At 66.1% G+C, this 56295-nt stretch carries 53 protein-coding genes and 1 tRNA gene (2 of these 54 cut by a window edge); 29 read left to right on the top strand and 25 right to left on the bottom strand.

What is annotated here, in order from left to right; all coding sequences use genetic code 11:
* A protein-coding gene (gene ppx, locus NA2_RS03545) for an exopolyphosphatase (protein WP_040676628.1) crosses the window boundary here: on the top strand, positions 1 to 968 show its 3' portion. Its footprint begins 550 nt before the window's first position; the window shows 968 of its 1518 coding nt (coding positions 551–1518); its start codon lies off the left edge, out of view; it ends in the stop codon at positions 966 to 968.
* Positions 969 to 986: 18 nt separating this feature from the next.
* Here ppx and rnd read toward each other — a convergent pair whose 3' ends face one another.
* From rnd to NA2_RS03520, 5 genes are all read right to left on the bottom strand, one after another.
* Positions 987 to 2165, bottom strand: a complete 1179-nt coding sequence (gene rnd / locus NA2_RS03540; RefSeq protein ID WP_008594256.1) for a ribonuclease D — start codon at positions 2163 to 2165, stop codon at positions 987 to 989.
* 85 nt (positions 2166 to 2250) lie between these two features.
* Positions 2251 to 3495 carry an MFS transporter gene (locus tag NA2_RS03535; RefSeq protein ID WP_040676626.1) on the bottom strand — a complete coding sequence of 415 codons (1245 nt, stop codon included), beginning with the start codon at positions 3493 to 3495 and terminating at the stop codon, positions 2251 to 2253.
* A gap of 134 nt (positions 3496 to 3629) precedes the next feature.
* A complete protein-coding gene (locus NA2_RS03530) occupies positions 3630 to 4313 on the bottom strand; it encodes an ABC transporter ATP-binding protein (RefSeq protein ID WP_008594252.1) in 684 nt (227 codons plus the stop codon).
* Positions 4310 to 5551, bottom strand: a complete 1242-nt coding sequence (locus NA2_RS03525; RefSeq protein ID WP_008594251.1) for an ABC transporter permease — start codon at positions 5549 to 5551, stop codon at positions 4310 to 4312. Before NA2_RS03525 ends, NA2_RS03530 begins: the two co-directional genes overlap by 4 nt.
* 1 nt (position 5552) lies before the next feature.
* Entirely contained in the window at positions 5553 to 6545 is a 993-nt protein-coding gene (locus tag NA2_RS03520; protein WP_008594248.1) for an efflux RND transporter periplasmic adaptor subunit, read from the bottom strand.
* Between the two features lie 66 nt (positions 6546 to 6611).
* On the opposite strand from NA2_RS03520, the gene NA2_RS03515 reads away from it, so the two are divergent.
* Complete coding sequence (locus NA2_RS03515; RefSeq protein ID WP_008594246.1) at positions 6612 to 7328, top strand: TetR/AcrR family transcriptional regulator; 717 nt, start codon at positions 6612 to 6614, stop codon at positions 7326 to 7328.
* A gap of 46 nt (positions 7329 to 7374) precedes the next feature.
* Here NA2_RS03515 and NA2_RS03510 read toward each other — a convergent pair whose 3' ends face one another.
* A complete protein-coding gene (locus NA2_RS03510) occupies positions 7375 to 8079 on the bottom strand; it encodes a glutathione S-transferase family protein (RefSeq protein ID WP_008594244.1) in 705 nt (234 codons plus the stop codon).
* 168 nt (positions 8080 to 8247) lie between these two features.
* On the opposite strand from NA2_RS03510, the gene NA2_RS03505 reads away from it, so the two are divergent.
* Complete coding sequence (locus NA2_RS03505; RefSeq protein WP_008594242.1) at positions 8248 to 8589, top strand: winged helix-turn-helix transcriptional regulator; 342 nt, start codon at positions 8248 to 8250, stop codon at positions 8587 to 8589.
* 148 nt (positions 8590 to 8737) lie between these two features.
* Complete coding sequence (aspS, locus tag NA2_RS03500) at positions 8738 to 10525, top strand: aspartate--tRNA ligase (protein WP_008594239.1); 1788 nt, start codon at positions 8738 to 8740, stop codon at positions 10523 to 10525.
* Between the two features lie 88 nt (positions 10526 to 10613).
* On the opposite strand, the gene NA2_RS03495 is transcribed toward aspS, so the two are convergent.
* Positions 10614 to 11807: a YdgA family protein gene (locus tag NA2_RS03495; protein ID WP_008594237.1), complete on the bottom strand. Its 1194-nt coding sequence runs from the start codon at positions 11805 to 11807 to the stop codon at positions 10614 to 10616.
* Between the two features lie 233 nt (positions 11808 to 12040).
* On the opposite strand from NA2_RS03495, the gene NA2_RS03490 reads away from it, so the two are divergent.
* The 4 genes from NA2_RS03490 to NA2_RS03475 all read left to right on the top strand — a co-directional run bounded on the left by NA2_RS03490 (position 12041) and on the right by NA2_RS03475 (position 19242).
* On the top strand, positions 12041 to 12868 hold the full coding sequence (locus tag NA2_RS03490) for an alpha/beta hydrolase (protein ID WP_081582600.1): 828 nt from the start codon (positions 12041 to 12043) through the stop codon (positions 12866 to 12868).
* A gap of 139 nt (positions 12869 to 13007) precedes the next feature.
* A complete protein-coding gene (parC, locus tag NA2_RS03485) occupies positions 13008 to 15266 on the top strand; it encodes a DNA topoisomerase IV subunit A (RefSeq protein ID WP_008594234.1) in 2259 nt (752 codons plus the stop codon).
* A 98-nt stretch (positions 15267 to 15364) separates the two neighbouring features.
* Positions 15365 to 16522: a D-alanyl-D-alanine-carboxypeptidase/endopeptidase AmpH gene (gene ampH, locus NA2_RS03480; RefSeq protein ID WP_008594232.1), complete on the top strand. Its 1158-nt coding sequence runs from the start codon at positions 15365 to 15367 to the stop codon at positions 16520 to 16522.
* 389 nt (positions 16523 to 16911) lie between these two features.
* Positions 16912 to 19242, top strand: a complete 2331-nt coding sequence (locus NA2_RS03475; protein ID WP_008594229.1) for a Tex family protein — start codon at positions 16912 to 16914, stop codon at positions 19240 to 19242.
* Positions 19243 to 19326: 84 nt separating this feature from the next.
* On the opposite strand, the gene NA2_RS03470 is transcribed toward NA2_RS03475, so the two are convergent.
* The 6 genes from NA2_RS03470 to hemB all read right to left on the bottom strand — a co-directional run bounded on the left by NA2_RS03470 (position 19327) and on the right by hemB (position 25384).
* A complete protein-coding gene (locus NA2_RS03470; RefSeq protein WP_008594227.1) occupies positions 19327 to 20229 on the bottom strand; it encodes a DMT family transporter in 903 nt (300 codons plus the stop codon).
* Positions 20230 to 20283: 54 nt separating this feature from the next.
* Positions 20284 to 21030 carry an arginyltransferase gene (locus tag NA2_RS03465; RefSeq protein WP_008594225.1) on the bottom strand — a complete coding sequence of 249 codons (747 nt, stop codon included), beginning with the start codon at positions 21028 to 21030 and terminating at the stop codon, positions 20284 to 20286.
* Positions 21031 to 21053: 23 nt separating this feature from the next.
* On the bottom strand, positions 21054 to 22859 hold the full coding sequence (locus NA2_RS03460) for an SLC13 family permease (protein WP_008594223.1): 1806 nt from the start codon (positions 22857 to 22859) through the stop codon (positions 21054 to 21056).
* A gap of 221 nt (positions 22860 to 23080) precedes the next feature.
* The gene (locus NA2_RS03455) at positions 23081 to 23659 is read right to left on the bottom strand and encodes an RDD family protein (protein ID WP_008594222.1); all 579 of its coding nucleotides are present in this window, start codon (positions 23657 to 23659) and stop codon (positions 23081 to 23083) included.
* A 124-nt stretch (positions 23660 to 23783) separates the two neighbouring features.
* Complete coding sequence (locus NA2_RS03450; RefSeq protein WP_008594220.1) at positions 23784 to 24251, bottom strand: RDD family protein; 468 nt, start codon at positions 24249 to 24251, stop codon at positions 23784 to 23786.
* 77 nt (positions 24252 to 24328) lie between these two features.
* The gene (hemB, locus tag NA2_RS03445; protein ID WP_008594218.1) at positions 24329 to 25384 is read right to left on the bottom strand and encodes a porphobilinogen synthase; all 1056 of its coding nucleotides are present in this window, start codon (positions 25382 to 25384) and stop codon (positions 24329 to 24331) included.
* A 183-nt stretch (positions 25385 to 25567) separates the two neighbouring features.
* Here hemB and NA2_RS03440 point away from each other — a divergent pair, with 183 nt between their 5' ends.
* The 12 genes from NA2_RS03440 to NA2_RS03385 all read left to right on the top strand — a co-directional run bounded on the left by NA2_RS03440 (position 25568) and on the right by NA2_RS03385 (position 37660).
* Positions 25568 to 26608 (top strand): enoyl-CoA hydratase/isomerase family protein, encoded by a 1041-nt coding sequence (locus tag NA2_RS03440; RefSeq protein WP_040676690.1) that lies wholly within the window; start codon positions 25568 to 25570, stop codon positions 26606 to 26608.
* Positions 26605 to 27027: a DUF6163 family protein gene (locus NA2_RS03435; protein ID WP_008594214.1), complete on the top strand. Its 423-nt coding sequence runs from the start codon at positions 26605 to 26607 to the stop codon at positions 27025 to 27027. The genes NA2_RS03440 and NA2_RS03435 overlap by 4 nt, the downstream gene beginning before the upstream one ends.
* Before the next feature lie 212 nt (positions 27028 to 27239).
* Entirely contained in the window at positions 27240 to 27755 is a 516-nt protein-coding gene (ldtR, locus tag NA2_RS03430) for a transcriptional regulator LdtR (protein WP_008594211.1), read from the top strand.
* A gap of 295 nt (positions 27756 to 28050) precedes the next feature.
* On the top strand, positions 28051 to 29304 hold the full coding sequence (locus NA2_RS03425; protein WP_008594209.1) for a L,D-transpeptidase family protein: 1254 nt from the start codon (positions 28051 to 28053) through the stop codon (positions 29302 to 29304).
* 224 nt (positions 29305 to 29528) lie between these two features.
* Complete coding sequence (gene glyA, locus NA2_RS03420; RefSeq protein WP_008594208.1) at positions 29529 to 30845, top strand: serine hydroxymethyltransferase; 1317 nt, start codon at positions 29529 to 29531, stop codon at positions 30843 to 30845.
* A gap of 50 nt (positions 30846 to 30895) precedes the next feature.
* Entirely contained in the window at positions 30896 to 31354 is a 459-nt protein-coding gene (nrdR, locus tag NA2_RS03415; protein ID WP_008594206.1) for a transcriptional regulator NrdR, read from the top strand.
* 1 nt (position 31355) lies between these two features.
* Complete coding sequence (ribD, locus tag NA2_RS03410; RefSeq protein ID WP_008594204.1) at positions 31356 to 32486, top strand: bifunctional diaminohydroxyphosphoribosylaminopyrimidine deaminase/5-amino-6-(5-phosphoribosylamino)uracil reductase RibD; 1131 nt, start codon at positions 31356 to 31358, stop codon at positions 32484 to 32486.
* Positions 32486 to 33100, top strand: a complete 615-nt coding sequence (locus NA2_RS03405) for a riboflavin synthase (protein WP_008594201.1) — start codon at positions 32486 to 32488, stop codon at positions 33098 to 33100. The genes ribD and NA2_RS03405 overlap by 1 nt, the downstream gene beginning before the upstream one ends.
* 42 nt (positions 33101 to 33142) lie before the next feature.
* Entirely contained in the window at positions 33143 to 33610 is a 468-nt protein-coding gene (ribH, locus tag NA2_RS03400; RefSeq protein ID WP_008594199.1) for a 6,7-dimethyl-8-ribityllumazine synthase, read from the top strand.
* A gap of 1 nt (position 33611) precedes the next feature.
* Complete coding sequence (nusB, locus tag NA2_RS03395) at positions 33612 to 34103, top strand: transcription antitermination factor NusB (RefSeq protein ID WP_040676621.1); 492 nt, start codon at positions 33612 to 33614, stop codon at positions 34101 to 34103.
* Positions 34100 to 35317 (top strand): MFS transporter, encoded by a 1218-nt coding sequence (locus NA2_RS03390; RefSeq protein WP_008594195.1) that lies wholly within the window; start codon positions 34100 to 34102, stop codon positions 35315 to 35317. Before nusB ends, NA2_RS03390 begins: the two co-directional genes overlap by 4 nt.
* Positions 35318 to 35527: 210 nt before the next feature.
* On the top strand, positions 35528 to 37660 hold the full coding sequence (locus NA2_RS03385; protein ID WP_040676619.1) for a sodium-translocating pyrophosphatase: 2133 nt from the start codon (positions 35528 to 35530) through the stop codon (positions 37658 to 37660).
* A gap of 84 nt (positions 37661 to 37744) precedes the next feature.
* On the opposite strand, the gene NA2_RS03380 is transcribed toward NA2_RS03385, so the two are convergent.
* The gene (locus tag NA2_RS03380; protein ID WP_040676618.1) at positions 37745 to 38266 is read right to left on the bottom strand and encodes an outer membrane protein assembly factor BamE; all 522 of its coding nucleotides are present in this window, start codon (positions 38264 to 38266) and stop codon (positions 37745 to 37747) included.
* Between the two features lie 125 nt (positions 38267 to 38391).
* Between NA2_RS03380 and NA2_RS03375 the strand changes: the two genes are divergently transcribed.
* The 6 genes from NA2_RS03375 (at position 38392) to NA2_RS03350 (ending at position 42768) form a co-directional block, all read left to right on the top strand.
* On the top strand, positions 38392 to 38946 hold the full coding sequence (locus NA2_RS03375; protein WP_008594189.1) for a ubiquinol-cytochrome C chaperone family protein: 555 nt from the start codon (positions 38392 to 38394) through the stop codon (positions 38944 to 38946).
* A complete protein-coding gene (locus tag NA2_RS03370) occupies positions 38943 to 39497 on the top strand; it encodes a YceD family protein (protein WP_008594186.1) in 555 nt (184 codons plus the stop codon). The genes NA2_RS03375 and NA2_RS03370 overlap by 4 nt, the downstream gene beginning before the upstream one ends.
* Before the next feature lie 110 nt (positions 39498 to 39607).
* On the top strand, positions 39608 to 40663 hold the full coding sequence (plsX, locus tag NA2_RS03365) for a phosphate acyltransferase PlsX (RefSeq protein WP_040676616.1): 1056 nt from the start codon (positions 39608 to 39610) through the stop codon (positions 40661 to 40663).
* A gap of 9 nt (positions 40664 to 40672) precedes the next feature.
* Positions 40673 to 41644, top strand: a complete 972-nt coding sequence (locus tag NA2_RS03360; protein ID WP_008594181.1) for a beta-ketoacyl-ACP synthase III — start codon at positions 40673 to 40675, stop codon at positions 41642 to 41644.
* Positions 41645 to 41755: 111 nt separating this feature from the next.
* Complete coding sequence (locus NA2_RS03355; RefSeq protein ID WP_008594179.1) at positions 41756 to 42079, top strand: integration host factor subunit alpha; 324 nt, start codon at positions 41756 to 41758, stop codon at positions 42077 to 42079.
* 167 nt (positions 42080 to 42246) lie between these two features.
* Positions 42247 to 42768, top strand: a complete 522-nt coding sequence (locus tag NA2_RS03350; protein ID WP_008594176.1) for a MerR family transcriptional regulator — start codon at positions 42247 to 42249, stop codon at positions 42766 to 42768.
* A gap of 264 nt (positions 42769 to 43032) precedes the next feature.
* Here the strand turns inward: NA2_RS03350 and NA2_RS03345 are convergent, their stop codons facing one another.
* Both NA2_RS03345 and NA2_RS03340 read right to left on the bottom strand, forming a co-directional pair.
* The gene (locus tag NA2_RS03345; protein ID WP_008594173.1) at positions 43033 to 43272 is read right to left on the bottom strand and encodes a hypothetical protein; all 240 of its coding nucleotides are present in this window, start codon (positions 43270 to 43272) and stop codon (positions 43033 to 43035) included.
* Between the two features lie 410 nt (positions 43273 to 43682).
* The gene (locus tag NA2_RS03340) at positions 43683 to 44192 is read right to left on the bottom strand and encodes a quercetin 2,3-dioxygenase (protein ID WP_008594172.1); all 510 of its coding nucleotides are present in this window, start codon (positions 44190 to 44192) and stop codon (positions 43683 to 43685) included.
* Between the two features lie 261 nt (positions 44193 to 44453).
* Between NA2_RS03340 and NA2_RS03335 the strand changes: the two genes are divergently transcribed.
* Positions 44454 to 44530 (top strand) — tRNA-Pro (locus tag NA2_RS03335).
* Positions 44531 to 44538: 8 nt separating this feature from the next.
* Here NA2_RS03335 and NA2_RS03330 read toward each other — a convergent pair.
* The 4 genes from NA2_RS03330 to NA2_RS03315 form a co-directional block, all read right to left on the bottom strand.
* Positions 44539 to 45801 carry an O-antigen ligase family protein gene (locus tag NA2_RS03330; protein ID WP_008594169.1) on the bottom strand — a complete coding sequence of 421 codons (1263 nt, stop codon included), beginning with the start codon at positions 45799 to 45801 and terminating at the stop codon, positions 44539 to 44541.
* Positions 45798 to 47333, bottom strand: coding sequence for an undecaprenyl-phosphate glucose phosphotransferase (locus NA2_RS03325; protein ID WP_008594168.1), 1536 nt, complete (start codon positions 47331 to 47333; stop codon positions 45798 to 45800). The genes NA2_RS03330 and NA2_RS03325 overlap by 4 nt, the downstream gene beginning before the upstream one ends.
* Positions 47334 to 47445: 112 nt before the next feature.
* A complete protein-coding gene (locus NA2_RS03320) occupies positions 47446 to 48588 on the bottom strand; it encodes a glycosyltransferase family 4 protein (protein ID WP_008594165.1) in 1143 nt (380 codons plus the stop codon).
* 27 nt (positions 48589 to 48615) lie between these two features.
* Positions 48616 to 49179 carry a polysaccharide biosynthesis/export family protein gene (locus tag NA2_RS03315; protein ID WP_040676611.1) on the bottom strand — a complete coding sequence of 188 codons (564 nt, stop codon included), beginning with the start codon at positions 49177 to 49179 and terminating at the stop codon, positions 48616 to 48618.
* 209 nt (positions 49180 to 49388) lie between these two features.
* Here NA2_RS03315 and NA2_RS03310 point away from each other — a divergent pair, with 209 nt between their 5' ends.
* Positions 49389 to 51548: a GumC family protein gene (locus NA2_RS03310; protein ID WP_008594162.1), complete on the top strand. Its 2160-nt coding sequence runs from the start codon at positions 49389 to 49391 to the stop codon at positions 51546 to 51548.
* A 28-nt stretch (positions 51549 to 51576) separates the two neighbouring features.
* On the opposite strand, the gene NA2_RS03305 is transcribed toward NA2_RS03310, so the two are convergent.
* Together NA2_RS03305 and NA2_RS03300 are read right to left on the bottom strand one after the other, a co-directional pair.
* Complete coding sequence (locus NA2_RS03305) at positions 51577 to 52761, bottom strand: GNAT family N-acetyltransferase (protein WP_008594160.1); 1185 nt, start codon at positions 52759 to 52761, stop codon at positions 51577 to 51579.
* 111 nt (positions 52762 to 52872) lie between these two features.
* On the bottom strand, positions 52873 to 53088 hold the full coding sequence (locus NA2_RS03300; protein ID WP_040676609.1) for a DUF2842 domain-containing protein: 216 nt from the start codon (positions 53086 to 53088) through the stop codon (positions 52873 to 52875).
* 145 nt (positions 53089 to 53233) lie between these two features.
* Here NA2_RS03300 and NA2_RS03295 point away from each other — a divergent pair, with 145 nt between their 5' ends.
* Positions 53234 to 54355, top strand: coding sequence for a COX15/CtaA family protein (locus tag NA2_RS03295; RefSeq protein ID WP_008594156.1), 1122 nt, complete (start codon positions 53234 to 53236; stop codon positions 54353 to 54355).
* On the opposite strand, the gene NA2_RS03290 is transcribed toward NA2_RS03295, so the two are convergent.
* The 3 genes from NA2_RS03290 to speB all read right to left on the bottom strand — a co-directional run.
* The gene (locus tag NA2_RS03290; protein WP_008594154.1) at positions 54349 to 55215 is read right to left on the bottom strand and encodes an aminoglycoside phosphotransferase family protein; all 867 of its coding nucleotides are present in this window, start codon (positions 55213 to 55215) and stop codon (positions 54349 to 54351) included. The genes NA2_RS03295 and NA2_RS03290 overlap by 7 nt on opposite strands.
* A complete protein-coding gene (argC, locus tag NA2_RS03285) occupies positions 55205 to 56140 on the bottom strand; it encodes an N-acetyl-gamma-glutamyl-phosphate reductase (RefSeq protein WP_008594151.1) in 936 nt (311 codons plus the stop codon). Before argC ends, NA2_RS03290 begins: the two co-directional genes overlap by 11 nt.
* Positions 56141 to 56229: 89 nt before the next feature.
* Positions 56230 to 56295 carry the 3' portion of an agmatinase gene (speB, locus tag NA2_RS03280; protein WP_008594150.1) on the bottom strand. It continues 882 nt past the right edge of the window, so only the last 66 of its 948 coding nucleotides appear in the window; its start codon lies off the right edge, out of view; its stop codon occupies positions 56230 to 56232.

Below are 56295 nucleotides of genomic sequence, written 5' to 3'. Positions count from 1 at the left end.
AGGGCACCCGCATCGCCCGAAGGGAGCTGGCGCGTGCCGACTGGCTGAAGGAAGGGGCAGGGCGGCCTTTCTATTGCGTCGGCGGCACGTGGCGTAACCTCGCCCGCCTGCACATGCTGGAGACGGGATACCCGCTCGAGGTGATGCACCATTACGAGCTCGGCATCGAGCAGTCAGCCGATTTCCTCAAGCGGGTCGCGGCGGGCGTCGACAAGATGCCAAGCATCGAGCGCATCTCGAAGAACCGCCGGGCGCTGCTGCCCTATGGCGCGGCGGTCCTGCAGGAGATCATTCGCTCCGCGCAGCCCTCGCGCATCATCTTTTCCGCGCTCGGCGTTCGCGAAGGCTATCTCTATTCGCTCCTGTCGGAGGAGGAGCGCGCCAGCGATCCGCTGATCTCGGCGGCGGAGGAACTGGCCATCCTGCGCTCGCGCTCGGTCACGCACGCCCGTGAGCTCGCCGACTGGAGCGGTTCGGCGTTCGAGGCGCTCGGCATCGAGGAGACGGAGGACGAGGCGCGCTACCGGCGCGCCGCCTGCCTTCTGGCGGACATTGGCTGGCGCGCCCATCCCGAATACCGCGGCACCCAGTCGCTGAACATCATCGCGCACGGGTCGTTCATCGGCATCGACCATCCCGGCCGCGCCTTCATCGCGCTGGCCAATTTGTTTCGCCACGAGGGCCTGTTCAACGACGCGCTGTCGCCGCAGATGCGCGAGCTGGCGACGCCCCGCTATCTGGAGCGGGCGCGCCTGCTGGGTGGTATCCTGCGCGTTGTCTACCTGCTGACGGCGTCGATGCCGGGCATCATCCCGCAACTGAAATGGAAGAAGCGCGAGGACGGCGCGATCGCGCTGGTCGTCCCGGCGACGCACGCGGCCCTGATGGGCGAGCGCCCGACCGGCCGCATGGCGCATCTCGCGAAGGTGACGGGGCTGAACCTCGTCCTGGAAGTCGCCGGGGAATAGTGCTCCCCGGCAAGACGGCTACTCCGCCGCCTGCGCCGCCTTCGCGGTCGCCTCGAACACCTCGACCCTGCGCTTGTTGAAGCGCAGGGCGAGTTCGCCGCGCACCAGTTTCAGGGCTTCCTCGCCGAACACCTCGCGCCGCCAGCCGGACATGGCGGGCACGTCCGCGGCAGCACCCTCGGCGGCGATGCGGTCGATGTCGTCGCTGGAGGCGAGCATCTTCGCCGCCACGCCCTGCCGGTCGGCCACCAGCTTCAGGAGAACCTTCAGCAGCTCGGCTGCCGCCGCGGCGCCCTCGGGCGCCTGGGCCGGGCGCGGCAGGCGCGGCAGTTCCTCCTTCGGCAGGGCGAGCGCCCTGGCGACGGCGGCGAGCAGGCCCGTGGCCGACGATGAACGTTCCCAGCCGCGCGGAATGGTGCGCAGCCGTCCGAGCGCCTCCGCGTCGCGCGGCTGCTGCTGCGCGACCTCATAGATCGCGTCGTCCTTGATGACGCGCCCGCGCGGCACGTTGCGCTCGCGCGCCTCGTATTCGCGCCAGGTTGCCACCTGCTGCAGCACCGCGAATTCGATCGGCTTCTTGATCCTGAGCTTGAGCCGCCGCCACGCATCGTCGGGGTGGGGATCGTAGGTCTCGCGCGCCGTCAGCAGGGCCATTTCCTCGTTCAGCCAGTGCGCGCGGCCCTCGCGGGTCAGCTCTTCCTTCAGATGCGCATAGACGTCGATCAGATGGGTGACGTCGGCCAGCGCATAGCTGAGCTGCTTGTCGGTCAGCGGACGGCGGCGCCAGTCCGTGAAACGCGAGGACTTGTCGATATGCGCGCCGGTGATTCGCGAAACCAGCTGGTCGTAGGAGATGCTGTCGCCGAAGCCGCACACCGTCGCCGCCACCTGGCTGTCAAAAACGGGATGCGGAATGAGGCCGCCCAGATGGAAGATGATCTCGATGTCCTGGCGCGCCGCGTGAAACACCTTGGTCACCCGCTCGTTCGCCATCAGGTCGAAGAACGGCTTCAGGTCGATGTCCGCGGACAGCGGATCCACCAGCGCGGTCACGCCCGGCGCCGCCATCTGGATCAGGCAGAGTTCCGGCCAGAAGGTGGTTTCCCGGATGAACTCCGTATCGACGGTGACGAAATCGGATTTGCTGAGTTCGGCGATGGCCGCTTCGAGGTCTTTTTGCTTCGTAATCAGATCCATCCTGCTTCTTTAGGTCATGCGGAGGCAAAAGTGAAGAAACCGCTGCGTGAAGGAGGACGCCTGAGGGCGGGTGTGCGGAAAGGGCTCAGAGTTCCCCGGAAGGGCGCTTGTTGCGCCCGCGCCGCGCCATGCGCATGAAGACAGGGGAGGTGCGCAGGAGGGCGGCGAAGCGGCCGCGCTGGCCGGCGGGAACGCTCGGGCGGACCCCCATGCGGTAGAGCGTGACGAGAATCAGCATCGCATAGATCGCCGAGGTGTAGGAGAACAGCGCATGCGGGCCGAAATGCTGCATCAGGAACGAGGCGACCAGCGGACCCGTCACCGCGCCCATGGAGTAGAAGAACAGCAGGCCCGCCGCCACCTGGACATACTCGTCCCGTTTCGCATGGTCGTTGGCATGCGCCGCCGACAGGGAATAGAGCGACATGGCGAAGGCGCCGAACAGGAACACCAGGAGCAGGTTGGCGTTGCGGTCCTCGCCGGCGAACCAGCTGAGCGCCAACGCCGAGATCATGGCGCCGATGGTCGTGAAGAGCAGCACCTGCCGCCGGTCGCGGCGGTCGGAGAGGGCACCCAGCGGATACTGCATCACCGCGCCGCCGATGATGCCGGCGCTCATGAAGGTGGCGATCTCCGACACGGAAAGGCCGATCGACTGGCCGTAGATCGGCCCGATCATGCGGAAGGCGCTGTTGGTAAGGCCGACGGCGATGCAGCCGATCGAGGCCAGCGGCGAGATGCGCCAGACCTCCTTCAGATCGAGGCGGAAGGCGGCGGGCGGCTGCGGGTTCGACCGGTCCGCCATCGACACGGGCACCAGCGACAGGGTGATCATCATGGCCATGACGGCGAAGGCGGTGAAGCCCTCGATGCCGATGCCGGGGATCATGTATTGCGACCCGGTGACGGCGACGATGTCGATGATCCGGTAGACGGCCAGCACGCGCGCCCTGTTGGCGTTCGCGGCGGCGGAATTGAGCCAGCTCTCGATGGTGGTGAACAGGCTGGAAAAGCAGATGCCCGAGAGGAAGCGGACGGCGATCCAGGCCACGGGGTCGACGAACAGCACCATCAGCAGTGCGCCCGCCGCGCCGAGCGCCGCAAGTGCGGCGAAGGCGCGGATATGCCCGACGGCACGCAGAAGACGGGGGATGTACAGGCATCCGATCAGGAAACCGGCGAAATAGGCGCTGCCCATCAGACCGATCGTCGTCGGCGAAAAGCCCTCCGCCGCGCCGCGCAGGGCGATCAGCGTTCCCTGCAGCCCGTTGCCGGCGAGCAGGATGCCGGCAGCAACGAGAAGCGGGATCAACGGGCGGAGATTGGACATGAAGATGCGGCCGGGCGGATGCGGCGCGCTGGTCGCACCGCTTGCGTTTCAGCTATAGAACGCTCTGGCGCAATCCGCTTGGGCCAACTCTCCGGGCCGATGGTCCCAGGCGGGCGCGCCCGCCGCGCGAGGCTTCAGTCCTGCGCCTCGGCCAGCATGCCGTCCACCAAATGCACGCGCCGGTCCATCCGCGCGGCCATGTCGAGATCGTGCGTGACCGCGATCACGGTCTTGCCCCGTTCGCTGACCAGGGTGCGCAGGATGTCGAACACCTGTTCGGAACTCTTCGAATCGAGACTGCCTGTCGGCTCGTCCGCGAGAACGATGGGCGGGTCGTTGGCAAGCGCCCGGGCGACGGCGACGCGCTGCCGCTGCCCGCCCGAAAGCTGGTCGGGTCGCTTCTCGCGATGACCGGCGAGCCCGAGCGATGCGAGCAGGTCGTCGGCGCGCTGCCGCATGGCCCGCGGCGAGAGCTTGCCCATCTTGCGCATCGGGATCTCGACGTTCTGTCGGGCGGAGAATTCGGGCAGCAGGAAGTGGAACTGGAACACGAAACCGATCATCGACAGGCGGGTGCGGGCGAGGTCCGCATCGCTCATCGGCGCGGTATCGCGGCCTTCGACGAGGATCGTGCCGCCGGTCGGTCGGTCGAGCAGGCCGAGCAGATAGAGCAGCGAGGATTTTCCCGAGCCGGACGGCCCGGTGATGGCGACGAACTGCTTCGCCCCGATCTCCAGCGAGACGTCCTTCACCAGCGTGACCGGAACGGTCTCCGGCAGGACGCGCGTCAGCTCGCGCGCCGCAAGCAGCGCCGTCATGTCGCCCCCCTGATGATATCGACGGGATTGAGCCTTGCCGCCTTACGCGCCGGCAGGTAGCCCGCGACCGCTGCCGAACCGAGCGCGAACAGCGAGGCGATGGCGTAGTGCGCAGCACTCCAGGCGATCGGCAGCTCCGTCATTTCCTGGCCACCCGCGTCGAGTTCGAACGTGATCGACGCCAGCGCATAGGTCAGCGCGAAGCCCAGCGCCCAGCCGGCCACCGAGCCGGCGGCGCCGATGGCCAGTCCCTCGATGACGAACATGCGCTGCATGTCGCTGCGGCTGAAGCCGAGCGACTTCATGATGGCGATGTCGCGCGCCTTCTCGTGGGTGATGGTCGAGACGATGTTGAAGATGCCGAACCCGGCGACGAGCAGGATCGCCGCCACCACCGCATACATGATGACGTTGCGGACGACGAATGCCTGCATGATCGCTTCGTTGGCCTCCTGCCAGGAAACGGCCTTGTAGCCGAGCTCGGCCTCGATGCGGCCGGCGGCGTCGCGCGCCGCATAGGGATCGTCGAGCTTGACGCGGATGTCGTTGACGGCGTTCGGCCGCTCCGAGACGATCTGCGCGTTCTTCAGGAGCATGTAGGCCTCGCCTTCGTCGCGCGCCGTGGTGCCGGTGTGGAACAGCCCGGTGATCCGGAAGTTGCGGGTCAGTCCCGAGGAAGAGACCGCCGTCACCGTGTCGCCCAGCCGGGCACCGAGTTTCCCGGCCATGCGGTCGCCCATGACGATGTTGTTGCCGCCCTCGTTGAGAGTGGAGAAGCCGCCCTGCGTGAAGTCCCCGACGATGGGCGAGATGGCGCGCTCCGTCTCCGGCTCGATGCCGATGATGGAGGCGCCGGCCTCGCGCCCCTGATAGCGCACGACGCCTTGCGTCCTCAGGCTTTGCGAGAACCGGCCGGGCACCCAGGCATCGAGCCAGGCGTTCGCCGCCGCCGGGTTGATGATGCCGCGCCGGTCGTCGCGCGGCCTGAGACCCGAGATTTCTGCCACGTCGAAGGCCGCTTCGGCGGGCTGGCGCCGCGCGGCGCGCTGCTCGTCGGTGATCTGCACATGCGGCATGGTGTCGATCAGCTGCTCGACGAAATCGTCCTGGCCGCCCTGCATCAGCGCCGCCATGGCGATGGAGAAGCCGACGCCGACGGCGACGCCGATGATGGCCACCAGCGACTGCCGCCCGCGTCCGGCGATGTGCGTCAGGGCGATGTCGAGGATCAGCCGCATGCTAGTCGGCCTTCACCGCGACCGGCGCGCCATCCTCCAGCGTTTCGGGATAGGGCGACAGCAGGCGCGCATCGTCGGCCAGTCCCGACAGGATTTCGACCTGGCTGGTGCCGCGGATGCCCGTCTCGACCGTCTTCATCCGGGCCCGTCCGTCCTCCACGACGAAGAGCTTCGCATCCCGCAGCGCCAGGGCAGGGACCAGCAGGGCGTCCTGCGCGACGCGGATGACGATGTTGGCGTCGACCGACATGCCGATCAGGAGCGGCGTGTCGTCGGGCAGCGACAGTCGGACGCGATAGGTGCGCGTCACCGGGTCGCCTTTCGGCGTGATGCTGTCGACCTTCGCCTCCAGCGCGCGTTCGGGGAAGGCGTCGGAGCGCAGCAGGACGCGCTGGCCCGGTTTAACGCGCGGAATATCCTCTTCGTTGACCTCGGCGATGACGAGGCGGGGCGTCGCCCGGCCGACCCAGAACAGCACCGTTCCGGGTTCGGCGATCTCGCCCACCTCGGCGTCCTGCCTGAGAACCATGCCGTCGTCGGGCGCGCGCAGCGCATAATTCTCCAGCCGCGCCGTCTGGCCGGCGATCAGCGCTTCCACCTGGATCACCTCGCTGTTCGCGCGCTCCAGCGCGGTCAGATTGCTGACATTGCGCGCCACGAGCACTTTGAGCCGGTCGCGCTCGTCGGCCGCCAGCTTGTACCGCGCCTTGAGTTCGCTCAACGCGGCCTCCGCCTCGCTGGCGTCGAGACGCGCAAGCACCGCGCCCTTGGCGACCCTTTCGCCTTCGCAGTTGCAAACCTCGGTGATGCGCTCGCGCACGAGCGAGGTCACCTTCGCCCAGGTCCGGGGTTCCACCGTGCCGGAGGCGAAGACGATCTCCGCCGCCTCGCCGCGCGTCGGCTCTTTGGTCGTCACGACCGGCGGCCGCCCATAATACCAGTAGCCCGCGGCTGCCGCGGCAACCGCCGCCGCGGCGATGAGAAGAAGGCGCATCGGTTTCACGTCATGCTCTCCGGCATCGGAGGGAAATTAAATACGATGCAGTATTGTATATAAATATTGCCGGGCTACAATGGCCTTTCTCGTCCAACGCGGATCAGGGAGCGACGCCTGGCACGGAAAGAGCAGAAGACCGACACCCGGCGCGGACCGCGCGGACCGGGACGCCCGCGCGATCCGCAGACCGACGCGGCGATCCTCGACGCCGCGTTGAAGCTGTTCGTCGCCCACGGGCTGGAGGGTGCCAGTTTCGAGCGCATCGCAAAGGCTGCCGGCGTCACGCGGGCGACCATCTACCGGCGCTGGAGCGCGCGCGATGCGCTGCTTGCCGACGCGTTGGGGCGGCTGAAGGAAAACGCCGAGCAGGATTTCGGCCCCTGGCAGGACATTCCGCTGGAAACGCTCATCGGCATGATGGTCGAACACGGGCCGAAGGCGTGGGTCGAGCTCGACGCCAGGCGGCTTCTGGCGCGCATCATCGGGTCGGTGCCGGATGCTCCTGACCTGATGCGCGTCTACTGGGAGGTCTATCTGGAGCCGCGCCGGGTCGCCTTCAACATCATCCTGGAGCGGGCCTGCCGGGAGGGGATCCTGCCGGCAGAAACGGACGTGGACATGTTCCAGGACATGTTCAGCGGCGCCATGATCTATGAATTGCTGATGAAGCCGGACGAGGGCAGCGAGGAGGCGCTCCGCGCCTATTTCGTCCGCCTCCTGCGCCAGCTCGGTATGGGGGAACTCTACGACCGCTACAGGGCGGCCTCCGGACAGGACTGAGGTGAGGCGGGCGGCTCGCCGGCCTGGCAGAGCCGCCCGCATCGGCTCACGCGCCGAAGCGCTCGATCACCTCGCTGAGCGGCACATGTCCACGGCAGGCGCCCGAGCCGGGCGCGTCTTCGCCCGCCTCGAGGGCAAGCGCATAGGCGACGGCGGGGTCCGCTTCGATCCGCCGGCGGATCGCCGCAAGCCGGGGCCAGCGTTCGGGCGCCGCGACCTCGTGGAAATCCAGCCAGCGGGCGACGCCGACGAGCAGGCCGTCGGCGAGCGTGGGACGGTCGCCGACGAGGAACGGGCCGTCGCCGACCATCGCCTCGAGCTTGTCGTGACGCTCGATGACCGCTTCGCGGCCGAAGGCGCGCATGCTCTCCCGCGTCTGCGGATCGAGGTCCTCCATCTCCATGGCGGCCCAGAGCGGTCCGAAGGCGGAGGTGAAGCCTGTGTTGATATAGGCCATGAGCTGGTGCATGCGGTCCGCCTCCGGCGAAAGCGGGGCGAAGCTGATGCGTTGCCCGGTATCCCGCGCTTCCAGCCAGGCGGCGATCGCCATGGTTTCGCTCAGTGCCGTGCCGGCATCGGTGACGAGCGCCGGCGTCTCGTGCCGCGCGTTGATGCGGGCGTAGGACGGGTCGCGCATCTCGCCCAGCATGTCGACCCGGCAGAGCCGGTATGGCTTGCCGAGCCATTCCAGCGCAGCGACGAGCCCCATGGAGCTTCCCGCCGGGAAGCCATAGACAAGTATCGGTTCCATTCATCGTTCTCCGTGAACTCTGGATCGCCGTGCGGCCTTCCGGACGCGCAAAGGACGATCTAGATTGATGCTCAAAGTGATCACGCTGCGCAGCGTGGCTGGAACCTACCGGGTTGCGTCCCTAAGTAAATTACGCACTTTTTTGTAACCCTAGACAGGAGCCTGGCGATGAAGGATCTGGTGTCGCGCTGTCCCATCGAAGAGGTGATGCAGGTGCTCAGCGGCCGGTGGCCGACGCTGCTGATCTACTATCTGCAGGAAGGGACGAAGCGTTTCAGCGAGCTGCAGCGCGACAATCCGACGGTGTCCCACCGGATGCTGACGCTCGAGCTGCGCAAGCTCGAACAGGCCGGGATCGTCCAGCGCACCGTGTTCGAGGGCTATCCCCTGCGGGTCGAGTACGACCTGACCCAGGCCGGCATGAAACTCGTGCCGTTGATCGATGCGCTCGGCGACTGGTGGATGGCGACAGACGACACCCGCGCGGACATGACGGAAGAGAAGGTGTGACCGCAAGGCCCCTATGCGGCGCTTCCGGTCCGGCTCCTTGACAAATCGTACCTCTCATGCGCTTTTCGCGCCGATCTTCCGGGATGGTTTCGCCCCGTCCCGAGCACGAATTCCCGAGCAAGAATTCCAGGACACGGATGATATGACCATGCATCGCTATCGCAGCCATTCCTGCGCCGAACTCAGAAAATCCGACGTGGGCGCCAATGTGCGCCTTTCCGGCTGGGTCCATCGCGTGCGCGATCATGGCGGCCTGCTGTTCATCGACCTGCGCGACCACTACGGCCTGACGCAGATCGTCGCCGATCCCGATTCCCCGTCCTTCAAGACGGCGGAGACCGTGCGCGGCGAATGGGTGATCCGCGTCGACGGCGAGGTCAAGGCGCGCACGGCCGAGACGGTCAACGCCAACCTGCCAACCGGCGAGGTGGAGATTTTCGCCCGCGAGATCGAGGTGCTTTCGGCGGCGAAGGAACTGCCGCTGCCGGTGTTCGGCGAGCCCGACTATCCGGAGGACATCCGCCTCAAATACCGCTTCCTCGACCTGCGCCGCGAGACGCTGCACAGGAACATCGTCCAGCGCACGAAGATCATCGCCGAGATGCGCCGCGCCATGGGCGAGGCGGGCTTCACCGAATATTCGACGCCGATCCTGACCGCTTCCTCGCCGGAAGGCGCGCGCGACTTCCTCGTGCCGTCGCGCCTGCACGAGGGCAAGTTCTACGCGCTGCCGCAGGCGCCGCAGATCTACAAGCAGCTGATCATGGTGTCGGGCTTCGACCGCTATTTCCAGATCGCCCCCTGCTTCCGCGACGAGGATCCGCGCGCCGACCGGCTGCCGGGCGAGTTCTACCAGCTCGACCTGGAAATGAGCTTCGTCGAGCAGGAGGACGTGTTCCAGACGATGGAACCGATCATGCGCGGCGTGTTCGAGAAATTTGCCAGCGGCAAGCCGGTGACGCAGGCGTTCCCCCGCATCCCCTATGACGAGGCGATGCGCAAATACGGCTCCGACAAGCCGGATCTGCGCAACCCGATCGTGATGGAAGACGTCTCCGCGCATTTCCGCGAGTCCGGCTTCAAGGTGTTCGCCAACATCCTCGCCAACGACCCGAAGGCCGAGATCTGGGCGATCCCGGCGCGCACCGGCGGCTCCAGGGCCTTCTGCGACCGCATGAACTCCTGGGCGCAGGGCGAGGGGCAGCCGGGCCTCGGCTACATCTTCTGGCGCAAAGAAGGCGAAGCGCTGGAAGGTGCCGGACCGCTGGCGAAGAACATCGGGCCGGAGCGCACCGAAGCCATCCGCACCCAGCTCGGCCTCGACGATGGCGACGCCTGTTTCTTCGTCGCCGGCGACCCGAAGAAGTTCGTCGCCTTCGCAGGCGCGGCCCGCACGCGCGCCGGTGAGGAGCTGAACCTCGTCGATCGCGACCGCTTCGAACTCGCCTGGATCGTCGATTTCCCCTTCTACGAGTGGAACGAGGACGAGAAGAAGATCGATTTCGGCCACAACCCCTTCACCATGCCGCAGGGCGGGCTCGAGGCGCTTGAGGGCGACGACCCGCTTTCGATCAAGGCCTATCAGTACGACCTGGTCTGCAACGGCTTCGAGATTTCCTCGGGCGGCATCCGCAACCATCTGCCGGACGTGATGGTCAAGGCGTTCGAGAAGGTCGGCTTCGACAGGAACGAGGTGGAGGAGCGTTTCGGCGGCCTCTACCGTGCCTTCCAGTACGGCGCGCCGCCGCATGGCGGCATGGCCGCCGGCATCGACCGGGTGGTGATGCTGCTGGTCGGCGCCAAGAACCTGCGCGAGATTACCATGTTCCCGATGAACCAGCAGGCACAGGACCTGTTGATGGGCGCCCCCTCCGAGGCGACGCCCGCGCAGCTGCGCGATCTGCATATTCGGATGGCGCCGGTGAAGAAGGATTGAATGCTGAAGAGCGAATAGCGAGTAGTAGTAAAGAGAAAAGGGTTGCGGGCCGTACCAGGCCCGCAACCCTTTTTCGCTATTCGCTACTTCACTCATTCGCCACCACCGTCAGCCCCAGCTGCTTGGCCAGCGCCTCCGGCGATCCCATGGCGGCGCCCATCAGGACGGCGAAGGGCATCGGCTCCGCCGGCGCGAGGCGGATCTCCAGGCTCTTCGGGTTGTCCATATAGGCGGCGAGCGCCGCCGACAGGCTCTGCGTCAGCTCCGGCCCGAGATACTGCCCCGCCATCAGCGGAACGATGGCCTTGGCCTGGTTGGCCACGTCGGCGGGCTGGATGCCCTGCTGTGCGGCGACGTAGGCGAGGACCTTCTGGGTCAGGGAGGCGTCCGAGAAGCGCACCGACGCGCCGTGCAGGTTGAGCTGCTGCATCAGGCCGAGCATCGCCAGGCTCTGCGCCTGCTGCTGCTCCTGCGGGGCGTTGTTGACCTTCTTCTGCATCTCCTGCAGCGCCTTGATGAAGTCCGGCGTGTAGCCGCTGACGTCGGCCTTGATGCCCAGCGTGCCGGCATTGTCGAACGTGGCGTCGTAACGCGACACGATCAGCCGGCCATCCTCGGGGCTCCAGCTGCCCTCCATGTCGGCCCGGCCGGAGAGCTGCTCGTAGCCGAATTCCTTGATCGCCTTGCTGGCTTCAGCGCTGTTCGTCAGCTTGGCCAGATCCAGCCAGAACCTGTCCGCCCCTCCGCTGAAGGTGAGCAGTCCCTCGCTTTCCTTGACGGAGGTGTTCGCGGTCAGCCCGTCGAGCGTGAACACCGGCTCCGGGCCGCCCATCCCGACCTTGACGCTGTCGAGGGCGAAGCGGCGGTACTGCATCATGCCGCCATAGAGGTTCCCGGCATTTTCCCCCGGCAGGACCAGCCCGTCGATGGTCAGTCCGGCGAGCGTCAGCTCGATGCCGTCCTTCGCATGCTGGAACGTGTCGAGTTCAACCCGGCCGATCTCGTAGCCGATATCGCTCTCGCTGACGTCCTGCAGGACGAAGGTGCCGAGATCGGCGCGCGTGTCGAAGCCCGCCACGCCAAGGGTGAAGCTCTCGAGCACGACCGAATCGCCATCCTTGCTGACGCTGCTCCAGCCGGCCTCGATGCCCTGCTGCTCGAGCATCATCTTGTAGCGTTCGGCGACGGCTTCGGCCTCCCAGGCCCAGGCGGATTGCATTGCGGTCGCGGAAAGCAGGGCCGCAAGGGAAATAGACTTCAGCTTTAAGGCATGGCTGAGCATGGGGATCGTTCCTCGAAATACGTATAACTATGGTAAAGCGCCGGCTACCTGGCCGAATATTGCGCTGGGAAGATGACGATTGACCGATGATGTGTCAATTTCATGCGTAACGCGAACAGCAAATTCGGGATGGGGCCTTGCCTGCAGAAATTTCACGGACGGGAACGCAACGGCCGGCCTGCGAGCGACCGGGCGCTTGGGCGGGATTGCGCCTGGCCTTGCTCGTGGTTGCGATGACCCTTTCGACGGGCCTTGCCCGTGCCGCGGAACTGCACGAAGGGATAGCCTATCGCGCCGGCCTGAAACTGGACATCCACGCGCCGGAGCGCGGCGGCCGCCCGGTTCAGGCGGGGGTCGTGCGAATGAACCTGTTCTCCTTCGCCGGCGGCCGCGCGCCGGTCGTCATCTATGCCCATGGCGGCGGCTGGGTGAAGGGCGATCGCAAGAAGATCTATTCGATGTCGCAATGGCTGACCGGGCGCGGCTACGTGCTCGTCTCCATCGACTATCGCAAAGTGCCCGCCACCACCATCGACGGCCAGGTCAACGATCTCTCGGCCGCCATCGCATGGGTTCGCTCCAACATCGGCCGCTATGGCGGCGATCCTTCGCGTATCGTCCTGATGGGCCATTCGGCGGGCGCGCATCTGGTGGCGATGGCGTCGGCGCGCAATGTCGCCGGCCCGGTGCGCGGCATCATCCCCAACGATGTGCAGGCCTACGACATGGTCGCCTATGCCGGCATGCGCGGCTCGCTCGGCTATCCCTACATCAACGCCTTCGGGTCGAACCCGCGCGACTGGGTGCGCTGGTCACCAGTCACCTATGCCCGCCAGCGCTCCGGCTTCCCGCCGCATCTGTTTCTCCATTCGGGATCGAACGGCGAGCGCCGCAGGGCGCTGACCAACGGCTACGCCAACCTGTTGCGCTCGCGCGGCGCGCGCGTCGCCGTGTTCGACGGCGGCCGCTACACGCACGGCTCGATCGCCCGCAAGCTCGGCCAGCCCGGCGATCCGGCAACCGTGGCCATCGAGCGGTTTCTGGCGCAGGTGACGAGGTGAGTGAGGAGCGAATAGTGAATAGCGAGTAGGGAAAAAGGACTGCAGTCGTTTCTGCGGAACGTGAACCTACTCGCTACTCGCTACTCGCTACTCGCTATCCACACTTGCCGCGAATCACCCGCTGGTCTAACCGGAACCCATGGGAAAAGAGCTAAATCCGCCCGGTGGCGACGGCGGCGATGCCGTCGAGCCCGTCGATCTGAAGAAGGCGCTCGAGGAGCGCTATCTGGCCTATGCGCTGTCGACCATCATGCACCGGGCGCTGCCCGATGTGCGCGACGGCCTGAAGCCCGTCCATCGGCGCATCGTGCACACCATGCGCCTCCTGCGCCTCAGCCCCGACCAGGGTTTCGCCAAATGCGCCCGCATCGTCGGCGACGTGATGGGCAAGTTCCATCCGCATGGCGACCAGTCGATCTATGACGCGCTGGTTCGCCTGGCGCAGTCCTTCTCGATGCGTTACCCGCTGGTCGACGGCCAGGGCAATTTCGGCAATATCGACGGCGATAACGCGGCCGCCATGCGCTACACCGAAGCGCGCATGACCGAGGTGGCCGCGGAACTCTTGACCGGCATCACCGAGGATGCCGTCGATTTCCGCCCGACCTACAATGAGGAAGACGAGGAACCCACCGTCCTGCCGGGCGCGTTCCCGAACCTCCTGTGCAACGGCTCCTCCGGCATCGCCGTCGGCATGGCGACTTCGATCCCGCCGCACAACGCCGCCGAGGTCTGCGATGCGGCGCTGGCCATCATCGACGATCCTGATGTCGATCCCGAGCGTCTTCTCGATTTCGTCAAGGGACCCGACTTCCCGACGGGCGGCATCATCGTCGAGGACCAGGCGTCGATCCGCGAGGCCTACGCCACCGGCCGCGGCGGCTTCCGCGTCCGCGCGCGCTGGGAGAAGGAAGACCAGGGCAGGGGCACCTGGAACGTGGTGGTCACGGAAATCCCCTATGGCGTGCAGAAGTCACGGCTGATCGAGAAGATCGCCGAGCTGATCATCGCGCGCCGCCTGCCGCTGCTGGAAGACATCCGCGACGAGAGCGCCGAGGACGTCCGCATCGTTCTGGTGCCGAAGAGCCGCACCGTCGAGCCGGAACTGCTGATGGAATCGGTCTTCAAGCTGACCGACCTCGAGAACCGCTTCCCGCTCAACATGAACGTGCTGTCGCGCGGCAAGGTTCCCGGCGTCCTGTCGCTGAAGCAGGTGCTGCGCGAATGGCTCGACCATCGCCGCGACGTGCTGCTGCGCCGCTCGCGCCACCGGCTGGCCGAGATCGAGAAGCGCCTCGAGATCCTGTCGGGCTACCTCATCGCCTATCTCAACATCGACGAGGTGATCCGCATCATCCGCGAGGAGGATGAGCCGAAGAAGGTGATGATCGCCCGCTTCGAGCTGACGGACAACCAGGCCGAGGCAATCCTCAACATGCGCCTGCGCGCCCTGCGCAAGCTCGAGGAATTCGAGATCCGCAAGGAGTTCGACAAGCTTTCCGAGGAGAAGACCGGGATCGAGGCGCTGCTCGGCTCCACCACGCGCCAGTGGAAGACGGTGCGCTGGGAGGTGGCTAAGGTGCGCCAGACCTTCGATCCGGAGAAAAACCCGGCGCTCGGCCGCCGCCGCACCACCTTCGCGGAAGCCCCCGAACACGATCTGGAAGATGTCCACGAAGCGCTGATCGAGCGCGAGCCGATCACCGTCGTCCTTTCGGAGAAGGGCTGGCTGCGCGCCATGAAGGGCCATCTGGCCGACTATTCGACCCTGTCCTTCAAGGAAGGCGACAGCCTGAAGCTCGCTTTCCCCGCCCAGACCACCGACAAGATCCTGCTGTTCACCACCGGCGGCAAGTTTTACACGCTCGGCGCCGACCGGCTGCCCGGCGGGCGCGGCCATGGCGAGCCGGTGCGCATCATGGTCGACATGGAAACCGACCAGGCGATCGTCACGGCCTTCGCGCACGACCCCGAGCGCAAGCTGCTTATTGCCTCGCATGTGGGCAATGGCTTCGTCGTGCCCGAGAAGGAGATCATCGCCAACACCCGCAAGGGCAAGCAGGTGATGAACGTCAAGGCGCCCGACGAGGCGAAATACTGCATCCCCGTCTCCGGCGACCACGTGGCGATTGTCGGCCAGAACCGCAAACTCCTGGTCTTCGCCCTGTCGGAGATCCCCGAGATGACGCGCGGCAAGGGTGTGCGCCTGCAGCGCTACAAGGATGGCGGCGTATCGGACCTGAAAACCTTCGCGATGGAGGCTGGCCTTTCCTGGCAGGATTCCGCCGACCGGACCTTCGTCAAGTCGCGCGACGAACTCATCGAATGGATGGGCAACCGCGCCGCGGCGGGGCGGATGGTACCGAAGGGTTTCCCGCGCACCGGCAGGTTCGGCTGAGCGGACCCGCGCCGGCGAAAAAATGTCTGCCGGCGCAACCTTGTGGTAATGCCCGCCGCCCATCCTTGAGAACGCATCGATCAGGCAGGGAGGCGGAAATGCGGTTTTGGACAAGGGCACGCCGGAAGACATCGGCCATCGTTCTGGCCGGCGTGGTGGGCTTCGCGGTGCCGGCCGGCGCGGCCGACCGCCTGCTTGAGGAAGCCGTCGCGTTCTCCGGCTCCATCCTGTTCCTCGAAACCGGCGTGCCGGGTCTCGTCCTGGGTGCCATTCGCGACGGCGAGACGGCGGTCGCCGGCTTCGGCGAGATCGCGGACGGGACGGGCAGGGCGCCCGACGGCGACACGCTGATGCGCGTCGGCTCCGTCACCAAGGTCTTCACCGGCGCGGTTCTGGCCAGCCTTGCCGCCGATGGCACGGTCGGCCTGGCCGATCCGCTGCAGAAGCATCTGGGAGCCGATGCCAGGGTCGCCGCGAAGGATGGAAAGCCAATCCGCCTGATCGACCTCGCTACCCACACATCGGGCCTGCCGCGCGAACTGGAGCGGGAGCCCGGACCGGAGAAGGATCCGTTCGCTACGCTGACGCTCGAGGCCTACCGCGCGGCGCTTGCCGAGCGCGACGCCCAGCTCTTCGCTGCCGGCACGGGCGGCCTCTATTCGAACTTCGCCTTCGACATGCTGGGCGTCGCGCTCGGCGAGGCGGCTGAAAAACCCTATGCCGATCTTCTCGCCGAACGCGTCCTCGGACCGCTCGGCCTGAAGCATACGAAATTCGCGCCAACGGAAGCGGACCGCCCGCGCCTCATGCAGGGGCACAATGTCGATGGATCCCCGCTGCCCGACGTGCCGGCGACGCCGGTGATGGCCGGCGCCAGCAGCCTCTATTCGACGCCCAACGACATCCTGCGCTGGCTCGGCTGGCATCTCGACCGCGCCTCGCCGGACATGGCCGAGATGCGGCTGATCGATCACGCCGCCTATGTCGAGCGCGACGGGTTGTCGCCGGTCTTCGGCTTCGACGAATCCGGCGCGATGGACGCCATGGCGCTCGGCTGGGTGGTGATGCGTCCCGAGGGCAATCGTCCGCTCATCCTGCAGAAGGCGGGCGGGCTGCAGGGCATGCTCGTCTATCACGCTTTCGCCCCGGCACGCGGCGTCGGCGTGTTCGTCGCCATCAACAAGTTCGACTTCGCCGCCGCGATGACGATGACCGCGTTCGCCAACGACCTGATCGAACAACTGGCGCCGCGATAGGAGCACCGCCACCGCTTCGTCGCCGCCCTGCGTCCTTCGACAAGCTCAGGATGAGGAAGGGAGCGCTACTCGGCGGCAATGGCCGTTGCGGTCGTCTTGCGCTTTCTGCATGTGCAGAGAGCCGGGGGCGTACCGCTCCTCCCTCCCTCATCCTGAGCTTGTCGAAGGACGCACGACGCCGGGAACCGCGCCGTCCACATCCGGGGCTGTGGAAAAGCCGTTCTTGCGGGCGGCAGAGGGCGGCGAATGACGTTAGATCGCCCTAGGTCCTTTCGGACGCACAAAGGACGATCTCAACCGTTGATGGCGCATCGGAACAACCGAAAACCGGTTCCCACTTTTCGGTCCGATGCTCTATCTTCGCCGCACGCGCAATATCGGGAATTCGCATGTCCGCAGACGTCAAACGCATCGCCGCCCTTATCGCCACCGAGATCAACGCCAGGCCGGAACAGGCGCAGGCGGCCATCGGCCTCCTGGACGAGGGCGCGACCGTGCCCTTCGTCGCCCGCTACCGCAAGGAGGTGACCGGCGGCCTCGATGACACGCAGCTCCGCCTTCTGTCCGAACGGCTCGCCTATCTGCGCGAGCTCGAGCAGCGTCGCGAGACGATCCTCGGTTCGATCCGCGAGCAGGGCAAGCTGACCGAGGAACTGGAGGCGAAGATCGCCGCCGTCGGCACCAAGGCCGAGCTGGAAGACATCTATCTGCCCTACAAGCCGAAGCGCCGCACCAAGGCCGAGATCGCCCGCGAGCGCGGCCTCGGGCCGCTGGCCGAGATGATTCTGGCCGAGCGCGGCAGGGAGCCCGCCGATCTCGCCGCCGGCTATCTGACCGACGATGTGCCGGACACCAAGGCGGCGCTGGAAGGCGCGCGCGACATCCTGGCCGAGCAGTTCGCCGAGAACGCCGATCTGGTCGGACGGCTGCGCAACCACATGAAGGAACGCGCCGTGCTGCGCGCCCGCGTGGTGGAGGGCAAGGAGGAGGCCGGCGCAAAATTCTCCGACTATTTCGATCACTCGGAGCGCTGGGCGAACGTGCCGAGCCATCGCGCGCTCGCCATGCTGCGCGGCCGCAACGAGGATGTGCTCTCGCTCGATCTGGAGGTCGATGCCGACGACACCGGGCCGCTGAAGCCTGCCGTCGGCATGGTGGCCGCCGCCTATGGCATCGGCAATGCGCTTGCGGGCGATCGCTGGCTGCTGGAGGTCGCCGGCTGGGCCTGGCGGGTGAAGCTCTTCCTGCATCTGAACCTCGACCTGATGCGCGACCTGCGCGAGCGCGCGGAGGAGGAGGCGATCAACGTTTTCGCGCGCAATCTGAAGGATCTGCTTCTGGCCGCGCCGGCGGGATCGCGCGCGACGATGGGGCTCGATCCCGGCATCCGCACGGGCGTCAAGGTGGCCGTGGTCGACGGGACGGGCAAGCTGCTCGCGACCAGCACCGTCTATCCGTTCCCGCCGCGCAACGACCTGCGCGGCACGCAGGCCGAACTGGCCGCGCTCGTGCGCAAGCACGGCGTCGAGCTGATCGCCATCGGCAACGGTACAGGCAGCCGCGAGACCGAAAAGCTGGTGGCCGACATGCTGGCGGACATGCTGGCGGACATGCCGGCGCCGAAGCCGCTCAAGGTGATCGTCTCGGAGGCCGGCGCGTCGGTCTATTCGGCATCGGAGACGGCGGCGGCCGAATTCCCCGGTCTCGACGTGTCGCTGCGCGGGGCGGTCTCCATCGCCCGCCGCCTGCAGGACCCTCTCGCCGAACTGGTCAAGATCGAGCCGAAGTCGATCGGCGTCGGTCAGTACCAGCACGATGTCGACCAGTACCGGCTGGCCAAGGCGCTCGATGCGGTGGTCGAAGACGCGGTGAACGCGGTCGGCGTCGACCTCAACACGGCGTCCGCGCCGCTGCTGGCGCGCGTCTCCGGGCTTGGCGCCTCGCTTGCCGAGGCGATCGTCGCCCACCGCGACGTGAACGGGGCGTTTTCGAGCCGCCAGCAACTGCTCGATGTCGGCCGGCTCGGCCAGCGGACGTTCGAGCAATGCGCCGGTTTTCTGCGCATCGCCGGAGGCAGCGAGCCGCTCGACGCATCCTCCGTCCACCCGGAAGCCTATGGCGTGGCGCGCCGGATCGTCGCCGCCTGCGGCCGCGACGTGCGCGCGCTGATGGGCGACAGCGCCGCGCTGAAGGCGCTCGATCCGCGTGTCTTCGTCGACGAGCGCTTCGGCCTGCCGACCGTGCGCGACATCATCGCCGAACTGGACAAGCCCGGCCGCGACCCGCGCCCCGCCTTCCGCACGGCGACCTTCGCCGAAGGGGTCGACGACATCAAGGACCTGAAGCCCGGCATGGCGCTGGAAGGGACGGTGACCAATGTCGCCGCCTTCGGCGCCTTCGTCGATATCGGCGTCCATCAGGACGGGCTGGTGCATGTCTCCCAACTGGCCGACCGGTTCATCAAGGATGCGCATGAGGTCGTGAAGGCCGGCGACGTGGTGAAGGTCAAGGTGCTGGAGGTGGACATCAAGCGCAAGCGCATCAGCCTGTCGATGCGCAAGGATGCAGGTGCCGACGCCGGCGCTGCCCGCCCGCGTGACGGCGGACGGCCTTCCCGCGGCGAACCGCCGCGCAAGGGAGGCGCCAGGCCGGGCGCGCGCGGCGCCGAACCGCAGGGGGCGCTCGCCGCGGCGCTGGCGCAGGCCATGAAGAAGAAATAGCCGGCACGGGCCAGGCGGTGTTCCGCATGCCGCCCTCGTGGCTCGAAAAGTTCACCACGAGGGCGGGAACAACGCTCGTTCCGCCTACAGCGGATGCCGGATCGTTCCGCGCGCCAGGCGCCGCCTGCGCCCCGCATGGAGCTGCCAGAGGGAGTGCGTCACCAGCGCGACGATGAGGATCGTTCCGCCGACCAGCGTCGCGCGGCTCGGCACCTCGGAGAAGATCAGCCAGACCCAGACAGGCGCAAGCACGGTTTCGAGCAGATAGAACATCGCCACCTCCGGTCCCGAAATGTACTTTGGCCCGTTGGCGAGGCAGAAGAACGAGATCGGCATGATCACCGCGCCGTTGAAGATGATCCACCATGGCGCCTCGACGCGGTAGCCGGTCTTGACGGTCATCACGGCCGCCACGGCGCAGGGCAGGGCGACCGCGACGAGTGCCGCGAAGCCCATGTCACGCCCGCTCTTGCGGGTGATCGTGATGGCGATCGCCAGGAGGAGCGCGGAGGTCAGTGCCATCATGTCGCCGAAGAAATGTCCGGCGCCGATGCCGCCGCGGACGATGATCAGCACGCCGACCAGCATGACGCCCATGGCGATCAGCGTCGCGGGCGCCGGTCGCTCCAGCAGAAAGAGCCATGAGAGAAGCGCTGCGAACATCGAGTTGAAGGCAAGGATGAAGACCAGGTTGGCGGTCGAGGTGTTGTAGACGGCGGTCATGAAGGAGAGCGCGGACAAGGCGTAGAGCGCGCCGACGACAAGCCCGGCACGGCCCGGAATGAGTGGCGGCACGTTCTTCGAGACGGCGCGCCAGACGAGCCACACCGCAAGCGCCACCGTCACCGTCATGCCGCTGCGCACCATCAGGATCGGCCAGGGATCGCCGTCGGCGAGCCTGATCAGTGGAATGTCGACCGTGAGCGCCAGGCCGCCGAAGGCGGTCAGCGCCAGGCCCTTGGCGTGCGTGGAAGCGGGATCGGACACGGCTGATGGACCTCGTGAATGCGTGGGAAGAAACGGGAGGCCAGGGTGAGGACCCTACTCGACGCGGTCCCAGCCCTGCGGACCGAGATGCTCCTGCGGCTTGAAACGCACCTTATAGGCCATTTTGCGCGAACCATTGACCCAGTAGCCGAGATACACATGCGGCAGGCCGGCGGCGATGGCCCGCTGGATATGGTCGAGGATCATGAACGAGCCAAGCGATCGTTCGGCCAGCGCCGGGTTGAAGAAGGAATAGACCATCGACAGCCCGTCGCTCATCGTGTCGGTCAGCGCCACCGCCATCAGCGGTCCTTCGCCCTTGCCGGTGATGAAGCTGTCGGCGCCGCGCCGGCGATACTCGATCACCTGCGTGCCGACATGGGTGTCCTCGACCATCATGGCGTAGTCGAGCACGGTCATGTCCGACATGCCGCCCTTCTTGTGGCGCGCGTCGAGATAGGCGCGGAAGAGGGAGTATTGCTCGGTCGAGGGTTCCGCGCCATGCGCCGTTCCGATCAGGTCGGCATTCAGCTTCATGATGCGCTTCATGTTCTTCGTCGGCCTGAACTCCTGCGCCAGGATCCTTACGGAAACGCAGGCGCGGCAGGTCTCGCAGGCCGGGCGATATGCGATGTTCTGGGACCGGCGGAAGCCGCCCTGGGTCAGCAGATCGTTCATCTCCGGCGCCTTCTCACCCACCAGATGGGTGAAAACCTTACGCTCGAACTGTCCTTCCAGATAAGGGCAGGGCGAGGGGGCAGTCAGAAAGAACTGCGGCGATTGGACGGGTTGCTGCGTCATTTTTGTCGGGCATGTCTCCTGTCTCAAAGCCCATAATACCATGGCCCGACAAAAGAAAACGTCAACCAAATTATCACGACCAGCGGCATGCCGGCCTTCAGGAAGTCACGAAACGAGTAGTGGCCGGGACCCATCACCATCAGATTGGTCTGGTAGCCGATGGGGGTGGCGAAGGAGCAGTTGGCCGCGAAGATGGTCGCCGCGATGAACGCCTCGGGCGGCGCGCCGATGGCCGACGCGATGCCGAGGCCGATCGGCGTGAACAGCACGGCAGTCGCATTGTTGGAGAGAAAATTGGTCAGGATCGCCACGACGGCGAAATAGCCCGACAGGATGATCGCCGGGCTTTGCCCGTCGAGAAGCGCCACCGTGCCGTCGGCGATCAGGCTCGCGCCGCCCGTGCGTTCCAGCGCCGTCGCCGCGGCGATGGCCGAGCCGACCAGCAGGAAGATCTGCCGGTCGAAGGCGCGGCCGGCCTGCGCCAGTGTCAGGCAGCCCGTGGCGATCATCGCGAATGCGCCGGCGATGGCCGTCGCGACGATGGGGGCGAGATCGAGGGCGGCGGTCACGACGATGCCGGCGAAGATGGTGAAGGCGATCCACGCCTTACGCCGCTGCGGCACCGGCTCCGCCGACCATTCGAGCACCAGCAGGTCGTGGCTTTCGCGCAGATCCTCGAAGGCGCGGTCGGTGCCGCCGATCAGGATCGTGTCGCCGGGCTCCAGCCGGATCTCGGCGACGGGCGTGCGTCCCATCCGGCTCTTGCGCTGCACGCCGAGCATGTGCACGCCGTGCTCGGTCTCGATGCCGGCGTTGCGGATCGTTCGCCCGGCATGGCGCGAGCCCGGCGGGATGACGGCCTCGGCGATGTGATAGTCCGGCCCGACAGCCGCCGCCGCGCCGGCTTCCGGGTTGCTGATGTGCCCGACGGCGCCCTGCGACAGCGCCTGGGTGAAGGCGCGTCGCGTCGCGGTGACCATCAGCCGGTCGCCCTGGGAAAGCACCACATTCTCGAACGGCGGATGGAAGCTCATGCCGCGTCGCACGATCAGCCGCGGCGTCAGGTCGCCAAGCCCCTGGAACAGCCCCGCCTTCGAGGCCTTGCCGATGAAGGGATGGCCGGGGCCGATGCGGATCTCGCCGATGAACTGGGTGCCGGACTGCACCTGGCGGAAATTCTTCTCGTTGCTGGAATCGCGCAGGATGCGGGGCATCGCGAGCAGCACGTAGACGGCGCCGGCGGCCGCCAGGATGATGCCGGGCACGGTGATGTCGAAGAATCCCATGCCGATGCCGGCCTTGGCGGCGACGCCGGCGACGAGCAGGTTGGTCGACGAGCCGATCAGCGTCGTCATGCCGCCGAGAATGGTCATGAAGGAGAGCGGCATCAGCGCCTTGGAGACGGGGAAATTTCGCTGGGCGGCGAAGACGATGAGCACCGGGATGAAGATCACCACCACGGGCGTATTGTTGAGGAAGGCACTGAGCGTTGCCGCCGTTATCAACGTGATCCAGATTGTCCGCGTGCTGGAGCCGCCGGCCGATTTGGCGAGGATGCGGGCCGGCTTGTCGAGGGCGTCGGTGGCGAACAGGCCCTGTCCGACGATCAGCAGCGCAAGAACGGTGGCGAGCGCCGGATTGGCGAAGCCCAGAAGCAGCTCTTCCGCCTGCAGGCCGCCGCCGCCGTCATAGGGGAGCAGCGCGAACAGGGCGAGAAATGCGACGAGGCTCCCCATCGCCACCAGTTCGAGCGTGAAACGCTCGCTGACATAGGCAGCAACGGTCAGGGCAATGATCGCGTAGGTCGCCCAGAGATGGAAATCCGCCATTCAGCCCCCGCCGCCAAAACCGTCCCGGCAGGCTGCGTCGCTCGCCCGCTTCTCGATGCCAGAGCATAAGCCCCCTCATGCGCGCCGCAAGCACGGATTTGCCTGCAGGGCCCCGATGTCGGCAATCGGCGCATGGCAAAGCCGCATCGGCGGAAACAGATTTCCAGCCCGATGCAGGGGGTGGCCGGACACGCGGCGTTGGTGCGTCCGGCCGGGAAGGCTCAGTCCTGCCGGGTCATGACCGTGTCGAGCAGGCGGTCGTGAACCGTCTGCTTGCGCGCCAGGAACAGCGGGGCGAGCAGGGTCAGCGGCGTGAAGAGGGCATTGAGCGCAAAGAACAGAAGCCAGTGGGCGGCCGCATAGGTCGGGGCGATGGGCTTGCCGTCGAGCCGCCGCAGGCGCAGCGACATGATCCGCATGCCGAGCGTCGCCTGCATCTTCCCCCCAAGGGTCCGCACGACATAGGCGAGCGTGGCCGCCAGGGTGAGCAGCAGGGCGATGTAGCGGGCCAGCCCATACGGCGTGTTCTCGTGTATGGCGCGCATGGGATCGGCCGCAGAGCCGCTGCGCATGCTGGCGGCGGGAATCCGCACCGCCGTCAGGTCTTCGAAGAGGATGGTCATCAGAACGACCAGGGTCAGACCGACAATCGCAAAGAGGGCATAGTCGAAGATGAAGGCTGCGACGCGTCTTGTCCGCACCCATTCCAGCGATGGTTTCGTGGTTTTCTTCGCTCCGGCATCGGCCGTCGCCGCAGCCCGCTTGCCTCGGACGGAGGACTCGTTCTTGGTCGTCGTCATGGGTTCACTCGCTTGTGGTCGGCTATGCCCACCCGGGCGAGTGATAGCAATGAACGTCAGTTACGTATACGTATAGTATATAGCGTAGTTAAAGAGTAAACATTGAGCAAAGCCGGGCCGGCTTTCAGGAAGCGCGGACGACCACGGTGCCGAGCAGCAGGTCGTGCACCGTGCGCTTGTGGTCGAGGAACAGCGTGGCGAGCAGGATCAGCGGCGTCAGGATCGCGTTGCCGGCCCAGAACAGAACCGTGTGCACGACGGCGAGCAGGGGATCGACCGTGCCGCCATCCATGCGCGCCAGCCTGATGTCCATCATCTGCATGCCCCATGTCGCCTGCCTGCTGCCGCCGAGAGTGGCGGCCACGTAGAACAGTGCCGTCAGGGGGACGAGGATACCGAACAGCAGCCAGCCGAGGCCGAATGTGAGGATGCCCAGGAGCGCGACGACGATCCCGACCGGGATGACCATCAGGCCGATCAGCAGATAGTCTATCACGAAGGCCACCATGCGGCGGGTACGCACGCCGCTGTAGAGCCGGTGGTCTTCATCCGCCCTGGTCATGATCTCGCCATCGAGGATCCGGCCGCTCATCAGCGCTGCTCCATTTTCGGTTCACGTGGAACTGAAATGGGATGTTTACGCTAAACTTCAAGCCGCGCGGCGAAATTTCACAGGCGCTCGGCGACCTCGGGGGCAAAATAGGTGAGGATCCCGTCGCAGCCGGCCCGCTTGAACGCCAGCAGGCTTTCCATCATCGCCTTCTCGCCGTCGATCCAGCCATTGGTCGCCGCCGCCTTGATCATCGAATACTCGCCCGACACCTGATAGGCGAAGGTCGGCATGGCGAAGGAATCTTTCAGTCGGCGCACGATGTCGAGATAGGGCAATCCCGGCTTGACCATCAGCATGTCGGCGCCCTCCGCCAGATCCTGCTCGGCTTCGCGCAGCGCCTCGTCCGTGTTCGCGGGATCGAGATAGTAGGTCTTCTTGTCGCCCTTGAGCAGCCCGCCCGTGCCGATCGCCTCGCGATAGGGGCCGTAGAAGGCCGATGCGAACTTTGTCGCATAGGACATGATCGCCACATGCTGGAAACCGTGGTTGTCGAGCGCGTCGCGGATCGCGCCGACGCGGCCGTCCATCATGTCCGACGGCGCGATGATGTCGGCGCCGGCGATCGCCTGGCCGACGGCGGCGGCGGCGATCTGCGAAACGGTCTCGTCGTTGACGATCTCGCCATCGCGCAGGATGCCGTCATGCCCGTGGCTGGTGAAGGGATCGAGCGCCACGTCGGTGATGATGCCGATCTCCGGCACCGCCGCCTTGATGGCGCGGGTGGCCCGGTTGATGAGATTGTCGGCATCGAGACTGTGCGAGCCGGTCTCATCGCGTCGTGCCTGGTCGATGTTGGGGAAGGTGGCGATGGCCGGAATGCCGAGGCGCGCCATGCGCTCGGCCTGCTTCACCGCCAGATCGACGCTGTAGCGGGAGACGCCCGGCATGGCGGCGACCGGCTCCTCGCGGTTCTCGCCCTCGATGAGGAACAGCGGCCAGATCAGATCATCGACCGTGAGGCGGTTTTCCTGGACCAGACGGCGCGACCAGTCGGCCTTGCGCATGCGCCGGAGGCGGCGTCCGCCGGTGATCTCGTCGACGCTCCTTTCCGTCGCGGCCGGAGCGAAGGGTGCGGCTTGCGCGGCGCCGACGGTGCGGCTGAACTTGTTCACGGCTTCGTCTCCAGATTGTCCGCCCAGATCGTCCAATTGTCTATCATGCGGCCGGTTGGGCACCAAGCCTCTCGGAAAGTGTCCTGTGGTCGCAGCCGATTGCGCCATTGACGGGCCAGCATTGCGCCAATAATCACCTTGGGGTGGTTGCTTGTGGGTCAGCTTCGGGAGGATGCCTTGGACGTGGATTTCGGTGGCGCCGACGATATCCTTTTCGAACGTTCGGGCCATGCCGGAATTGTCACCCTCAACCGCCCGGCCGCGCTGAACGCCGTCAACCACCGCATGGTCCGGGCGCTCACGAGGGCGCTCGCTGCCTGGGAGGCCGACGCGGCGGTTCGCCTCGTCGTCATCCGGGCCGAGGGCAGGGCCTTTTCCGCCGGCGGCGACATCCTCGACATCTATGAGGCCGGCCGCGCCGGCGACCCGCCCTTCGATTTCTTCGCCGACGAATACCGGCTGAACGCGGCGATCGCCCGGTTCCCGAAACCCTATGTGGCGCTGATCAACGGCATCGTGATGGGCGGCGGGGTCGGCGTGTCGTTCCATGGATCGCACCGCGTGATGACCGGGAACGCCGTCTTCGCCATGCCGGAAGTGGGGATCGGATTCTTCCCGGATGTCGGTGGAAGCCACTTCCTGTCGCGTCTGCCCGGCGGTTTCGGCCTCTATCTGGCGCTGACCGGCAACAGGATCCGCCACGGCGATGCCTGCGCCTTCGGGCTGGCCACTCATTCAGTGCCGGCGGACGATCTGCCGGCCCTCCTGCGCAGGCTCTGCGAGACCGGCGATGCCGACGCCTCCTTGGCCGTCGACGCCCGTGCCGTGGCGGCGGAGACCGAGGATGCCGTCATGGACGCCATTGCCCGTCACTTCGCGCATGACACGCTGGACGGGGTGCTCGGCTCCCTTGCAGCCGATGGCGGCGAATGGGCGAACGCCATGCATGCGACACTGATGGCGCGCTCGCCGACCAGCCTGCGGGTGACGTTCCGGCAGATCCGCACCGGGGCAACGCTGACGATGGACGATTGCATGCGCATGGAGTTCCGCATTCTCAGCAGAATGCTGGTGGGCCATGATTTCTACGAAGGCATTCGCGCCGCCATCATCGACAAGAAGAGCACACCGCACTGGCGGCCTGCGGCTCTCGACGCGGTGGCGCAGGCCGATGTCGACGCCTATTTCGCACCGCCCGCCGGAGGAGACCTGTCGCTGCAATGAAGGACGAGTGGGGGGGCATAGCCACGGCGCGGCCATCGCAACTAGAGGGCGCCTATCACTGGTTTCACCGGCTGATCGCGCTTGCCTGCCTGGCGATGGGCATCTTCTACTGGGTGCGGCTTCTCGGTGTCTATCCGGGCCTTCTGTGGCGCTTCGACCTGATGCCGATACACTGGCAGGTCGCCTGCCTCGTGCTCGCCGTGCTTTATCCCTTCGCCGCCGTCGGCCTCTGGCTTCTGGCGTCCTGGGGGCCGGTGATCTGGTTTTTGTGCGCCGGCGGCGAGATCGCCATGTTCGGGCCGTTCGCCGCATATTTCGGCCAGCGGAACGGCCTTTTGGCCTTCCATGTGCTCGTCGCCGCGATCTATGTCGCGTTCCGCGTGACGATGCATCTGCGCAAGCGGCGCGCGGCCGTCTAGGCCGGGACCCGTCGCATGCCGTGATATCTCGGCCGTTCTTTCCTCAAATGCTTCCTTGCGGGTTTACCGGCTGTTAGCCGTATTCCCAAGGTGCCACCTCGTAAGACGTTGTTAAGCCTGGCGTTTAAGTCGAATTTTAGAGGCATTCGATAGGGTTGGGGCAAGGTGAGACAAAAAAACAAGTCACCGGCGTCAAACGAGAGGCTACTGTAATGATTAACTCGCGACCCGCGGCGAAGAGTGCCGCTACGAATGACGAACGCAACGATGCGCTGCGTTCCCTTTATCTTGAATCGCTTCAGCTCGTCGAGCGGCTCCACCGCCGTTTGCTTGATGTCATCAAGGACGAGTTCGAGCGCAACGGACGCAGCGACATCAATGCCATCCAGGCCTTGCTGCTGTTCAACATCGGCAATTCGGAACTGACGGCGGGAGAGCTGCGCACCCGCGGCTACTATCTCGGTTCCAACGTGTCGTACAATCTGAAGAAGCTTGTCGATCTCGGCTTCGTCAATCATCAGCGCTCGCGTGTCGACCGTCGGTCGGTGCGCATCAGCCTGACGGCGAAAGGCGCCGAGGTCGCCAAGGTGGTGTCCGGTCTGTATTCGCGCCACATCGGCTCGATCGAGCAGGTCGGCGGCATCAGCGCTGAGGAATTCAGCCAGATGAACCGGGCGTTGCAGCGGCTCGACCGCTTCTGGAACGACACCATCGCTTACCGCATGTAGTCTCACCTTTTTCATCACCTGGCTGCGCGCCGGTGCGCAGTCCCGATCGAAGGCCGGCGTGGCGGGACGCCGGCCTTCACTTATTCGTTATCGCGTTTGCGGTGACGCAAGGTCACGCTAAGGTCATAATCCGGTGGAATTTGGGGTGTGAAGGCCGCAACGCCGGTGTCGGTGCCGAAAACAGGGTTTGCGGATTCTTAACGGAGAGGCGGCATTGTCCGTCGATGTGATCGCCTTTCCATGTGATCGCCAGGAGCCTCGCAGGAGGCCGCCAGCCTAGAGAGTTCGGAAACGCATGAAGACAAACCGCCGCACCTTCCTGACCGGTGTCAGCGCTGCCGCAGCGACAGCGTTCTCGGGCGCCGCCGGCGCCCAGACCGTCATCGAGGACATCATCCGCTCGCCGCGCAGGGGCGCCTGGGGCGACCAGTTCGATGCCCGCGCCAGCCAGGGCGGCAAGGTCGCGTCGAACCTCCCGATCTTCAGCCCCGAGACGGTGTCCTACATCGAGCGGGCCATCCTCGATTATTCGAACATCGTCGGCCAGGGCGGCTGGCAGCGCGTCCCCGACACCAAGAAGCTGGAACTCGGCGTGTCGGATCCCGATGTGGAGACGCTGCGCCGCCGCCTGATGGTGTCCGGCGACCTGTCGCAGCGCGCCGGCATGTCGCAGGCGTTCGATTCCTATGTCGATGCGGCCCTGAAGCGCTTCCAGGCGCGGCACGGTCTCCCCGCGGACGGCGTGACCGGGCGCTACACATATTCGGCGCTGAACGTTCCGGCCGCCGTCCGGCTCGGCCAGCTCGAGACCAATCTGGTGCGTCTGCGCGCCATCGCGGGCAATCTCGAGGACCGCTATGTCGCGGTGAACATTCCGGCCGCCGAAATCGAGGCGGTGGAGCGCGGGCGCGTGGCGCTGCGCCACACGGCGATTGTCGGCAAGGTCGATCGCCAGACGCCGATCCTCGATTCGAAGATCAACGAGATCATCATCAATCCCTACTGGAACGCGCCGGCCTCGATCGTCCGCAAGGACATCATTCCGCTGATGCGCAAGAATCCGAGCTACCTCACGGACAACAACATCCGCCTGATCGCGCCCGACGGCAGCGAGGTCGATCCGCTCAACGTCGACTGGTCGACGGACGACGCGGAAAAGTACCGCTTCCGCCAGGATCCGGGCAAGATCAACGCCATGGCGTCGATCAAGATCAATTTCCCGAACACCCATGCCGTCTACATGCACGACACGCCGCAGCAGGGCCTGTTCCGCGATCTTGACCGGTTCTACTCCTCCGGCTGCGTGCGGGTGCAGAACGTGCGCGACCTCGTCACCTGGATCCTGAAGAACACCGATGGCTGGAACCGCCGGCGCATCGAGCAGACCATCCAGACCGATCAGGACGTGCGGATTGCCGTGGCCGATCCCGTTCCGGTTCACTTCACCTATGTTTCCGCCTGGTCGACGGGCGACGGCGTGGTGCATTTCCGCGACGACATCTATGGCCGCGACGGGGCCAGCGAGTTGCAGATCTCGACGGCGCTCTGACCCGCCAACTGGTCGAGGCCTGTCGCAGCCGTCCGGCAACGGGCGGCTGCTTTCTTTGGCGGAAAAAATTTTCCCGGCTACGGTGTCCTTTGAAATGATGCGCGTCGCTATCATTCAGATGAATCCATTGAATGCGACATGCATTAGGCGTGGTGACCCGCATGGAAAGATGCTAGAGGCCGCACTTCGCCACTTGATCCACCGCGCAAGGGGGTAAACCCGCCATGGCAATAGCAACCGCCGCCGTCTCCGGCGACGCCGATCCCTTCTTCAACCGGTCCCTCGAGGACAGCGATGCGGAGATTTTTGCAGCGATCCGCCAGGAACTCGGCCGCCAGCGCCATGAGATCGAGCTGATCGCCTCGGAAAACATCGTTTCGCGCGCCGTCATGGAAGCGCAGGGCACGGTGCTGACCAACAAATATGCGGAAGGTTATCCGGGCAAGCGGTACTATGGCGGTTGCCAGTATGTGGATATCGTCGAGGAACTGGCGATCGAGCGCGCCAAGAAGCTGTTCGGCTGCGCCTTTGCCAACGTCCAGCCGAACTCCGGCAGCCAGATGAACCAGGCCGTGTTCCTGGCTCTGCTGGAGCCGGGCGACAGCTTCATGGGCCTCGACCTCAATTCCGGCGGCCATCTGACGCACGGTTCGCCCGTCAACATGTCGGGAAAATGGTTCAACCCGATCTCCTACGGCGTGCGCAAGGACGACCACCTGCTCGACATGGACGAGGTCGAGCGGCTTGCCAGGGAACACAAGCCGAAGCTTATCCTCGCCGGCGGAACCGCCTATTCGCGCGTCTGGGACTGGAAGCGTTTCCGCGAGATCGCCGACGAGGTCGGTGCCTGGCTGATGGTCGACATGGCCCACATTGCCGGCCTGGTGGCCGGCGGCCAGCATCCGTCGCCGCTGCCGCATGCCCATGTGGTGACGACCACGACGCACAAGTCGCTGCGCGGCCCGCGCGGCGGCATGATCCTCACCAATGACGAGGCGCTGGCGAAGAAGTTCAACTCGGCCGTCTTCCCCGGCCTGCAGGGCGGCCCGCTGATGCATGTCATCGCCGCCAAGGCGGTGGCGCTCGGCGAGGCGCTTGAGCCGGACTTCAAGTCCTATGCGCGCGACGTGGTGGCGAATGCCCGCGCGCTGGCGGAGAGCCTGAAGGAGACCGGTCTCGACATCGTCTCGGGCGGCACCGACAACCATCTGATGCTGGTCGACCTGCGTCCCAAGAACGCCACGGGCAAGCGCGCCGAGGCGGCGCTCGGCCGGGCCAATATCACCTGCAACAAGAACGGCATCCCGTTCGACCCAGAAAAGCCCTTCGTCACCTCCGGCATCCGCCTCGGCACGCCGGCCGGTACGACGCGCGGCTTCGGCACCGCCGAGTTCCGCGAGATCGGCAAGCTGATCGCCGAGGTTCTGGACGGGCTGAAGATTGCCAATTCGGACGAGGGCAATGCCGGCGTCGAGGCCGCGGTCAAGGCCAAGGTCGTCGCTCTCACGGAGCGCTTCCCGCTTTACCCCTATCTGGGGTAAGCCTGTTGCGGGGCGGATTCGCCCCGCAACACGATTGCTGAAAGGCCAAGATGCGCTGTCCCTATTGCCAGTCCGAAGACACGCAGGTGAAGGATTCCCGCCCCGCCGAAGACGGGGTGGCGATCCGCCGCCGGCGCGCCTGTCCCGATTGCGGCGGGCGCTTCACCACCTTCGAGCGGATCCAACTCCGCGACCTGGTGGTGATCAAGAAGACCGGCCGCAAGGTGCCCTTCGACCGCGACAAGCTGATGCGCTCCTTCGACATCGCGCTGAGGAAGCGCAATGTCGAGCCGGGGCGCGTCGAGCGGGCGGTGAGCGGGATCGTTCGCCAGCTCGAGAACTCCGGCGAGACCGAGGTTGCCGCCGACGATATCGGCCTCCTGGTGATGGAAGCGCTGAAGGCGCTCGATGACGTCGCCTATGTGCGCTTTGCCTCGGTCTACCGTAACTTCCGTGAGGCCAAGGACTTTCAGGACGTGCTCGGAGAGCTGAAGGGCAAAGAGGACTAGCATGGCCGCCGCCGGATCAGCGAACGAGGCCGATCGGCGCTTCATGGCCGCGGCCATCCGTCTGTCGCGGCGTCATCTGGGCCTGACCGACACGAATCCTTCCGTCGCGACGCTGATCGTCCGCGACGATGGCGACGGCCCGCGCATCGTCGGACGCGGCGTGACCGCCATCGGCGGGCGGCCGCATGCCGAGGCCGCGGCGCTGGCGGAGGCGGGTGCTGCCGCGCGTGGCGCCACCGCCTATGTGACGCTCGAACCCTGCGCCCACCACGGCCGCACGCCTCCCTGCGCCAATGCGCTCGTTTCCTCGGGCATCGCCCGCGTGGTGGGCGCCGCCGCCGACCCCGATCCGCGCGTCAACGGCAAGGGCTACGCCATCCTGCGCGAGGCCGGGATCGAGGTGGTCGAGGGCGTTCTGGCCGACGAAGCCGCCGACCTGATGCGCGGCTATCTCATGCGGTCGGAGAAGAAACGCCCCGAAGTGATTCTCAAGCTTGCCGTTTCCGCCGACGGCATGATCGGCCGGAGGGACAGTGCGCCGGGCAAGGGGCAGGTCGCCATCACCGGCGCGGTCGCCCGCCGCCAGGTGCACATGATGCGTGCCGAAAGCGACGCGATCCTTGTCGGCATCGGCACGGCGCTCGCCGACGATCCGTCGCTGACCTGCCGCCTGCCAGGCCTCGAGCAGCGCTCGCCGATCCGCATCGTGCTCGACCGCGACATGCGGCTGCCGGCCGGTTCGGTGCTGGTGCGCTCGGCGCGCGATGTGCCGCTGCTCGTCACCATCGCCAGCGATTGCCCCTCGGCGCGGCGCGCCGAGCTGGCCGAAGCCGGCGTGAGTTTTCTCGCCGTGGACGTCCACGAGGGGCACATCGCCCTGCCTGAACTGCTCGACGACCTTGCCGCGCGCGGCGTCGCGACGCTGATGGTGGAGGGCGGCGCCTATACGGCGCGGGCCTTCTGGAACGAGGGACTGGTGGATCGGCTCGCCCTGTTCTCCGGCCCGGCCGAGATCGGCGCTGGCGGGATTGCCTCGCCGATCGACCCTGCCGATACCCCGCAGGGCTTCCGCCTGCTGCGCGAGGCGCGCTTTGGCGCCGATCTCTATCGCGAATTCGTAAGGAGCGCCTGATGTTCACCGGCATTGTCACGGATGTGGGTACGGTACAGTCGCTGACGCCGCGCGACGAGGGCGTGCTGCTGCGCATCGAGACCAGTTACGATCCGGCCTCCATCGCCATCGGCGCGTCGATCGCCTGCGCCGGCGTCTGCCTGACGGTCGTGGCGCTGCCGGAGGAGGGCGCCAATGCCCGCTGGTTCGAGGTGGAGGCGTGGGAAGAGGCCCTGCGGCTGACGACCGCTTCCGACTGGCAGGGGGGTCGGCGCATCAATCTCGAGCGCGCCCTGAAGGTCGGCGACGAGCTCGGCGGCCACATCGTCTCCGGCCATGTCGACGGAACGGCGCGCATCGTGGCGCGGACGGACGAGGGGGAGGCGGTGCGCTTCGTGCTCGAAGCGCCGCGCGAACTGGCGAAGTTCATCGCGCCGAAAGGGTCCGTCGCGCTCGACGGCACGTCGCTCACGGTCAACCGCGTCGACGGCAACCGCTTCGACGTTCTCCTGATCCATCATTCGCTGGCGGTCACCACCTGGGGCGAGCGCGCGGTCGGCGATATGGTCAATATCGAGATCGACACCATGGCGCGCTATGCCGCGCGTCTTGCGGACGCCGCCAAAGAGGCTTAAGGCAGCGCTTCCCTTTGTGATGGTTCCGTGCGGAGTAAGTTCATGGCCGATGCGCGCCCCTTGAGGCTGTTGATCGTCGAAGCCCGTTTCTATGATCATCTGGCCGACGGCCTACTGGCGGGCGCCAAGAAGGCGCTCGACGAGGCCGGCGCCGCCTATGACGTAGTGACGGTGCCGGGCGCGCTGGAGGTCCCCGCGGCCATCGCCTTCGCGGCATCCGGAAACGGCGGCCCCGTCTATCATGGCTACGTGGCGCTCGGTTGCGTCATCCGGGGCGAAACCTATCATTTCGACGTGGTCGCCAACGAATCGGCGCGCGCCCTGATGGATCTGGCCGCGCAGAAATCGCTGGCCATCGGCAATGGCATCCTGACGGTCGAGAACGAGGCGCAGGCGCTGGCCCGCATCGAGCGCAGCGAGGGAACGACCGGCGAGAGCATGGGCAAGGGACATTTCGCCGCGACGGCGGCACTGACGATGATCGCGCTGAAACAGCGCTTTGGAGCCTGACGTGAAAGCACCGAGCGAGGAAGGCCCGCGAACGGCCAACAAGCGTGGCGCCGCACGGCTGGCTGCCGTCCAGGCCCTGTATCAGATGGACGTCGCAGGCACGGGCCTCCTGGAGACGACCGCCGAATACGAGCTGTTCAGGCTCGGCAAGGAGATCGACGGCGAGCTCTACCGCGACGCCGATCCGCAATGGTTCCGCGCCATCCTGGCGGGCGTCGTCGAGGACCAGAAGGTGATCGACCCGGTCATCCGCCAGTCGCTGACCGACGACTGGCCGCTGTCGCGCCTCGATTCGACCCTGCGCGCGATCCTGCGGGCCGGCACCTATGAATTGACGCGGCGCAGGGACGTGCCTGTCGCCGTCATCGTCTCGGAATATGTGGACATCGCCAAGGCCTTCTACACCGAGGACGAGCCGAAGCTGGTCAATGCGGTGCTCGACCGGGTCGCCCGGCGCGCCCGCGACGAGGGCAGGGGAAAGGACCGGACGTGACCGAGACCCGCGGGGACCTGTATCGGGAGGCCAAGCGCACGGCGCTGGTGCTGGCGGCCGCGCAGGCCGTGGTCGGTTCCGCCGCTCCCGTCGCGATCTCCATGGGCGGTCTTGCCGGCTTCTACCTTCTCGGCAGCGACAAGTCGCTGGCGACGGCGCCAGTCACGGGCTTTAATGTCGGGATCGCGCTCGGCGCGCTGCCCGCCGCCGCCCTGATGCGCGTCATCGGCCGCCGCAACGGCTTCATGTCGGGCGCGCTGGTCACCGCCGCCGGCGGCTTCGTCTCGGCACTCGCGCTGTTCCAGATGAATTTCTGGCTGTTCGCCATCGGCTTGCTGGTGGTGGGCTGCGGCAACTCCTTCCTGCAGCAGTACCGCTTCGCCGCCGCCGACAACGCGCCGGCCGACTTCAAGCCGCGCGCCATCTCCTGGGTGCTGGGCGGCGGCGTCTTCGCGGCCATCATCGGGCCGCAGATGGTGATCCATACGCGCGAACTGTTCGCGCCGGTGATGTTCGCCGGCGCCTTTGCGTCGATCATCCTGCTCGGCGCCGTCGGCGCCATCATCCTGTCCTTCCTGCGGCTGCCCAGGGAAGCGCCCGCCGCGCAGCTCGACGATCACGTGCCGGCGCGGCCGCTCTCGACCATCATCACGCAGCCGCGTTTTCTCGTGGCGCTTGTATGCGGCGTCGCTTCCTATGCGCTGATGAGCTTCGTCATGACCGGCGCGCCGCTCGCCATGGTCGGCTGCGGCTTCAGCGAGGACGAGGCGACGCTCGGCATTTCCTGGCACGTCATGGCCATGTTCGCCCCGAGCTTCATCACCGGCCGTCTGATCGCCCGTTTCGGGGCCGAATCCATCGTCGCCGTGGGCCTGCTGTTGCTGATCGGCTGCGCGGCGGTGGCACTGTCCGGCATCGCGCTGTGGCAGTTCTGGACCGCGCTGATCCTTCTGGGCGTCGGCTGGAACTTCGGTTTCATCGGTGCCACCTCGATGGTCGCGGGATGCTACCACTCCTCCGAGAAGAACGCCGTTCAGGGCGTGCACGACTTCCTGCTGTTCTCGACGACGGCCTTCGCATCGCTGATGTCGGGCCAGGTCTACAACGCCTATGGCTGGGATATGCTGGCCTGGATCGTCGTGCCGGTGGCCCTGACCTGCCTGGTCGCTCTGGGCATCCTGACCCTGAGCGCCCGCGCCCGCCAGGCCGCCTGAACCGGCGAAAGCCGGGCAAATCCCAGAACAAGTCCTTGACGTTGCGTCACGGCTTCGCCCAAGCTGCGACAATAAGGCCGGGAGGGGCGCGAATGCCGACGGCCTTTTTCATGGTGACCCGGGAGGGGTTTGGGATCGGGGCGGATCGATCGAACGGGATCGTGAGGTCCGGTCCGCAATCGCGGGTCGAACTCAAGGGATAGATCGGCAATGACAATGCTTTACTTCGTCATCGCCTGCGGTGTGCTCTCTGTTCTCTATGCCATCTGGGCAACCCAGTCGGTGCTGGCCGCCGACCAGGGCAATGCACGCATGCAGGAAATCGCCGGCGCCATCCGAGAGGGTGCGCAGGCCTATTTGACAAGACAGTATACGACCGTAGCCATCGTCGGGGTGGTGGTGTTCCTTCTTGCCTGGTGGCTTCTGACCGGCGTGGCCGCGATCGGCTTCCTGATCGGCGCCGTGCTTTCGGCGGCGGCCGGCTTCATCGGCATGCACGTCTCCGTCCGCGCCAATGTGCGCACGGCGCAGGCGGCTTCCAACAGCCTGGCCGCCGGCCTCGACATCGCCTTCAAGTCGGGCGCCATCACCGGCCTTCTGGTGGCCGGTCTCGCTCTGCTCGGCGTGTCGGTCTATTTCTGGGTTCTGACCGCGATGCTCGGCCACGGGCCGACCGACCGCACGGTGATCGACGCCCTGGTGGCGCTCGGCTTCGGCGCGTCATTGATCTCGATCTTCGCCCGCCTCGGCGGCGGCATCTTCACCAAGGGTGCCGATGTCGGTGGCGATCTGGTTGGCAAGGTTGAAGCCGGCATTCCCGAGGACGACCCGCGCAACCCGGCCACCATCGCCGACAATGTCGGCGACAATGTCGGCGACTGCGCTGGCATGGCGGCCGATCTGTTCGAGACCTATGTGGTGACGGTCGTGGCGACCATGGTGCTCGCCTCGATCTTCTTCACCGGCGCGACCGCCTTGACGCTCATGCTGTTCCCGCTGGTCATCGGCGCTGCCTGCGTGATCACATCGATCATCGGCACGTTCTTCGTCAAGCTTGGCTCCAACAACTCCATCATGGGAGCTCTCTACAAGGGCTTCTGGGCGACGGCGGTGCTGTCGGTCGTGGCGCTCGCAGCGATCGTCTGGGGCTGGCTCGGCGCCGCCACCAGCTTCACCGCCAGCAACGGCACGAGCTTCACCGGATCGACCCTGTTCTGGTGCGGCGTCGTCGGCTTGGCGGTCACTGGGCTGATCATCTGGATCACCGAGTACTATACGGGCGTCGGCTATCGCCCGGTCCGCTCGATCAGCCAGGCATCCGTGACGGGCCACGGCACGAACGTCATCCAGGGCCTGGCCGTCTCGCTGGAGGCAACGGCGCTTCCGGCGGTCGTCATCATCGCCGGCATCATCGTGTCGTTCAATCTGGCCGGCCTGTTCGGCATTGCCATCGCGGTGACGACGATGCTGGCGCTGGCCGGCATGGTAGTGGCGCTCGACGCTTTCGGTCCGGTGACCGACAATGCCGGCGGCATCGCCGAGATGGCGGACCTGCCGCCGGAAGTGCGCAAGACCACCGACGCGCTCGACGCCGTCGGCAACACGACCAAGGCGGTCACCAAGGGCTACGCCATCGGCTCTGCCGGTCTCGGCGCCCTGGTGCTGTTCGCCGCCTATACGGAGGATCTGAAGTTCTTCGCCGCCAATGCGGCGCCGGGCTCCTTCTTCGAGGGCGTGTCGGTCGATTTCGCCCTGTCCAACCCCTATGTGGTGGTCGGCCTGCTGTTCGGCGGCCTGTTGCCGTTCCTGTTCGGCGGCCTGTCGATGACCGCGGTCGGCCGTGCCGGCGGCGCCATCGTGCAGGAGGTTCGGCGCCAGTTCCGCGAGAAGCCGGGCATCATGGAAGGCAAGGAGAAGCCGGACTATGGCCGCGCCGTCGACCTTCTGACGCGGGCCGCGATCAAGGAGATGATCGTGCCCTCGCTGCTGCCGGTGCTTTCGCCGCTGGTCGTGTTCGGGGTCATCAACGCGATCGCCGGCAAGAGCCAGGCCTTCTCGGCGCTCGGCGCGATGTTGCTCGGCGTCATCGTCACGGGCCTGTTCGTCGCCATCTCCATGACTGCCGGCGGCGGCGCCTGGGACAACGCGAAGAAGTCCTTCGAGGACGGTTTCGTCGATGCCGACGGTGTCAGGCACGAGAAGGGGTCGGAAGCGCACAAGGCTTCCGTCACCGGCGATACGGTCGGCGACCCCTACAAGGATACGGCGGGTCCTGCCGTCAATCCGATGATCAAGATCACCAACATCATGGCCCTGCTGCTTCTGGCGGTGCTGGCCCACTGATCGTCGGCTGATCCCTCGACATAAAGAAAGCCCGCGAGCGCGATGCTCGCGGGCTTTCTGTTGCCTGAGATTCCTGCGGGGCGGCTACTGGCCGCCGCCGAAAAGGCCCGAGGGCGGGCCGCCCTTTGAGGCGCCGGCCAGGATCTGGCCGATGAATGATTGTTCCTTGCCGCCCGTCGGCGTGGTGCGCGAGATGAAGTCGAACACCTTGCCGTCGGCAAGCCCGTAATTGGCGATCTTGGCGACGCGCTCGTCCGCGCCGAAATAGACTGCCAGGACCCGCTGATCGACGAGGCGCGGCCGCATGAAGGCGGCGTTGCGAACCCGCTTCTGCGAAATGTAGTAGAACGCCTCGTTGTCGAAGGTCGCCGTCGTCGACGGCGAACCGAGCGCCAGGAGAACCTGCTCGCGGCTGGAGCCTTCCGGCACCAGCTCGATGGCCTGCTCGTCGATGACGTAGCCCTGCGTCAAGGTTTCGCGGGCATCGAGCGTCTTGCCCACGTTGCAGCCCGATACGGCCGCCGCTGCGCCGGCGATGCCCAAGGCTAAAATCGTGCGCCCGACAGGAATAGTGTTGATTTTTCTCACCTGCAACGACATCTCCATAACGTCCCCGGCGCCCGGCCTTTCTGCTGAAAGTCCTTGTTCCCGCCGGCAAAACGGGTAAACCAGCTGACGCGCCGATGCAACCTGATCCTGTTCCAAACCAGCCCCGAGGGAGGGCGTTTCCCATGTTCCAGAGGCTGTTCGGCTTTGGGCAGCGTTCGCGCCGCGCGGTCATCGACGCCTTGTATGGACGAATCGTGGCAGCGTCGCGGCAGCCTGTGTTCTACGCCGACATGCAGGTTCCCGACACGCCGCTTGGCCGTTTCGAGATGATCGCCCTGCACATGATTCTCTTCCTGCGCCGGGTGCGCGAGGAAGAAGGTGCCGCGCGCGACATCGCCCAGGAGCTGACGGACCTGTTCTTCTCCGATGTCGAGCACGCCATCCGCGAGCTGGGGATCGGCGATATGGGCGTGCCGAAGCGTATCAAGAAGCTGGCGCGCATGTTCTATGGCCGGGCCGCCGCCTACAGCGAAGCGCTGGATGCCGACGACAGCGCCGCGCTCGCGGCGGCGCTGGCGCGCAATGTCCGGCCTGACTTGGCAGGCTGGGAAGGACAGGGTGCGCTTGCCGCCTATGCCGCGAACGCTGCCGGGTCGCTCGAGGGCCAGCTTGTTGAGCGCCTGCTGGCCGGCGATGTATCCTTTCCCGACGCCGCGGCGGAGGGACGAGCAGAATGACGGCAAGACATCAGACCAGCCCGGTTTCGTTCCGGATCAATGTCCATCGCCTGCCGCAGAAGGGAATGCCGGTCGCGATCGAGGCGGATGCGGCGGCGCGTGCGGCACTGGCCGAAGCGCACGATCTTCTGTCGGTGGAGCGCTTCCATGCGGAACTCATGGTCCGTCAATGGAAGAACAGCGGGGTACGCATTACCGGAACGCTGCGCGCCGACATCACCCAGTCCTGCGTGGTGACGCTTGATCCGCTGCCGGCGGGCATCGAGGAGAACCTCGGCGCGACCCTCGTGCCCGAAGGATCCCGACTGGCGCGCAACGACATCGAGGGGGGCGAGTTCGTTCTCGATGCGGAAGGCCCCGATCTGCCGGAAACCTTCAGCGGCGACACCATCGATGTCGGCGCCCTGGTGGAGGAATTCTTCTCGCTCGCCATCGACCCCTATCCGCGCAAGCCCGGCTCCGCCGTCGAGGCGTCTGCTGATTCGGAACCGGCGGTTGAGGAGACCGGTCCGCTGTTCGAGGGGCTGCGCAAGCTGGGACAAAAATCCTGAATCGCCGCCGGTATGGCGAATCGAGGTTGTGCAGCCGGGTAAAAACGCTATTTTCCCCGCACATTTCGAGCCGCCGCCGGCGTTCGGACAACCATTGAGGCACATGACGCGTGGTACGCATTTCGATTGACGCTATGGGCGGGGATCACGGTCCCGAGGTCACGTTGCGTGGCCTGGCCAAGGTGATCGAGCGGCGGCCCGATGCCCGCTTCGCGATTTATGGCCGTGAGGAGACGGTCCTGCCCGTCCTCAACGCAATTCCTTCCCTGCGCGAGGTCAGCGAGTTCACCCACTGCGACGTTGCCGTGCGCATGGACGACAGGCCCAGCCAGGCCCTGCGTCAGGGGCGCTGGAAGTCGTCCATGTGGCGCGCCATCGAGGCGGTCAAGAACGGCGACGCGGACGTCTGCGTGTCGGCCGGCAACACCGGGGCGCTGATGGCGATGTCGAAATTCTGCCTGCGCACCATGGCGGATATCGAGCGGCCGGCCATCGCCGCCATCTGGCCGACCATCCGCGGCGAGACCATCGTCCTCGACGTGGGGGCGACCATCGGCGCGGACGCGCAGCAGCTCGTCGATTTCTCGATCCTCGGCGCGGCCATGGCCAGCGCCGTGTTCGACCTGGACAAGCCCTCGGTCGGCCTGCTGAATGTCGGCGTCGAGGAGATCAAGGGCCAGGAAGAGGTCAAGGAGGCCGGTCGGATGCTGCGCGAGGCGGCGCTCGGCTCGATGCGCTACGAAGGCTTCGTCGAGGGCGACGATATCGGCAAGGGCAGCGTCGATGTGGTGGTGACCGAGGGCTTCGCCGGCAACATCGCCCTGAAATCCGCCGAGGGCACGGCGCGACAGATCGCCACCTATCTGCGGGAGGCCATGAGCCGCACGCTGATGGCGCGCATCGGCTATGTGTTCGCGCGTGCCGCCTTCCAACGCCTCGGCGAGAAGATGGACGTGCGCAAGATCAATGGCGGCGTCTTCCTCGGCCTCAACGGGATCATCGTGAAAAGCCATGGCGGGGCGGACGCGGAAGGCTTCGCCGCTGCTGTCGAACTGGGCTATGAGATGGTGCGGAGCCGCCTTCTGGAGAAGACGCGCGCCACGCTCGACCTGTACCATGCCCGTACGCCGCAATCGCCGGCCGGCATGGCCGCCGTGAATGAATAGGACATTGTAATGATCAGATCCGTCGTGCGTGGCATCGGCTCGTCCCTGCCGCGACGCATCATGAAGAATGCGGAATTCGAGAAGCTCGTCGATACCACGGACGAGTGGATCGTCCAGCGCACGGGCATCCGCCAGCGCCACATCGCCTCTGAGGACGAGACGACGGCGTCCCTCGGCGAGGCCGCCGCCCGCCGCGCGCTCGACGATGCCGGCCTGACGCCCGACGACATCGACATGATCATCCTGGCCACGTCGACACCGAACAACACGTTTCCGGCCACCGCGGTGGAGATCCAGGAGCGGCTCGGCATGCGGCACGGCTACGCCTTCGACATGCAGGCGGTCTGTTCCGGCTTCGTCTACGCCATCACCACCGCCGACCTCTATCTGCGCGGCGGCCAGGCGCGGCGGATGCTGGTGATCGGCTCCGAGACCTTCTCGCGCATCCTCGACTGGAACGACCGGACCACCTGCGTCCTGTTCGGCGATGGTGCCGGCGCCGTGGTCGTGGAAGCGGCGGAAGGCGAGGGCGGCCTTGCCGATCGCGGCATCCTTGCCGCCAGCCTGCGCTCGGACGGCACTCAGCGCGACAAGCTCTATGTGGACGGCGGTCCCTCGACCACCTGCACGGTGGGTCACCTGCGCATGCAGGGGCGCGAGGTCTTCAAGCATGCGGTCGGCATGATCACCGACGTGGTCGAGGACGTTTTCGCAAAGGCGGGGATCACCGCCGACGACATCGACTGGTTCGTGCCGCATCAGGCCAACAAGCGCATCATCGACGCCTCTGCAAAGAAACTCGGCATCGCCGACGAGAAGGTCGTCATCACCGTCGACCTGCACGGCAACACCTCGGCCGCCTCCGTGCCGCTGGCGCTGACGGCGGGCGTCGAGCGCGGGCAGATCAAGAAGGGCGATCTGGTGCTTCTGGAGGCGATGGGCGGCGGATTCACCTGGGGCGCGGTTCTGGTGCGCTGGTAGCCGCAACAATCAAAGCGCATCCGTTCTTGACCGTTGCAAAGCAATTTATGTAACGTCAGCGCCGCGTATTGAAAGCATAAAGTTTTTTCAGCAAATGGATGGGTAAGCCCGATGGGGGGAAAGACACTGACGCGCGCCGAACTGGCGGAAGCCGTTTATCGGAAAGTCGGCCTGTCACGAACCGAATCCGCCCAACTGGTTGAAATGGTCCTGCAGGAAGTCTGCGACGCCGTCGTTCGCGGCGAGACCGTCAAGCTCTCCTCCTTCGCCACCTTCCAGGTCCGCAGCAAGAACGAGCGGGTCGGCCGCAACCCGAAGACCGGCGAGGAAGTGCCGATCCTGCCGCGCCGGGTGATGACCTTCAAGGCGTCGAACGTTCTGAAGGAACGCATTCTCAAGGCACACCAGGCGCGCCGCATCAGCAAGAGTGCCTGACGGCGACGCGGCTGTGCATCGTTCCGCCGTCCGGTTTTTCCTCGGCCGTCAACTGCATTAGACTGACGAATCAGCAGCGCTTCCGTCTGCCCCGAAGGCGTGGAGGTGCTTGGCCCGGTCGCTCCGTATCCCGGTGCGGCGCGACGCCCAATGGAGATGCGCCAGCGATGGACAAAAGCCCCGATGCCTTCCGCACCATCAGCGAAGCGGCCGAGGAACTGGACCTGCCGCAGCATGTCCTGCGCTTCTGGGAAACGCGCTTTGCGCAGATCAAGCCGCTGAAGCGCGGCGGCGGCCGCCGCTACTATCGTCCGCAGGACATCGACCTGATCAAGGGTATCCGCCACATGCTCTACGAGCAGGGTTACACGATCAAGGGTGTCCAGAAGCTGCTGCGCGACAACGGCAACCAGTTCATCGTCGCCGTCGGCCGCGGCGACGTGGCGGCCGTCGAGGCCATCACCCAGAGCAAGCAGGCCGAGGCCGAGCGCTCGGTTTCCGACGACGGGGTTCTTGTCGGGACGCCGAAGGTGAAGCCGAACAAGCGGTTCTTCGGCCTTTCGCGCGGCGAGACGGAGGGACCGGTCGCCGCCGACAGCGCCAGCCTGTCGCGCGACAACCGCGCTTTGCTGCAGGAAGCCCTGTTCGATCTGCTCGAATGCAAGCGGCTGCTCGACCAGGTCCGCTAGATAATCGCGCTGGCGCGAATTTGCGCTTGCGCGAACCGGTCCGAGACGACTTCCCTTGCACCGGTTCGGAGCGTAGCGCAGCCCGGTAGCGAACTTGAATGGGGAAGCCGCCGCTCCGTACGGTTTTCAATTTGATTTCAAATTGTTGACGCGTCCGCTCACGTTGTGCTTGGGGGCGTGGCATTCGCGGCTTCGAGCGCTTCCAGGACTGTGATGCGACGACAGGACGCCCGCCGCCATAAAGTCTCGGCAGGTGCGGCTTCGTCACACAGTTTTCCGAGACGCGCGCACCATCGACCACGCGATGAGGCCCAGGCCAATCAGGAGCGGAACCCATGCGATCAGCATGGGAGCCGTCGCGTTGTGGAAGCAGCCGTCGACGCCGATATAGTCCATGTTGAAGCAGTATCTGACTGGCGTCTCGTTCGGGAAATCATAGGTCCGCGTGAAGAAACCGTTCGCCGTCAGCAGCACGCCCAATACCAGGATGATCCACTTACCCATCGGCCCCTCCCAATGAATACCCGATGTTGCTCGCTTTCTCGGAAGCTGGCAAGTATTGCCCCCGCTGGCTTCGCGCCGGCGGGGGCCTTTGTCTGGATCGGGCGATGACCTTCAGTATCCCCCGGCGCCGCTATCGATCCCCCGCTCAGGAGCGGTCTGCGCCGGTGGGGTATCAACGTTTGGTGCAGTCGTGCATGCGGATATCACGAGGAAGATTGCGAGCATCAGGACGCGCATGGTTGTCGCTCCAACTCTAGGCGGCGATCGCAAGGAGTGCGCGATCCCGTCGTCCGCCACCCCACCTGCAAGAACAACACGCTCGCTTCGATTTTATTCCCGACGGCCGACGCCATCTTCGTCATTGGCAACGCGCGTGCGGTTTGCAGCAAAGCTGCAGCTCTTCACTCCGCTCACCCGTCCGGAAGTTCACTGATGAATTCGATCCCGAAGTCTTGAGCCGTCGCCATGACCTTGTCCCAGTCAACGTCGTGGGTGGAAGGCAGCCCGTTCGCGTCCGCAGGTTCTGAAATGGCACGATAGAATTCGCCGTGATGGGCGGTCGTGAAGATGAGGTAGCGCGCGGTGTCCGAAGAGATTCGGAACCCATGGACGACCCCAGCAGGTACATGCAGAAATGAGCCCGGGCCGCAGCGGATTCCGGCTTGGTCACCGACATAGAAGGTGATCTCCCCCTCCAGCACATAGAAGGATTCGACGTCCTTCTCGTGTCGGTGCAAAGGGACGGCCTCACCGCGCTTCGATGTCTCTTCGACCAGGCAAAACTGCCCGTTGGTCGTTTTGCCGGTGGCAAGAAAATGGGTGCAGGTTTCACCCATCCACCGCACCTCGCTCGCTAGCGCGCTGGAGAGATAGACGCCTGACGTATAGAACTGTGGACTGCCCGCATTGCTGCCATTCATGATCAGATCCCCTGACGATGCACGCGGTTAGTGGCCTTCGAACCTCATTCAATAGAAGGATCGGTATGCTGGCAATGCCGAGTATGACTGCGGCTGCGGCATGGTACGCGATGTCGGGCCGGTTGCCGCCCTGACCGTCAACTGCAAGTTCCAGCATCGCTGATACGGACCGCAATTCGTCGTCGAGCATCCTCTTTTTGTTCTCGGTGCCGATTTAGGCCTTGCGCCATAACCCTGTATTCTATAGGGGTTTTCGCGGTTCGGAGCGTAGCGCAGCCCGGTAGCGCACTTGACTGGGGGTCAAGGGGTCGTGGGTTCGAATCCCGCCGCTCCGACCATTTCTCCCTCAATCGCCTGGAGCATCACGTAGCAGCGCCGCGCGCATGTGCTTCTGCTCGAGCGCGATCATCCCCCACAGCAGTCCCAGAAGAAGATAGAAATGGCGCCAGTGATCCGTGTCGATCACCGTCCCCAGCGCCACATGCCCGACGAAGACGATGTAGACGCACAGGAGATAAGGCTGCCAGGGGCGCTGGCGGAAGAGGATGCGGAAGCCGGCGGTCAGGGTCCACAGGATCAGGGTCAGATAGGCGGCGAAGCCGAGCCAGGAATAGTCGAGCAGCGCCTTCAGCCAGATGTTGTGCGTGTCCTCGCCCAGCAACTGGCCGAAACGCAGGGGACCGATGCCCAGCGGGTGCTCGATGGCCCACAGGAAGCCGATCCCGAAGCGGGCGAAGCGGCCGAGCCGCGCGCTGTCGTAGTCCTGGGCGAGCCGGGCGCGCTCGAAGAACAGATCGGCGACCGCCGGGATCTGCAGCGCCAGGATGAGCGCCAGCACAAGGCCGGCCAGCGCCAGAAGCGCGGTCACGCTGACGCGCAGCCGCGACAGGCCGGTGCGGCTGTTGAGGAACACCGCCAGCACCAGCAGGATCGCCGTCACCGCCAGCAATCCCCACGCGCCGCGCGAGAACGAGAAGAAGATGCCGCCCGCGACGACCAGGAACAGGGGGACGGCAAGGCAGGCGACGAGCGGCCGCGCGACGAGGATCAGGTACAGAAGGCCGATGGCCGGCAGGGTAAGGAACGGACCGAACACGTTCGGATCCTCGAACACGCCGGCGGCCCGCCCGAAGCGGGTGAAAAGCGTGGCGCCGGGAAAGGCGTTGAAATAGCCGAGAATGCCGAAGAAGGCGGTTGCGACGGCAGCCATCACCCAGGCGATGAACACCACGCGCAACAGCCGCGGCTCCGCCTCCACCGCCGCCGCGAAGAACACCGATGTCAGCGCCAGAAACAGCGAGACGGCGATGTAGAGCGGGATGGTCCCGAGATCGGCCAGTTGCGACATCGAGATCGCCCCGCCGACATTGAACAGGATCAGAAGCGTCAGGAGCGGCGCGATGCGGCGCGAGATCCTTAGGCCGGCCAGCGCCCAGACGGCGATCAGCCCGACCATGTAGAGTTCATAGGGGGCCGGTTCGCGGATGACGAAGCCCGACAGGAACACCCCCATGCCGATCGCGGACGTCTTGACCAGGCTGACCAGCTTGGCGTCGATGGCCGCGCGCGGCAACGCCGGCGCGTTGGTAGGGGCGAGGAGCGTGCTCAATAGGCGTTTTCCGTGTTCATCAGCCGGATCGGCGTCAGGAGCAGGATCTTCAGGTCGAACCACAGCGACCAGTTCTCGATATAGTAGAGATCGTATTCGGTGCGCTTGCGGATCTTCTCGTCCGTGTCCACTTCGCCGCGCCAGCCGTTGATCTGCGCCCAGCCCGTGACGCCGGGCTTGACGCGGTGGCGGGCGAAGTAGCCGTCGACCACCTCTTCATAGAGCATGTTGTGCGCCTGCGCGGCGACCGCGTGCGGCCGCGGGCCGACGAGCGACAGGCTGCCGAACAGCGCGTTGAAGAATTGCGGCAACTCGTCGATGGAGGTCTTGCGGATGAAGCGGCCGACGCGCGTCACGCGCGGATCGCCGCGGGTCACCGCGTTCTTGGCCGTCGGGTCGCATTGTTCCGCATACATCGACCGGAACTTGAGAACCTCGATCGCCTCGTTGTTGAAGCCGTGCCGCTTCTGCCTGAACAGGACCGGCCCCTTGCTGTCGAGCTTGATGGCGATGGCCGTCGCCAGCATCACCGGCGAGAACAGGATGATGCCGATCAGGCTGAAGACGATGTCGAACAGGCGCTTGGCGACCGAATCCCAGTCGTTGATCGGCCGGTCGAAAATGTCGAGCATCGGCACCGAGCCGATATAGGAATAGGCGCGCGGCCGGAAGCGCAGATGGTTGGAATGGGCCGAAAGGCGGATGTCGACAGGCAGCACCCAGAGCTTCGACAGGAGCGATAGAACGCGCGCCTCCGCCGACATGGGCAACGAGACGATCAGCATGTCGATCCGGGCGATGCGGGCGAACTCGACCAGTTCGGCGATGTTCCCGAGCTTCGGATAGCCGGCCACCACGGGCGGCGAGCGCCGGTTGTCGCGATCGTCGAAGATGCCGCAGATGCGGATGTCGTTGTAGGGCTGCTGCTCGATCGAGCGGATCAGATGCTCGGCATTGGTGCCGCCGCCGACGATCACGGCGCGCCGCTCGATGGTGCCGTTGCGCGCCCAGCGGCGCATCAGCTGGGCCACGACGATGCGCAGGACAACCAGGGCCGCGAAGCCAGCCACATACCAGGCGCCGAACCAGAAGCGCGAGAACTCGCCGGAGATCTTCAGGAAGAAGCCGGTCAGCGAAAGCGCGGCGAAGGTGCCCGACCAGGCGAACAGGATGCGCCCCAGATAGCCGGTCGGATTGCGCAGGGCCGGCATCTGGTAGCAGTCGGTGAACTCGCACAGGATGACCATCAACACCGAACCGGCAAGGATGACGATCGTGTAGTGCCAGAAGAGATGCGTCGAGACCCCGACATAGAAGATGTAGAGCAGGACGCCGGTGATCAGCGGCACGGCAAGCTCCACCAGGCGCATCACGCCGCTTACCATCACCGGCGACATGGTTTCGCGGCTGTATTGCTGCGCGACCTGGCGGGCGACCGGTCCGAGAGCGGGACGGCCGTCCTCCGTCTGGGCGCCCGGGGTCTGCTCCCTGGCCTTCGACGCGTAGTACCGCTTCGGGTCGAACTGGTTCATGATCCTGATGCTGCCCCTGACGTTGTGAAGTCAGGCTAGCAGACAGGGGGCTAACATTCCCTTGCCATGACTGTTCGACTTGTGAACCAATCCGCTTGCCGGACCGGGCCTCTCAGGCTCGGCGGCTCAGGCTCGCCTGGTAGGCGGTCTCGATCGCCCGGGCCATGACATCAGCGCCGAAGCGGGCGCGCAGGTCGGCCTGTTCCGGCATCAGCGCCTGGAAGGCCGCTTCATCGGCAAGGGCGAAGCCCATCCTGTCGGCGATGGCGTTTTCGCTGGGCGCCGTCAGGGCGGGGGAGTTCGCGCCGAACACTTCGGGAATGCCGCCGACCGCGCTGGCGATCAGCGGCCGGCCGGCGGCCAGCGCCTCGAGCACGATATAGGGCATGGCCTCGGCGCGCGAGGGAACCACCATGATGCGTCCCCGGCCGAAGGCCGCGCGTGCCGGCATGGCCGGCAGGAAGGTGATGCGATCGCCAAAACCCCGTTCCTTCGCCTGGGCGACATAGGCGTCACGATCATCGCCGTCGCCGATCATGACCGCGCTCAGTTTTCTGCCGGTGGTCTTTTCCGTCAGCGCCAGCGCATCGATCATCAGGTCGGGGCCCTTCAGATCGCGCATCATGCCGATATAGAGGAAATCCGCGGCGTCCGGGGCCGTCGCGACGGTCACGAACTCGTCGGCGTTCAGGCCGTTGTAGACGAGCGTGTTGGGCGCGCGCGGCCGGCCGACCTTGCGCTCGTAGGTGCGCCGCTCATACTCGGACACGAAGAGGATATGGTCGGAAAACCGGTCCATCATCCGTTCCAGGGCGAAGAACACGCGGCCCGTCATCGTCGCCGCGTCGTAGTGCAGGCTGCCGCCATGCGGCGAGTAGATGCGCGCCGGCTTCTGGCCGAACAGCCGCATCATCGTGCCGAACAGCCGCGCGTAGACGCCGCCCTTGGCGCCATGTCCATGCAGCACGTCCGGCTGCATCGCCCTGACGATGTTGAAGGTGCGCCATGCCGCGACCAGGTCGCCGAAGCCCACATGGCGCTGCATCGGCGTGCGCTTGACGCCGAGCGCCAGCCTCGGCTCGATCTCGGCGAAAAGGCGTGCTTCGAAATCCCCGCCGGTTGTCGAATCGCAGACGATGCCGACCGCGTGGCCGTCCGCCATCTGCGCGTCGCACAGATCTCGGACATGGCGGAAGATGCCGCCGACGGGCGAGCGGAAGCAGTGAACGATGCGCAGCTTCCGCTTTACCTGCATGCGAGGGTTCCGAAGGGACGGGATAAATCAGAACAGGCGTTCGCGCACATAGACCGTATCGCCCGGGAGCAGGGGATCCGACGTGACGACACGCCCCGTCAGCACCTTGCCGTTTATGCCGCGCGTGATGTCGACCGTGCCCTGGTTGGCGCGCGGGCTGAAGCCGCCGGCGGCGGCCACCGCCTTCTGGACGGTCATGCCCGGTACATAGGAATATTGTCCCGGAGCGCCGACCTCACCCATGATGAAGATCGGCCGGTAGCGGTCGATCTCCACCGTCACATCGGGATCGCGCAGATAGCCCTGGCGCAGGGCGGAGGCGATATCGGTCTCGATCTGCTTGGACGTCTTGCCGCGCGCGGGAACCGATCCGATCAGCGGAAAGGCGATGTAGCCGGCCTGATCGACGCTGTAGGTGTTGGTCAGGTTCTCCTGATCGAAGACCGTGACGCGCAGATTGTCGCCCGCATCCAGCACATACGGCTGATAGAGCGCCTCATGAAACGCCGCCGGGGCGGGGCGATAACCGGAACAGCCGGCCACGGCCGCGGCCGCGATCAACGCGGGCAAAAGGGGGATGCGTTTCTTCATGGCCAACTGCGAACCTCTGGCGTCATCCGCGCCCGCAAGCGGGGCGCCACGCTCTCCTTATCGTTCCGTTAGGGTTAATGTCGGGTAAAGCCGGCGATTATGCGCTCATAACGCGAACCCTCGCCGGGCTGCTCGCGAAAGCGCGCATCTTAACGGCATGGTTACCATAGATATTTACCCTGCCGGCACGAGATGTTGGAGTGGGACGTATGAACAGCGGTCAAATTGCAGCCGGGGACGTCGATGTCGACCTGGCGCGGCTTTTCGCGGGGTTCCGGCGCAAATGGCCGCGGATCCTCCTTGCGGCCCTGGTCATCACCGGCATCGTCTTCGCGGTGGCCTTCATGGCGACGCCGCAGTACCGCGCCGAGACGCGGCTTCTGATCGAGACGCGCGAATCCATCTACACCCGTCCGCAAGGGACGGTGGACGGCGACCGCCCCATCCTCGACGGGGAAGGGGTGACGAGCCAGGTCCAGCTGATCAGCTCGACGGAGATCCTGAGCCAGGTGGCCGGCGCGCTTCAGCTCGGCGAGCGCGCCGAGTTTTCGGGCGGCGGCGGCTCGCTCGTCGACCGGCTGATGGTCCTGGTCGGCCTGAAGAGCACGCCGCCGGAGGCGCCCGTCGATGAGCGCGTGCTGACCGCCTTCCGCGAGCATCTCACCGTCTACCGGGTCGAGAACTCGCGCGTCATCGTGATCGAGTTCTCGTCGGAGGACTCGGCGCTGGCGGCCCAGGTGGCCAACGCCGTGGCCGACGCCTATGTGGCGGTACAGAGCGACGCGAAGCTGCTGTCCAACACGAGCGCGACCGACTGGCTGGAGCCGGAGATCGAGGACCTGCGGGAGCGGGTCAAGGAGGCCGAGGCGCGCGTTGCGGAGTATCGGGCGAAATCCGATCTCCTGCTGGGCCAGAACAACACGGTTCTGGCGACGCAGCAATTGTCCGAGCTGTCCAGCGAGCTGTCGCGGATGCGCGCCAACCGCTCGGCTGCCGAGGTCCAGGCGGAGGCGCTGCGCGCGGCCCTGCGCGACGGTGCCGCGATCGAGAACCAGCCGGAAGTGATGGCGTCGCCCCTCATCCAGCGTCTGCGCGAGCGGCAGCTGGAACTCCAGACGCAGATCGCCGATCTTTCCACCACCCTGCTCGGCAATCATCCGCGCATCCGCGCCCTGCAGTCGCAGCTCACGGACATCAGCGGCCAGATCCGCGCCGAGGCCGGCAAGGTGCTGTCCGGCCTGGAATCAGAAGCCGATACGGCGCGCCGGCGCGAGGCGGACCTGACCAGCGAACTCAACCAGCTGAAGGTGGCCTCGGGCCGCGCCGAAGAGGAGCAGGTGGAGCTGCGGGCGCTCGAGCGGGAGGCGACCGCCCAGCGCGAACTCCTGGAATCCTACCTGACCCGCTATCGCGAGGCTGCCTCGCGCAGCGACCGCAACTATCTGCCGGCCGATGTGCGCATCTTCTCGCGCGCGATCACGCCGAGCGAGCCTTACTTCCCCAAAATCGTTCCCATCACAGCGGCGGCCTTCGTCGCCTCGCTGCTGATCATGGCCATCATCACGCTCCTGCAGGAATTGTTCAGCGGCCGCGCCATGCGTCCCGCGGTGGACACGATGCAGCCGGTGGCAAGCCCGGCGGCACCAGAACCCAAACCGGCCTTCGACGACGCGGCGGAAAGCCGGCTTCCGTCCTCCGCATCCCGGACGGTGCATGGATTGGCTGCAGCCGCGCCATCCTATGAGCCCGATGCCGCCGATACGGCGTGGGAGCCGCAGTTCGGCGAGATCGGTGTCGAGCAGGCCTCCGAGAAACTCGTTTCGGGCGGCGCGACGCGCGCATTGTTCATTTCGCCGGAAGGCGACGAGGCGGCGGCCGCCTCGGTTCTCGTGGCGCGCGATGTCGCGGATTCCGGCCTGCGCGTCGTGCTTCTCGACCTGACGGCGTCGGGCGCCGCGTCGTTGCCGATGCTGGAGAGCGTCGCCTATACGGGCATCACCAACCTGCTGGCCTCGCAGGCGCAGTTCGCCGAAATCATCCACGCCGATCTGTTCTCCGACTGCCACATCATCCCGGTCGGCACCGCCGATCCGGCGCGCGCCATGCGGGCTGCGGACCGGCTGCCGATCATCATGGAATCGCTGACCGCCGCCTATGACGTGGTGGTGGTCGAGTGCGGGCCGGCGGATGCCGGCGCCATCGGCCGGCTGCTGGCCGCCGACACCGAGGTGCTGGTGAGCATGATCGATCCGCGGGAAGGGGAGATCGCCGCCGATACGGCAGAACAGCTGCGCGAGGCGGGCATTCACGCGCCGATCCTGGTGACCCCTGCCGGCAAGGCCTATCCGCCCGGCCGCGACGCGGCCTGAGGCGGCCGGCTCGCGGCGGTGCTCGTGCTCAGCCGCGCAGGAAGGCCAGCTTGCGGCGCAGCCATTTGGCAGCGCTCCACAGGCGCGGATTGCCGTTGATCCGCCGCTTGGCGTGGGCGAGGCCGGAGCGGCTCAGAGCCAGCAAACGGCCTCTGGCGGTCAGCGGCACGAAGGTGTCGAACTGGACGGTTTCCAGATCGCACCATAGGCGCTTGTAATACTCGTCCCCGACGCTGAAATCGTAGACCTGAAGCCCGTCGCCGCAGGCCTCCTCGATGTTCTCGAAGAACAGAAAAGCGCCGGGGCTGATATCGCTCAGTTCATCCTCGGTGATCGAGCTGAACTCGCAGATCATCCGGGTTGCGGTGCGGCTCGACCCGGTCACGGCACGCAGCCGGCCGCCGACTTCAAGCCCGTGCATCACGAAGGCGGGCTCCTCCGCCCGGACGGCGTCGCCGAACAGCGTGCGGAAGGCCTGCTGCACGGATTCTGCGGCGAAGACGTCGCGAATGCCCATCTTGGCGAAGCGGTGCCGCTTCATGGCGAAGAAGGCGTCGAGCATGGCATCGGTTTCGGCCCGTGATGTGGCCCGCAGGCGGCGGTGGCCGCCGGCAGCTTCGAGCTTGCGCGCCTGGGCGCGGTGCTGCTTGCGCTTGCGCTTGCCGCTGGCGCGGCCGAGCACCGCCTCGAACCCGCCGGCAAGATCGACGGCCAGCGCCACATTCGGGCTCGGCGTGCCGGGCCAGGCAAGCAGCGGGTTCTGCGCACCGTCGATCGCATGGACCTGACGCTCGAGGGCGAGCAGGTCGATGTCGGGACGTTGCCGGCGAAGTCCCTCCAGGAGCGCCGTCATCAATTGCGGTGGGAGGGGCCCGCCGAGACTGCGCTCCGTGGCCGGGAAATTGCCGTTGGCGTGCCTGTCTCCGATGAAGCGGGCGATGCGCAGCGGCCCGTGGGCGGCGATTTCCAGAGCGAGGCTGAGGAGATGCCGCTCGCCGTCCGACAGGCGGACGATGATGCAGGCGTTCGAGGCATGCTCCGCCCAAGCGTCGATCCAGTCCGGGCTTTGCGCCGGCATGAAATGCGCGGTGCGGCAGTCCTCTCGATACTGCGCCCGGGCGGTCGGATCGGCGCTGCTGACGGTCAGCGTCGGCGCGCCGCCCGCATGCGCGGCCGGGTCCTGGATCTCGGCGTGGGAACTGGCGGAATTCATCGCGATGACGCAGCGCTGTTGCGGCCCCTGAATGACAGCGTTGCGGCCACGATAGCGGCAAAAGGTGAAGGAATGATCGACGCCGGCGCGAACATTGCGCCGACGGGCGGCTCAGCCCTGGTTGTCCGGCCGGCCGATCATCCAGCGGATGACGACCATGGCGGGCAGGACCCACAGGAGGCCGGTGAAGAAGAAATAGGCGAGGTGCACGAGCGGGCCGGATTCGGCAAGCTGCGCGACGGCGATCGCGGTCGACAGGATCGCGTAAATGGCCACGAGCGCCAGCAGGGCGAGCATGCCGATGAATTTTCTGAGGCGTACAGGCATGGGAACCACCTTTCCGCTGCTTCATAGAAGCCCGGGCGGCGGGATGCAACGCCGCGTCATGGCCGGCGCGACGGCTTGTCGCGCGGCAGGCGGTTCGGCTTGCAACGGGCCGGGCTTTGGTTCAGGAACGGGCATTCCCTCAACAATGATGGCTGCCACCTTGGATATCTCCGCTTCCAGTGCCGCGTTCGGGCAAACCACGCAGGAAACCCTGCTGCGCAACCGTAGGCTCGTGCGGTTCTGGCTGTATGGCGTGCTTCTGGTGCTGTTCGCGCTCGTGCTCGTCGGCGGCGCCACGCGGCTGACCGAATCCGGCCTGTCGATCACCGAATGGAAGCCGATCCACGGCATCGTTCCGCCGATCGGCGAGGCGGAATGGCAGGAGGAATTCGCCAAATACCGGCAGATTCCCGAGTACCAGCTGATCAACAAGGGCATGAGCCTCGCCGAGTTCAAGACCATTTTCTGGTGGGAGTGGGGACACCGTCTTCTGGCGCGCAGCGTCGGCTTCGTCTTCGCCCTGCCGCTCGCCTTCTTCTGGCTGTCGGGACGGCTCGAGGGCCATCTGAAACCCAAGCTTCTGGGAATCCTGGCGCTCGGCGGGCTGCAGGGGGCGGTCGGCTGGTGGATGGTCGCGTCCGGCCTGGTCGACCGGGTCGATGTCAGCCAGTATCGTCTGGCCACCCATCTGACCATCGCCTGCCTGATCTTCGCCGCGACGATGCTGGTGGCGCGCGGGCTGGCCCCGCACACCACGGGCGCGGCGCAAAACGGCACGCGACGCTTCGCCGGCTGGCTGGTGATCGCCATCCTGTTCCAGATCTATCTGGGCGGGCTCGTCGCCGGCTTGCGCGCCGGTATGACCTTCAACACCTGGCCGCTGATGGACGGCGCGCTGGTGCCCGGCGGCCTGTTCGTCCAGCAGCCCGCGCTGATCAATCTCTTCGAGAACCCGAAGACGGTGCAGTTCGTCCACCGGCTCGGCGCCTATGTGCTGCTGGTGCTGGCCGTCTGGCACGCCGTCTGCGTGCTGCGCGCCGAACCCGGGTCGCCGCATGCGCGCCGCAGCATCCTGCTGGCCCTGCTTGTCGTGCTGCAGGCGGCGGTCGGGATCGTCACGCTGCTGATGGTCGTGCCCTTCGGTTTCGCCCTTCTGCATCAGGGCATGGCGCTGGTGGTTCTGGGCTTTGCCTGCGCGCATTGGCGCGCCGCGCGTGGGGCCTACCCGTTGCCGGCGCGACCTGCGGTGGAAGACGAGATCTACTGAAGCGCCATCTCCACGGCGCGCGCCACGGACAGGCTGCGCGCGGCTTCGTCCGCATTCCCGTCTTCCAGGTGCCATGAGGCCGACAGGCAGGCATGGGCAAGGCCGTAGCGCAGGAAATCGCCCGCATCGCGCCCGAGCCGACGCGAGAGCAGGGCGGCAAGCCGCGCGGCGCGGTCCGGATCGTTGCGCAGGTCGTCGCGCTCCAGCGGATTGTAGAACAGATTGGCGGCATCGTAGCAGGCGTCGCCCGCGATGCCCGTCGGATCGATCAGCAGCCAGCCGCGCGGGCCGAACATCATGTTCTCGTGATGGAAGTCGCCATGCAGGGGGCGCACGTCGCGCTGGTTCGACAGGAGGTCGTCGACGATGGATGCCGCGCGCGTGAACGGCGTTTCCCGGCCGGAGCTGCGGTCCTCGCGGGCCTTCGCGAACAGGCTGCGGAAATGGTCCCGCAGCGGCGTCAGGCCTGCGGGCGCCGGTGAGCTCGCATCGCCGGCCAGCCGGGCGAGCATCTCGGCCGCCAGCGTGTTCGCCGCCTCGTCACCGCTCTCATCGAGCACGTCGAGCAGCGTGCGATCACCCGCATGCTCGATGAGATGGGCGTTGTCGCGCCGGTCGATCAGCCGCACCGCATCCCGGCCCGCCCGCCATTGCAGGAAGAGCGCGCCGGTCTCGAAATTCTCCAGCCCGGCGGGCTTGTGGTCCTTGACCACGGCGATGTCGCCGCCGCAGCGGGTCACTTCCCAGATATGGCTTGCCGGCGTGTCCGCCATCAGCCGGACCGAGATGATGTCCCAGTCTGGCGGAAAGTCTGGCGGAAAGTCCGGTGAGGCGGGCGCTTCCGCGGTGCTATCGGCCATCGCTTCCGATCATCAGGTCCATGTTCTGCACGGCCGCGCCCGAGGCTCCCTTGCCGAGATTGTCATAGACGGCGATCAGCAGCGCCTGGGCGCGCGCGTCGTTGGCGAAGACGTGCAGCGTCATGTTGTTGCTGCCATTGTGCCGCTCGGGGTCGAGGGCGCCGCTGCGCTCGGCATTGCCGAGGGGGGCGACATCGACGACGCTGCCTGTGATGGCGCCGTAATGGTCAGCGAGCGCGGCATGGAGTTCGGCGCCCGTCGGCACGCGCGGCAGGTGGCCGAGCTGCAGGGGCAGGGCGGTCAGCATGCCTTGCGCAAAATTGCCGACGGCGGGCTGCATCAGCGGCGCGCCGGACAGGCCGGAATAGGCCTGCAGCTCCGGCACGTGCTTGTGCTTCAGGGTCAGCGCATAGGGCATGAACTCGGGCGCCTCATCGCGAGAGGCCTCGTAGTCCTCGATCATCGTCCGCCCGCCGCCCGAATAGCCCGAAATCCCGTTGACGGTCACGGCGAGGTCGGCCGGCAGCAGGCCAGCGGCGATCAGGGGCCGCAGGAAGGCGATCGGACCCTGCGGCCAGCAGCCGGGATTGGCGACGCGCCCCGCATTGCGGATGGCGTCGCCCTGCGCCTTGTCCATCTCGGCGAAGCCGTAGGTCCAGCCTTCTGCGACCCGGTGCGCCGTCGAGGCGTCGATGACGCGCGTCGTGTTGTTCTCGATCAGGGAGACGCTTTCGCGGGCGGCATCGTCGGGCAGGCACAGGATCGCGATGTCAGCCGTGTTGAGGAACTCGGCGCGCGCGGCGGGGTCCTTGCGCTTCTCCGTGGGGATGGAGATCACCTCGATGTCGCGCCGCTCGGCGAGCCGCGTCCTGATCTGCAGGCCGGTGGTGCCGTGTTCGCCATCGATGAAGATTTTCGCCGTCATGGGTCTGTCCTGGAAAAGAGTCTGATTTCAGATGGTTGTGCCGGCCGGCGGAATCAATCCGTCAGCGCGTTGAATCGTCGGATGAGCGCCTATCGTCGCTCCCTGCCGGCGAGAAGGCCCAGATAATGCATGGCGACAGAGGCGCCCGCGATGGC

This window comes from Nitratireductor pacificus pht-3B, from assembly GCF_000300335.1.
GTDB classification, from domain to species: domain Bacteria; phylum Pseudomonadota; class Alphaproteobacteria; order Rhizobiales; family Rhizobiaceae; genus Nitratireductor; species Nitratireductor pacificus.
Note: the sequence above shows the minus strand (reverse complement) of the source record. Positions and strands in the feature narration are given on the sequence as shown.

Excerpts from the sequence above, each read along its gene's own strand:
- NA2_RS03405 (WP_008594201.1), top strand. The coding sequence starts at position 32,486 with ATGTTCACCGGCATTGTCACGGATGTGGGTACGGTACAGTCGCTGACG.
- NA2_RS03465 (WP_008594225.1), bottom strand. The coding sequence starts at position 21,030 with ATGACGCAGCAACCCGTCCAATCGCCGCAGTTCTTTCTGACTGCCCCC.
- NA2_RS03450 (WP_008594220.1), bottom strand. The coding sequence starts at position 24,251 with ATGAGCGGCCGGATCCTCGATGGCGAGATCATGACCAGGGCGGATGAA.
- argC (WP_008594151.1), bottom strand. The coding sequence starts at position 56,140 with ATGACGGCGAAAATCTTCATCGATGGCGAACACGGCACCACCGGCCTG.
- NA2_RS03490 (WP_081582600.1), top strand. The coding sequence starts at position 12,041 with ATGACCCTTTCGACGGGCCTTGCCCGTGCCGCGGAACTGCACGAAGGG.
- NA2_RS03350 (WP_008594176.1), top strand. The coding sequence starts at position 42,247 with ATGGACAAAAGCCCCGATGCCTTCCGCACCATCAGCGAAGCGGCCGAG.
- NA2_RS03495 (WP_008594237.1), bottom strand. The coding sequence starts at position 11,807 with ATGCTCAGCCATGCCTTAAAGCTGAAGTCTATTTCCCTTGCGGCCCTG.
- NA2_RS03320 (WP_008594165.1), bottom strand. The coding sequence starts at position 48,588 with ATGCAGGTAAAGCGGAAGCTGCGCATCGTTCACTGCTTCCGCTCGCCC.
- NA2_RS03460 (WP_008594223.1), bottom strand. The coding sequence starts at position 22,859 with ATGGCGGATTTCCATCTCTGGGCGACCTACGCGATCATTGCCCTGACC.
- ldtR (WP_008594211.1), top strand. The coding sequence starts at position 27,240 with ATGATTAACTCGCGACCCGCGGCGAAGAGTGCCGCTACGAATGACGAA.
- NA2_RS03510 (WP_008594244.1), bottom strand. The coding sequence starts at position 8,079 with ATGGAACCGATACTTGTCTATGGCTTCCCGGCGGGAAGCTCCATGGGG.
- NA2_RS03290 (WP_008594154.1), bottom strand. The coding sequence starts at position 55,215 with ATGGCCGATAGCACCGCGGAAGCGCCCGCCTCACCGGACTTTCCGCCA.
- parC (WP_008594234.1), top strand. The coding sequence starts at position 13,008 with ATGGGAAAAGAGCTAAATCCGCCCGGTGGCGACGGCGGCGATGCCGTC.
- glyA (WP_008594208.1), top strand. The coding sequence starts at position 29,529 with ATGGCAATAGCAACCGCCGCCGTCTCCGGCGACGCCGATCCCTTCTTC.
- NA2_RS03425 (WP_008594209.1), top strand. The coding sequence starts at position 28,051 with ATGAAGACAAACCGCCGCACCTTCCTGACCGGTGTCAGCGCTGCCGCA.
- NA2_RS03300 (WP_040676609.1), bottom strand. The coding sequence starts at position 53,088 with ATGCCTGTACGCCTCAGAAAATTCATCGGCATGCTCGCCCTGCTGGCG.
- ribD (WP_008594204.1), top strand. The coding sequence starts at position 31,356 with ATGGCCGCCGCCGGATCAGCGAACGAGGCCGATCGGCGCTTCATGGCC.
- rnd (WP_008594256.1), bottom strand. The coding sequence starts at position 2,165 with ATGGATCTGATTACGAAGCAAAAAGACCTCGAAGCGGCCATCGCCGAA.
- NA2_RS03295 (WP_008594156.1), top strand. The coding sequence starts at position 53,234 with ATGATGGCTGCCACCTTGGATATCTCCGCTTCCAGTGCCGCGTTCGGG.
- aspS (WP_008594239.1), top strand. The coding sequence starts at position 8,738 with ATGCATCGCTATCGCAGCCATTCCTGCGCCGAACTCAGAAAATCCGAC.
- NA2_RS03325 (WP_008594168.1), bottom strand. The coding sequence starts at position 47,333 with ATGAACCAGTTCGACCCGAAGCGGTACTACGCGTCGAAGGCCAGGGAG.
- NA2_RS03305 (WP_008594160.1), bottom strand. The coding sequence starts at position 52,761 with ATGAATTCCGCCAGTTCCCACGCCGAGATCCAGGACCCGGCCGCGCAT.
- NA2_RS03315 (WP_040676611.1), bottom strand. The coding sequence starts at position 49,179 with ATGAAGAAACGCATCCCCCTTTTGCCCGCGTTGATCGCGGCCGCGGCC.
- NA2_RS03525 (WP_008594251.1), bottom strand. The coding sequence starts at position 5,551 with ATGCGGCTGATCCTCGACATCGCCCTGACGCACATCGCCGGACGCGGG.
- NA2_RS03310 (WP_008594162.1), top strand. The coding sequence starts at position 49,389 with ATGAACAGCGGTCAAATTGCAGCCGGGGACGTCGATGTCGACCTGGCG.
- NA2_RS03530 (WP_008594252.1), bottom strand. The coding sequence starts at position 4,313 with ATGACGGCGCTGCTTGCGGCGCGCGAGCTGACGCGCGTCCTGCCGGAG.
- NA2_RS03345 (WP_008594173.1), bottom strand. The coding sequence starts at position 43,272 with ATGGGTAAGTGGATCATCCTGGTATTGGGCGTGCTGCTGACGGCGAAC.
- NA2_RS03475 (WP_008594229.1), top strand. The coding sequence starts at position 16,912 with ATGTCCGCAGACGTCAAACGCATCGCCGCCCTTATCGCCACCGAGATC.
- nrdR (WP_008594206.1), top strand. The coding sequence starts at position 30,896 with ATGCGCTGTCCCTATTGCCAGTCCGAAGACACGCAGGTGAAGGATTCC.
- ampH (WP_008594232.1), top strand. The coding sequence starts at position 15,365 with ATGCGGTTTTGGACAAGGGCACGCCGGAAGACATCGGCCATCGTTCTG.
- NA2_RS03385 (WP_040676619.1), top strand. The coding sequence starts at position 35,528 with ATGACAATGCTTTACTTCGTCATCGCCTGCGGTGTGCTCTCTGTTCTC.
- NA2_RS03355 (WP_008594179.1), top strand. The coding sequence starts at position 41,756 with ATGGGGGGAAAGACACTGACGCGCGCCGAACTGGCGGAAGCCGTTTAT.
- ribH (WP_008594199.1), top strand. The coding sequence starts at position 33,143 with ATGGCCGATGCGCGCCCCTTGAGGCTGTTGATCGTCGAAGCCCGTTTC.
- NA2_RS03520 (WP_008594248.1), bottom strand. The coding sequence starts at position 6,545 with ATGCGCCTTCTTCTCATCGCCGCGGCGGCGGTTGCCGCGGCAGCCGCG.
- NA2_RS03505 (WP_008594242.1), top strand. The coding sequence starts at position 8,248 with ATGAAGGATCTGGTGTCGCGCTGTCCCATCGAAGAGGTGATGCAGGTG.
- NA2_RS03435 (WP_008594214.1), top strand. The coding sequence starts at position 26,605 with ATGAAGGACGAGTGGGGGGGCATAGCCACGGCGCGGCCATCGCAACTA.
- NA2_RS03375 (WP_008594189.1), top strand. The coding sequence starts at position 38,392 with ATGTTCCAGAGGCTGTTCGGCTTTGGGCAGCGTTCGCGCCGCGCGGTC.
- NA2_RS03360 (WP_008594181.1), top strand. The coding sequence starts at position 40,673 with ATGATCAGATCCGTCGTGCGTGGCATCGGCTCGTCCCTGCCGCGACGC.
- NA2_RS03380 (WP_040676618.1), bottom strand. The coding sequence starts at position 38,266 with ATGGAGATGTCGTTGCAGGTGAGAAAAATCAACACTATTCCTGTCGGG.
- NA2_RS03340 (WP_008594172.1), bottom strand. The coding sequence starts at position 44,192 with ATGAATGGCAGCAATGCGGGCAGTCCACAGTTCTATACGTCAGGCGTC.
- NA2_RS03370 (WP_008594186.1), top strand. The coding sequence starts at position 38,943 with ATGACGGCAAGACATCAGACCAGCCCGGTTTCGTTCCGGATCAATGTC.
- NA2_RS03455 (WP_008594222.1), bottom strand. The coding sequence starts at position 23,659 with ATGACGACGACCAAGAACGAGTCCTCCGTCCGAGGCAAGCGGGCTGCG.
- NA2_RS03535 (WP_040676626.1), bottom strand. The coding sequence starts at position 3,495 with ATGTCCAATCTCCGCCCGTTGATCCCGCTTCTCGTTGCTGCCGGCATC.